A 57,671-nucleotide genomic window follows, 5' to 3' on the forward strand; every position below is an offset into this window, starting at 1 on the left:
TGATTCATAAGTGTGGGTTCAAACGCACGTCTTTTTTCATCAAGGGCTACGCAGTGCAGAGCTTGAGTAACGTTTGTTGCTATGGTGTGGTTTTCAAAAATAACATGCTCTGCGCCATAAGCCGCTTTATTTATTTTTGATAAGCCAATAGAGGCCACGGTATCAAATACACATAAATAAACGTTTTCCTTTATTAAGCGTTCAAGGCATTTAGCAAATCGCCTAGCAAGCGCAGCACCTCGGCTAAAACCAGTTAAAAGTAGTGTGTCGCCACGTTGGTAATGAGTTTTAAAATCACTAAAAGCTTGATTTAAAATGCTAGCTACATCGTCACTTCGTGGCGCAAATGTTTGATTTAGTACCCGCTTTAAGTGGCTACCTTTGGTACCAATACCTTGGTAGTAAAAACTAAGTTGGTTTGAAAATGCAGTGGTAGTGGCGTTTTCTAACTTACCGCCAAGTAGTAAGTGCAATTTTAGGATATTAGAGATACTGGCGTCTTCTTTAAAGTGTTCTGAGCTAAATTGCTCTGCGTCACGAGGCTCATTACCTGTGCCGTCAAAGTTAAAAATTAGCGTTTTTCCCGCCATAGCCCCAATCCTTTATTTGTTTTAAATACTCTACACAAACCGTGTTAAAAATTAAAGACAGTGATAGCGCCCTCGGTCTTTAATTTAAACCGCCTTTAATGTAATTTCATTTTTGGGCGCACAACACGTAGTACTTTTTCGCTTATCCATAATGCAAAGGTTTTTGCGCTGCCGTGTATGGCGCGTTGATGCATTCTATAAAGCGATATATACATAAAGCGGGCAATTTTACCTTCAATAAAAAAGGTATTACTGGTGAGGTTCCCCATTAAGTTACCCACAGTGCTGTAGCTCGATAAGTTAACCAGCGAGCCATGATCGCTGTATTTAAAGCCGCGTAGTGGTTGCTGCTTCAATGTGGCTATTAGGTTTTTTTCAACGCACTGCGCCATTTGATGCGCCGATTGTGCGCGTGGTGGTACTTGCTTGCCATCGGCTTGGGTAAATGCGCAGCAATCGCCTAATACAAAAATGCTCTTATCAACGGTGCTTTGTAAAAACTCGTTTACTTGAATTTGATTGCTACGAGTCAGCTCAAAAATACCTAAGTCTTTAATAAAATCAGGCGCTTTTACACCTGCCGCCCATACCATAATATCGGCATCAATGTGTTCATCATCTTTGGTGATAAACCCTTGTTCGGTGCCTTCTTTTACTTGAGTTTGCTCGCGCACATTTACGCCAAGTTTTAATAGTTCGCGTTTGGCGCTGGTAGCTATGCGCTCAGGTAATGCAGGCAAAATACGTGGGCCGGCTTCTATCAAATGAATATGTAAACGTTTAGAGGACATATTCGTTAAGCCATAAAGTTTTAATAGCTCCGACACATGGTAAAGCTCAGCAGAGAGCTCAACACCCGTAGCGCCGCCACCTACAATGGCGATATTAAGCGATTGTTGTTGGTTGTCGTCTTGATGAAGGCGGGTAAAGCTATCAAGTAGCGAATGCTGAAAGCGCTCTGCTTGTTGGCTTGAATCTAAAAAGTAGCAGTGCTCTTTTATACCTGGCGTATTAAAGTCATTACTTACGCTGCCAATGGCAATAACAAGGTGATCGTAGCGTACGGTGCGGCCAGGTAAAATGGTGTGGCCTAACTCGTCATTTAATGGGGAGAGGGTAATTTTTTTATTGCTTTGGTCTATATTGCAAAACGTTCCTAGTTGAAAACGATAATTATGTTTTGCGGCATGGGCTGAATACACAACGCCATCTAAATCGGGGTCAATAGAGCCTGTCGCTACTTCGTGCAGTAACGGCTTCCATATGTGGGTACGATTCTTGTCTATTAGCAGTATATCTGCGTGATTTTTTTTCCCTAGTTTATGCCCAAGTTGGGTTGCAAGCTCTAATCCGCCAGCACCACCGCCAATAACGACGATTTTAGGTATTGTAATACTCATAACGTTGCCCTTAAAAATAATATACCCAAATAATCTGTATTATTTTTAGTGTTTTAAGGTTATTTGGGTATCGCAAAAATTATTTTTGGCAAACGTACTAGCATAGTATTTAGTAAGGTTATTTTGCGCTTAAATAAAGGATATGTCAGCAAAAAATGATGATCAAAGGCATATAAGTTATACTCACGTTTTTATCGCCTAGCTGTGCAGTTAAATCGCTGTTTAAAAACAACGAAAGGACACTTATGACCGCGTCATTAATTCAATCACTTGAACAACATTTTGGTTTCAGCCAATTTAGAACAGGGCAACAACAAACTATAGAGCAGCTTTTAAATGGTCAATCGTCACTGGCGATATTTCCGACCGGCTCGGGTAAATCGTTGTGTTACCAACTCACCGCATTGCACTTACCTAATTTAACGCTTGTGGTGTCGCCACTGCTTGCCTTAATGAAAGATCAAATTAGCTTTTTAAATAGTAAAGGCATTTATGCAGCTAGCCTTGATTCGAGCCAAGATCAAATGCAAAGCAGCACCGTAATGAACGACGTGCGAAACGGCAAAATTAAAGTATTAATGGTCTCGGTTGAGCGATTTAAAAACGAGCGTTTTAGAGAGTTTATAAGTCAAGTGGCACTTTCAATGCTGGTGGTAGACGAAGCGCATTGTATATCTGAATGGGGTCATAACTTTAGACCCGACTACTTAAAGCTACCGCGTTACCGCGAAGAGCTTAATATTCCTTTAGTGTTGTTGCTTACGGCAACGGCAACTAAAAAAGTAAAGCGTGATATGGCCGAGCGTTTTGCTATTGCACCTGAGTGCATTGTGCAAACGGGCTTTTACCGCGCTAATTTAGATTTAAGCGTGTTGAGTGTTAAAACCGCCGATAAAAATACCGAACTTGCCAATATTGTACGCGCGCAAAGTGGCCCCGGGATTGTGTACGTAACACTGCAGCAAAGCGCCGAGCAAGTAGCTAATGTATTAACCGCGCAAGGCCTGCAAGCAGTGGCTTATCATGCCGGGCTTGAAGATACGCTTAGGTGGCAAATTCAAGATGATTTTATGGGCGGTAAAATTAATGTTGTAGTGGCAACCATCGCCTTTGGTATGGGCGTTGATAAATCGGATATTCGTTTTGTTATACATTACGATTTGCCTAAATCGATAGAAAACTACAGCCAAGAAATTGGCCGAGCAGGGCGCGATGGTAATCCGTCAAACTGTTACACGCTTGCTAATTTAGACGGGCTCAATACGGTAGAAAACTTTGTATATGGCGACACGCCAGAGCTTAGCGGTATTGAATACGTAATTAACGATATTCGCCAAAGCCACCAGCAATGGGAAATGCAAGAGTACAGCCTTTCAAGCGAAAGCAATATTAGACAATTGGCCCTTAAAACCTTGTTAGTACAGTTCGAAATGCAAGGAGCAATAACGCCACAATATGCGTACTACGCCGATTTTAAATATAAATTTTTGGTCGATAAAAATGAGCTACTTAGTCACTTTGACGAGCAACGCCAAGCATTTTTAACACAAATATTTAGCCACACCGATTTTAAAAAAATATGGGGCACGTTAAATTTTGACTCCCTTACACAAGCTGCGCAGGTTGATCGCAAACGTGTAGTGGCTGCCCTTGACTACCTAGCCGAAAAAAACCTAATAACGCTTGAGACCAAACGTATTACCCAAGTATATAAAGTGCATGGGGAGGTTATAAATAATCCCGAGCTTGCGCAGCAACTTCACGACTACTTTACCGACAAAGAACAAGCCGAAATTAAACGTATAGCTGCACTGATACGCTTTTTTGAGCTGCAAAGTTGCTTAAGCTATAACTTAGCGCGCTATTTTGACGATCAAAATGCCCCTGAGCAATGTGGGCATTGTAGTGTGTGTAGAGGTCATGCGGTTAAGCTTGAGTACTCTATAAAGCCTGCGCACATTGATGAGCAACTTATTTATCAAAAAGTAGATGAGTTTTTAGCGCATATGGCAGATAAAAATCATCAAAACGTGGGTGTTGAAACCCAATGCCGTTTTTTAGCGGGGATGAGCGTACCGTTATTTACGCGCAATAAAGTACGCCAGCTGAGTGGCTTTGCATTGTGCGAGCAGATGCGTTACGGCGATATTAAAGCAAAACTACTAGCGCGTTAAACTAGTTACTGTATCCTAGTGGCTTATTCAAAAAAGTAAGCCACTATGCCGCATATTGTTATTCCCGTTGAAAATATTACGACTACCCCAGAGCCCGTTACGTGTGCTAACTGCCAAGCCTGTTGTTGCCAATTAGAAGTGCGCATAGTAACCGACACCGGCGTGCCTTTTAACTATATAGAATACGATAAATGGGGCAGCGAAGTAATGAAACGCGCTGACGATGGCTGGTGCCAAGCACTCGATCGTAATACGCTTATGTGCTCCATTTACGAAAACCGCCCATTAGTGTGCCGCGAGTTTGAAATGGCCTCAGACGAGTGTATTACCGAGCGTGATTTAGCGGGTATATAGTTATCTCGTTTAGATTAGTTAACTAGGTTATACCTATATAACTATTACTACCTACAAAAAAGGGGCTTAAAGCCCCTTTTTAAATTGCTGTAAAACGCTAAACACTAAACACTTAAACTTTAAAGTAACTAATATACTTTTTGAGTGTGCCCGACAGATCCGCTAATGCCACCGCTTCTTGTGCGTTACTATTTAACGACATACTGGTTTCTTTCGACATATTAGCAATTTCTTCAACGCCGGTACTTATTTGTGCCACGGTAGCTACTTGGGTTGATGTTGCCTCAACAATTTCCAGCACGTTATGTAATGAGTCGTTAGCTTGTTGTTGTATTTGATGGAGTAACTCGTTTGCTTCGTGGGTAAGCGTTAAACCATTTTCTACTTGCGGTACTGTGGTTTCCATCGCGGTTACCGATGCTTGCGTGTTTTCTTGTACTTGCAAAATCATTTTTTCAATATCGCCCGTTGCATCGCCAGTACGCTGAGCAAGTTGCCTTACTTCATCAGCAACTACTGCAAATCCACGACCAGAATCGCCCGCTCTGGCGGCTTCAATCGCGGCATTAAGTGCTAATAAATTAGTTTGATCAGAAATACTGCGGATCACACTTAAAATATCACCGATATGTTTTACGTGCTCTTGCAGTACATTTACTTGGGTAACTGTTGCTTTTACCGTAACAGAAATTTGTTCTATCTCAGCCGCCACTTTTTGTACCGCTGAACTCCCTTGCTGAGATAACTGCGCTGTAATTTTTGAATTGTCTTCAGTTTGTTTGACTGAGCCGGCAACAGAATTAATGCTTCTGCTCATCTCCTCTAAACTACTCACAGCTGAATTTATATACGTCACTTGTGTGTCGGCAGCGCTAAGTGCTTGTTGAGAACCCGATGCCACGCTTGCAGAGTGGGTCGATAGCTCTTCAGATGAATTAATTATACTATCGACAATGGTTTTTAATTTACTTTGCATTACGCCTACAGAGGCCATCATGCTATTAGGGCAACACGAATGAACATCTGCGGTTAAATCGCCTTGGGCAATAAGTGCAATTACTTCTGCGGCTTCTTGCGGCTCGCCACCTACCGAGTTTCTGATCTGTTGGCTAATAACATAGGCAACGCCGGCACCGATTAAAGTGGCAAGCGTTGTTAATAAAATCATCCATATTCTAAATGAGCTAGCTACTTCGCGGGTCTCGATAGTTGTCATTTGATTTGCTTGTTCTTGCAAGTTTATAAACTGGTTTATGGTATTAAGCCATTGTGTAAATGCTGGGCGGGCATCTGTTAATAATACGCTCGACGCTTGATTTAAATTACCTGCTTTTTTTGCACTTATTATGGTTTTGATTAAAGGCTGAGTACGTTGCTCTATTTGATTGATTTTTTTAATTAGTGAGCGTTCTTCATTGGACATATTGGCAGTGAGTTGACTCATGGCACGACTTGATGTTTGATAAAAAGCGTCTAGTTCTTCTATATCATTAAAAACTGTACTTAAGTCACTTTGGTCAGTTATTAAAACAACATCACGAACGGCAATTGCTCTGTCGTGTACACTCCCTCTATAATTTATAGCGTAACGTTGCTTTACTGAATTCACATCGGTCATTTGCGTAATATTGTTATTAATAAGGCTAACGCGTGAAATTCCGATAATTGTTAAAATAAGCATCATCGATAAGATCACACCGAACCCTGTGGCTAAGCGCATATTTATGGTCATGGTTTGTTCCAAATGTGAGAAGTACTGACTTTGTAGGCCACCAGTACAATTAAGAAAATTTTATAATAATTAGTCCATTATGCACTATAGGAACAGTATTTAGCACAACAATCCGCTTTTTTTGTAAAATATATGTATATAAAATGAGGGCCTGTTCACCTTTCAGGATTAAAATATGTTCTATTAGGTGGCGATTTAATTGCAGAGCTATAAAAACAAAAAAGAGGCCTAAGGCCTCTTTCAGTTATCTGTGCTATGCCATTGACTAGTCGTATTTGGCTTCAAGTTCGTCAGCCGTATGAAATTTTTCATGGCTTTGTAATTGCTCGTCGTATTTAACCAGGTTTTTAAAGTGCGCTAATTGACCTGAGTTTTTAACAATTTCAACAATAAACGACATCATAAAATCGGCGCCGGTTAAGGTGTCGCCCACTAAATAACGTTTACCTTCTAGGCGGTCGTTAAAGTAGCTAATTACTTTAGCTGTTTCAGCGTCTGCATAGCCCTCTAAAAACTGTGTTTTAGCACCGTCTTTTAGTACAAACATTTTAAGTAAAAGCGGTAAAATTGCTGAGCTTTCTGCAAAGTGCAGCCATTGCTGGTAGTCAACGTAATCAGCTGTGCCTGCTTGTGGAGCAAATTTTCCATTACCATATTTAGTAATAAGGTAGTCGGTAATAGCGCCTGATTCGGTAACAATTAAGCCGTCGTCTTCAATTACTGGCGACTTACCAAGTTGATGAATATGCTTTAGTTCATCAGGAGCTAGGAAGGTGTCTTTATTGCGCTGATAAGCGACAATTTCGTAATCAACATCTAGTTCTTCTAAAAGCCAAATTATGCGTTTAGAACGTGATTTATTTAAATGGTGTAGTTTGATCATGTCTGTCCTTGCAGGCTTATAAAGCGCGATACTTAATAAGCCGTTTAAAATTAAAGTGGGTTATTAATTTTAACCACAGTTTTACCAAAGTTTTTACCGCTGATCATATCGTTAAACGCGCTAACTGTGTTTTCGATGCCTTCTACCATGTGTTCGCGGTATTGAATTTTTCCATCTTGTAGCCATTTTTGCATGTCTTGTGCAAACTCGTCGTAGCGGTGGCCGTAATCATCAAAAATAATAAAGCCTTGCATTTTAATACGCTTAGTAAGCAGTTGGCCCATTAACATACCTAAACGGTCTGGACCCTCTGGCAAACTCGTTGCGTTATATTGCGATACTAAACCGCACAGTGGTACGCGTGCGGCTGTGTTAAGCAAAGGTAATACGGCGTCGAATACTTTTCCGCCCACATTTTCGTAGTAAACATCAATACCCTTGTCGCAGGCTTTTTCTAGTTGCGCAGCAAAGTCATCTGCTTTGTGATCAATACACGCATCAAAGCCTAGCTTTTCAACTGCGTGGGCACATTTTTCGCTACCGCCAGCAACGCCCACTACTTTACAGCCTTTAATTTTAGCTATTTGACCAACCGTTGCGCCCACTGGACCTGTTGCGGCTGCGACTACTACGGTTTCACCTTCTTTTGGTGCGCCAATATCAAGCAAGCCCATGTAAGCTGTAAAACCAGGCATACCCAGTATACCTAACGCGTACGAAGGGGTTGTAGGCTCTTTTCCTAATTGCATTAAGCCTTCGCCGTTGGTAATGGCGTAGTCTTGCCAACCTGTGTAGGCAAGAACCCATTCGCCTTTGCTAAACTTATCGTTTTTAGACTCTTCTATTTGGCACACTGTCGCACCAACCATGACATCGCCAATATTGACAGGATCAGCGTACGACTTTGCATCGCTCATACGGCCACGCATGTATGGGTCTAATGATAAATAAATAGTACGCAATAACACTTCGCCATCTTTTAATGCAGGAAGCTCTACCGTTTTTAATTCAAAGTTTTCATTGCTGGGCGCGCCGTGCGGGCGTGATTTAAGAGTAAGTTGGCGACTAGTTGTAGACATAAAATCTCCTATTAATATAAATAAACTACTTATCGAATGTTTACGCTTTTGAAATCGTGTTCAGCTAAACAAGAATGCGCGAATAAGCAGTATGAATATGTACAATGCGTACCTTAATACAGGAGTTTTGGGCGGATGGTTGATAATTCAACCCTAATGAGTGGAGTATTTATTCTAATTCGAATTTTAAAGCTGAGCTTTAAGTAGTAAGTACCTCTATTACTTTGTTTTAAAGTCCTCTAATATAAGCAAGATATGATACCTGTTTAAGATACCTTTATGCATCCACACATAGCCGCCCTTTATAATAGTGCCCAAAAGCCAAGCCGTTTAATTATTGGTTTAATGAGTGGCACCTCGTTAGACGGACTCGATGTAGCGCTTTGTAGAGTAACGGGCGCAGGCTTAAATACACACATTGAGGTTTTAAATTTTACCACCGTTGATTACAACGACGATTATAAAACTAAAATAAAACAGGTATTTGCTAAGCGAGAGTGCGATTTAGAACTTGTGACTTTACTGCACCCGTGGGTAGGTAAGCATCATGGCACACTGGTTAATCAGTGCTTAACTAAGTGGAATATAAACCCAGCCGATATAGACGTAATAGCCAGCCACGGGCAAACAATTTATCACTGTCCGCAGTCGCAGCATAATCATAAAGACTTTAATAACGGCACCTTACAAATTGGCGACAGCGATCAAATAGCGGTTACTACCGGCATTACTACTATTGGTGATTTTAGGCAAAAACACATAGCTGCAGGAGGTGAGGGCGCACCACTGGCGGTATATGGCGACTATTTGTATTTTTCGAGCGCAGCCGAAAACCGTATTTTGTTAAATATGGGGGGGATAGCGAATCTCACGTACCTACCTAAATGTGGTAACGCAAGCGCGGTATTTAGCTCAGATATTGGCCCTGGTAATACTATTATGGATGCTTACGTGCAGCGTTATTTTTGTGATATGCATTACGATAATGATGCTGCGCTTGCAAAAGCCGGTACGCAAAATAAATTGCTGTTAGAAGCGCTATGCGACGATGCATTTTTTAATCTCAGTATGCCTAAAACCACAGGGCCTGAGGTATTTAATTTAGCGTATTTAGCTGCGGCTCAAACTCGCTCAAATACACATAACTTACAACATGACGATATAATGGCAACGCTTAATGCATTTACTGCTCATGTTATTAGCAAAGCAATAAATGAGTGTGTTAAAAACGCGCCAAACTGTGTGGTATATGCAAGCGGCGGCGGAATACACAACCCATTATTAATGGAGCAGCTACAGGCGTTTTGCCCTGCGGTAAAAGCGTTTAAAAATACCCACGCACTCGGAATCGATCCAGATGCTAAAGAAGCTGTACTATTTGCTATTTTAGCAAACGAATGCCTAGCAGGAGAGCAACAGCATCTAAATAATACAACGCAAGGTATTGCTGGCGTTACTATGGGCAAAGTAAGCTTCGCTGATTAATAACTTATCAGTGTTACAGGAGTGCAATCAGCATTAAAACAGTGATAAAAACGTAGATCCCATACTCGTAAAATAGCGACGAATACCTTGCGGTTTAGTGCGCTCTACATTAATAAATGGTGCGCAGTAACCTTGTTTAAATGCCTTAATATGCATATCAAATTGTAAGCTGTTTTTTAAAGTTGCGTGCTTACCATGCAGCATCAATTGCATTACAAAACACTGGCTTTGTGTAATTTTGCTCAAAGTAAGATTTACGACACCTCGTTCAAGATCCGCATTCGTTAACGTGTGCTCAGTAAAATACTGCGCGCCACGAGCACTTGGATGTGTAGCGCTAAGTGAAATAGTATCATCTTCATGCGCTGCATCAGGCAGCATGCATTGCAGCGCAATGTTATGTGTTTCATTGGCTTGTAACGAAAGCTTTTCGTATTCCATGGTGTGGCTCATGGCCGCAGACATTGGATCTTCAAATGATTGCAGCGCAAATGTTAGTTGCACTAAAGGTGTGCTCATCTTACTTTGTCTTCTTGAGTCTATATATTTATCGGATAGAAATTATCCACTATCAAGATTACAGAATTATGACTCTGATAGTATAAAAACTACGCATTAAGTTGATTTGATCAAAAAGGATCTTTCTTGTCCTAGGGCGTGTTGACCTTTGTGGATTGAAGTTTGTTCAATCTAGGGGCGATTGAATCGCGGCGCGAGTTTTGTAACCTAGTGGGCTAAGTAAAAACCGAGCAACAAAGAGTTAATCGTCCCTAGAAAGAACCCAAAGGGCAGCGCATGTTTGATATCTATGCTGCGTTATCGCCTATTTATGGGGAACAACCACACATCACAGGCTCTGCCTTGCCTAAATACCAAACATACTGCTGCAAATTTAACCTCGAAAGATAAACAGGCCCTAGTTTGGAATCATTTCTCAGGCATCAGCAATAGAGAATCATATCCAGCAGGGCTAGAGAGGAGCTGGCAATATGTCTTATTTGGGCTTTGCTACTCGGATTTAGAATTGCATCCTAAGTCATAAATAAGTTTAAATATCAGTTTGTTAAATCTAATTAATAAAGGGGGCCACTATGCATATCGCGATTATGGGTTTACGTTTGAGTACTTGCAAGACGATCATGAGTGAAAGTCGTACATTGAGTAAGTTAGTTGTTTTATTAATCCAAACCCTGTTTAACAAAATATACTAAGCAACCTATGGATCGCTAGATGCAATAGCTATGTTTGCATCTTTATACAAACATGAGTTCACTTACCTTTTTGAAAACTTATCAAGCTTATTCGCTATGGCTTCAATACAAACTTTTACGCTTAAAGGCAGATGTTTTTCGTAGGGATATAATGCATAAATATGATTTATTGGTAAGGTTAAATGGGGAAATACTTCAACTAAAGCAGGTTCAACTGAACTCAACTGAAAATCAGGTATTAAGCCAATACCTGCGCCCTCTTTTATTAAGGCTAAACAGGAATAAAAAGAATTTGATCTACATTGTGCCGTTGCTTCAAACACAATAAGCTTACCTTGATTATCACTAAATTCATGGCTGATTCTCTTACCTTGCCACGTATTAGCTATGTACATAGCGTTATTTATATCTCCTTGTGTAACAAGGTTATGGCGACCACAAAGTACGTCTCGGAATTGACCTATTCTGCGTTGCTTAATATTACTTGTTTGAGATCGCCCCACCCTGATCGCTAAGTCGATATTATCAGACATTAAATTAAGATGATCATCACCGCTTATAAGCTCAGGTTTAAGCAATGGATATTTCTTAAGCAAATCACCAACAGCGGGGGCAATAACAACATCCATTAACGCATTAGGCGCAGTAATTTTAATATTCCCTTGCGGCACTTCTACTGAATTTTTTGCTTGCTTCCAAGCAATATCAGCAATTTTATTCATTTCTCTACATGATTGATAAAATGCCTCTCCTTCGTTAGTAAGTATGTGCTTCCTTGTTGTGCGTTTAATTAACAACACACCAAGTTCTTGTTCTAGCAACTTTAAGTGCTGACTAACAACCGATTTTGATAATTGGAGCGCTTGCGCAGCATTGGTGATCGATCCGGTTTCAACGATATGGGCAAATATCGACATATGACGTAATTGATTCATGATTATTGTCCGTAAAAAAAGAACTATTAATTCTATTGCCTTTGTATATAGATGCAAACAATAGTTCTATTATTTATTCACAAGATAACAATGAGTAAGCAATCATGAGAAAGACAGTTTTAGCATTATGTAAAGAAGGTTCAGAGTCTTGGAAAGTGGCTTTTAATAATAAAGATGCTGCTGGTTGCGCGCAGCAATATACTAAAGATTCGGTAATGACAGCCAAGCCGATTGGTGTATTTGAAGGAATAGAAGACATTCAAACTTGTTGGCAAAATATTATCGACCAAGGTTTTGCTAATGTTGAGTATACGAATATTAAGTGGGAAGCTGCTGGTGATAATGGTTATATTCTATCGTCTCAATGGACAATGAATAAAGCCTTTGGTGTTGTTCATAAAGAGCATTGGGTGATTGATCATGACGGTAAAGCTCGTATGATTTCTGATGAATTTGAAATACTTGGCGAGAGATAAATAAAAGAAGAAGTTAGGATGACATCTACCTAATTATTACAGAAATTGTCAATGAGACGACAGCTGTTTATTAAAAAAGGGTAAAACGACTCTGCTGCATTGAGCCTGCTTTCCTTTTAATAAAGTACAAAATATTGCAAACAATAAAGGTATGAACAAATTGACCTTGCGGGGTTAAATGAAAGTGAATACCTTTACTCCACACTGCGGTAATTGTACTGCTTTGTTTATAATAGTGAAAGGCTATAAAGCACGAGGTATTGAAAAGGGTAAGCTCCTATCTCCCAAATAACCCACTCAAACAGCTGTAATATTTTCCAAATGCCAACTAAAACAGCACTGAATCCTCTTTTAATATTTCACGTAAAACTGAAGTAACCGATTGAACCAAAATAGGAACTCAGCTATGGTTTGTTTATCAATAAAAACAAATAAAAAACGAGTTAATTTACAGGCTCGTTAGGTCTCGCTCCATATGACACCAAGGATTGTAACTTATGTTTCTTCTGGGCTTTTCGCAGCTGTATTTTTCTTAAGTGGTATGGCTATTATGTTTGGCTTTGGTATTGTCTTAATTGGACTTGTAATTGGCTACCAACCAGATTTCGATGATCTCTCAATTTATGAGGCTGTGTTTGTTTCAATATCATTATTTATTGCCGGTTTGAGCTTGTTAGGTGTTGGTGCTTCTTTTTTTATCAGTATTTTTCTAGAGATTCAGTTACTTGAGCACTACAAAACGAAAGGTCTTGATGTCGAGGCTCTAAGTTTCAAGCACCCATATAGTTGTCGGGAGTTACACGATTACACATCAAATGTAAGCGATGCTTGGGTAGGCACTGGAGCAGGTAAATCACTAAATAAGTTTGTACTGAGTCTTAAACGTATTGCAAATTTTAGCTTTTTCTCGCTTATTATTCTGTTTATGTTGGCTATGGTTGTAACGGTCGTGTATCTAGAGTTTATAAAATCGTAGCGGTACAGGCCTAATCGGGTAGTCGGAGGCCTCTAATCTCCAGCCACCATACCACGCTTTTTATTAGTAGGAAGTGCAACGGGTGATTCATCCCCCATGATGAATATTCATCAAATACCTCTCAATAATACTAAATGTTGTAAAGCGAACTAGCCTGAACTCTGGTTAAGAGATTTACTAATATATTGAACCATGATGATATTTAAATTTATTTTTCTCTAGCTAGAGATTTTCAGTGAAAATAAAGCGAATTTATGTGTCAGTAGCGGGCCTATCTACAAGTAAATTCAAAGCAGTTAGCGTTGAAAAGAGCTGCTTGAGATAGATTTATTATCCAGAGTTCAGGTTAACTAGTCATTGCTTAGCGCAATATTTATTCTTTTTTAGCTTTTACAAAGCTCTTTACTTCCAAGCACCTACTTTTTGTACTAGTGTGGGGCGGTTTTATGGCTTCAAGCTGCATTTAATCGTTAATCATCATGATGAAATTGTTGCTGTGAAAGTGACAACAGGTAATCTAGATGATACTCAACCAGTATATGAATTAGCGAGCTGCCTAACAGATAAATTGTATGGTGATAAAGGGTTAAAGCTTGCAAAAATATGAATGTAAAAGCGATGTTATTATGGGGTAGGGCATTGTTTTTAAGTTGCTTTCTAGTCTAGGTGTCGGAACGTGAACAGCTTCATGCTGGATTTAGTAGCTGGATTGGTGGTTTATTACTAAAAATCAAATAAGCCAAACCTTAATTTAACTTACGTAAAGCTCAACGACACAACTACTGTAGACATTAATTGTTGCAGCGTGTGCATTTGTCTAAGCATAAGTTAATAAAAAATCGATTACAGGTTTACTGTAATCGATTTTAAATACAATCAAAATAGATATCTAAAATTTTCCAACTGATTTTACTGAATCAGTTAACGAAGCCGCCCCAACATAGCCTATCATACTTGGGTTTTTACTGACTAAATCAATAACATCTGCATCACTTCCAACTTCTTTTGGTGGTGACCCTTTACCCGTAAAAACCAATTTTGACCAATAAGCCTTTAGTTGACTGCCTGACTTTGATAGTACATTACTACCAAACTCTTTACGGGCTGCCGAACCTGAATCCTGATTCAATGGCACAGCTATATTCCCGTCGGAAAACGATTTCACTTTCCCTAAAAAAATCTTTGTAATCTCAGATTGATCAAAACTACTGTTATTAGATGGGTGAACAACAATAACAACCTCAGCACTTACTGAGTAGCAGCTAAGCAATAAAAGCGATAAAAATACTTTTTTAAATAATATCATAACCTATTCCTTAAAATACCAAATCAATGCCAAGTGTGATCGACTTACTATCACCTGCAACGGCTAAATCAAATGATTCATCATTCACTTTGTCAAATTGAACTTTAAAAGCCGCAGAGGAATGAAAATCCCAACGTATTCCAGCTGACGTTGTATCATGCTGCTCACCATCTTCTGCATCTTCCTTAAATTGAGAGTAGGTGACATACGGAGTAATAGTGTCGAAGCGATAACCTAGGGTAATCATTGAGGTGTCAAGGTTGCCATTTAGATCTAATCGATTTAATTCTGTTAATACAAACAAGTTATCAAAATCTAAATTAACTGCAACACCGTAAAACTTACCTGTTCGGCTAGTCTCACCATCAAATAAAACTCGCTCACCTTTACGGTAACGCTCATTTTTGTATGTCATGTGAGTTAGGCGAACTTCAAACCAATCTTTGTTTAATGACAGTACTCCGCCAAGCATGTCACGCCAAATTTCACGTGTAGGTTCTTTGAAGAAAAACTCACTGAGCAGTTTATTTTCTTTATCGTCTTCTTCGCCATAATAAAGATTCCCCATGACAGACCAATCACCAATTTCACCACTATATAGCGCGTTAACGCCGCTGTAGTTAAATATTTGCCATGTGTAATTATCAGCAGGTGGGCGCATCCACACATAGGCATAGCCTACGTCATAAAAGTCAGAATAATAAAACAGCGGCAAGCGCTTTTTACCTGCTTGGATCGTCCAATGTTCATTTATCTCATAAGATATGTATGCCCATTCAATTGTTGCATCAAAATCATTAGCCCCTCGAGCAACAATTTGACCTGTCATAGATAAACCTTCGGCTAGGTCAGCGTTAATTTGTAGACCGAATAAGCTTTCTGGTTCGAACGAAATATCTTCTGAATAAGCTGAAACAATAGGATAGTCAGCTAAAAAAGTAGGGGGTATATCATATTGCGGGACTCCACTTCCAGATAAAACCTTACCAGCATTTATACTGGTAAACCCTGAGAAGTTAATCTCCCCATAAGAAGCTCCTGTAAATAGAATGCAATTCACAGTTAATAACCAGTACAGCTTTTTCATCATTTGCTTACCTTATAATATTAGTATTTTGTAATATGCAGTACTAAAACTAGCTCACTATAAAAATTTTGCTAATTATCTATAAAATATTATTTTTAAATTAGGGCATGTTGATCTTTGTGGATTGAAATTTGTTCAATCTAGGGGCGGTTGAATCGCGGTGCGAGGTTTGTAACCTAGTGGGCTCGGTAACTGCTCGCTTACTTATCACTGTATTGTCTGATGTCGCGAGTAACTATTGCTCTTTAGCTAAGTTTTGATACATTTTTGTACCTTCCGTAAATCTGCTTTTTCCTTTTCTTCCTTTATTTTTTCCATGATATACATGTAAAAATGCATCGCATGCTGTTGGGCTGGACTGAGTTAATCGTGCTTGACCTAACGCCTTTGGTATATCTGTAGCATCAGCCCTAAGTTCTTTCAATGTATGCCATTGTCATTGCATGGCGTGACCCTCTTAATCGACCTATCATATGCCAACCAAGTTCGCGTACTTTACTATACCAAGGCGTAAGAAAGTCGCCGTCTGTTACAATATAGACACTAGGGCGTGTTGACCTTTGTGGATTAAAATTTGTTCAATCTAGGGGGGATTTAATCGCGGCGCGAGGTTTGTAACCTAGTGGGCTAAGTAAAAACCGAGCAACAAAGAGTAAATTGCCCCTAGAAAGAACCCAAAGGGCAGCGCATGTTTGGCATTTATGCTGCGTTATCGCCTATTTATGTGGAATAACCACACGACATAGGCTCTGCCTTGCTTAAATATCAAATAGTCTGCTGCAAAATTAATCACGAAAGTTCAACAGCCCCTAGTGCTCGCTGTTTAAATAATCAATAACATCTTCTTGTAGATCAATATACTCATCATCATTCATATGCAAAATATCGAGAGCTTTCACCTCTATTGTATTCCATTCAGCTAAATGGGTCCCCCGCTTAACCAAGTTTACTAAATTCTCTGACATCTTAAGAATTGCAAAGCTAATTTGCATATCACTGTCTGTAACATCGTCTAAAAGACTCAAGTCATGATGATTAAGTATTAATTTACACATCTCTTTTGGTAAGTGCCAACTGTTTGCGAAATAATACCCAACAATCGCATGGTTTGTATTGTATAAACGCTCTTCAATCTCTGTGATACTTTCTTTACTAGATTGGTTAGATAAATGAAGTGCTTTTAAGTAGCTGTCGTATTTAACTGCCATTGGCGGCACACCACAATCATGAAAAAGCCCTAAGGTATACAAAGATTCAATGGCTATTTGCTTCTTAAATCGCTGACCAATCATCATATTCACGTTAGCTATTTCTGTTGAAGAGTCCCAAAATCGGTCTAAACTGATACAACTATTTTTTGCAGCGAACATATCCTTTAATTTAAGCCCTTGTACTAGCGCGTTAACACCATCCCAACCAAGAAACATAACGGCTTGCTTAATATCTGACACCGTGCGAGATAGACCATAGGCAGGGGAATTTATGATTTTTAGTATCGCTGATGAAATCGCCAAGTCTTTAACAACAACATCTGCTGCATTAGCAATAGAGGCATCCTCTAGTGCCGCTAAATTTTGTAAATCACTGAGTATTTGCGGTTTTGGTGGGATAATAAAATTTCTGTTTATATCTGTTAATATTTGTTCATTAATTTTTATCATGTATATCAAATCCCATAGCCGATTATTAAATAATACCAAAGAACAAATAGAGTATTAATGTTAGAAGGTGATTGAGCCTATGGCAAATCGACTTTAAATATCTGCAATCAAATTGCAGAGTATGGTGAGTACTAAGTGACGTGGTAAAACATATACCACTGCACATACAGGGAATTAAGCAGACAGCCATTTTTATTAAACAAACTTGAAAAGAATTAGCATGACACCCATTCTAATTCTTTTGGGGTTAAGATAAGGTGAACGTACAATGGCAACTGTATTGCCTTGTTCATAATAGTGAAAAACTGCAAGCACTATGCACTGATTAAGGGTAGGACTTTATCACTTAGAATAAACGACTAAAACATCAGTGAACCCTCCCAAAATGCCACTCAAAACAACACTAAACTCTTTTTACCTTCTGCTAAAAAATACGGTACCCGATTGAAGCAAAATAAAAATTCAGCTATGGTTTATTTTTCAAAAAAGACAAATAAAAAGCGAGTTATGCTACAGGCTTGTTATATTTTTATGTTGGAGTATCTAAATGGCTCAAGGCAAGAATAAGAAATTACTAATCAAAAAGACTCGTAAAGGTAATAAAGGTTACCCTATAGCAACGATCGCTTTTTATGGTCCAAACCGTGATCTTGCATCAAAAGCAGTATGCGCAATTATAATGCATGAAGGTGCAGCTGCAGAACCAATGAAAAAGTGGTTTGCTTCAACAGACTTGAGAAAATCAGAACTGGTTATGAGTGAAATACTGAATTTCATTGATGCAAATGAAGCTAAATCCGTTAGCATGATCCAAGAAGTAATTGGTTGCCCCCATGAAGAAGGAATTGATTATCCTGTAGGTTGCTATTGTCCTGAGTGTAATTATTGGAAAGGCCGAGACCGATTTAGCGCAGAGATGGTGCATTAATTAAAGTTAGTAAGTTAGGATGACACCCATTCTAACTATTACAGAAATCGCTAACTATAACAGTGGTATCTAGTTAAAAATTACAGTTTCACTCATTCCAATTACACATACGCCCCCTCCCTTGAGGTCAAAAGGAGTTAGTTTATAAACGTCGAAATTGATACCTTATTCTATTATCACATTTCACTGTAATGGTGCGTCACAATCTTGCTGAAAAGAAAATGTGCTGAAATATATTCGAGCTATCGCGCCATTTATATTTGGCGTTATGCCTAATGAAGGTTAAAAGTAAAATAACGAGCCACTGATTTTAATACAAAAAAGAGTGCTAGCTGGCACTTATATATTGAGTGTGGGGATCAAATCTACATTACGTATATAAAAAATATAAACCTTAACTATGGTTAATAGGCATAAGTGCGTTTTTGAGATTGGGATTAGAATTAAAGGCAATAAAAAAGAGCTTAAATCAGCTTTTTATTGCCTTGCAGTTAGTCGTGCTTAAAACACTGAACGAAATGAAGAACGACCTGAAGAGCGACGAGCATTACGGCGGTTGCGCATGCGGCTGTGTAGTTCACGACGTTTTGCGTCTAGCCATTCATCACGCGTAATGGTTACGTTACCATTGCGGCCTTCTTCACGACTACGGTAGGCACAAAACTCTTCAAACGCTTCTACGTCGTCGCTAAATTCACCAGCGACCAGTTCAATCATAATTGCGTCATCTAAAAAGCCCAGTACGGGTATGTGATCAGGCACTAAATCTTCAGGATCACTGAAGTAAGCAAGCGCACTTAATATTTCTACACGTTCATCTTCTGGAATTTGCCATTCAGCATCTTCAATCATTGCGACAAACGTTTCTAATTTTTGAATACGAAGGCGTACAAACTCAGGTACATTGTCTTTAATGTTTAAGCTGATTTTTTTTGCATTATTAATTATTACCTGCTCACTGAGTAATTTTGCACCTTGCTGTGCTTTACGCATTACATCACGAAAGTGTTCTAAATCGGTATCTGATAATTCAAACTTAACTTCAAACGCCATTATAATTCTCCTGTATTGGTTATATGGTCACAGCAAATGATCACTATGACAGACAACATTATCAATAGCTTATTGTCAATGTTGAATTTAGCAGATACTTGAGCTAGCAGCACGCTTAATAGTTGGTTTTGTATAAAATATTTGTAATGTACATGTTACATCGTGCTATTGTTTTGTGCATTGCTCCATTAATAGTTTAAATAGTCGTAGTGAAATTATGTCTCAAGAAAGTCAGGTAGTGAATGTAAATGACTCGCTTTCTTCACACGAAGAAGTATCCGTTATTAACGAGAATGCAGCGGTTAAAGCGGCTCCTAAAAAGCATTGTGATAATTGCCACCAATCAGTTGAGGGAGGTTTTTGCTCTAATTGCGGGCAGTCACTCGACTCCACGCTAAAATATTTTTGGGTGGTTATTTTACATCTGCTCGATGATATTTTTAGCTTTGATTCTCGTGCGAGTCGTACTTTATGGCCATTAATATTTCGCCCTGGGTTTTTAACGAATGAATATTTTGCTGGCAGGCGTGTGCATTACGTGCCGCCACTACGGCTGTATTTGTTCATCAGTATTGTGTTTTTTTTAACCCTAAAACTAACCGTTTCGGGAGAAGACAAACAAACCATTGAAATTAATAATAACAAAGCCGCTATTAGCCAAGTGACTGAGTATATTAAAACGCTTAATGAAAAAAAATTACAAGCTCAGCCAACGCCTGATGATAAAACAATGGCGAGTATTGATGCTGATTTGGCGAGATTTAATCGCTATTTGAGCGATTTAAAACTTGATATTTCTGTTGCTGAAAATGCCAAACTGGTGAGTACGACCCGACAGCTAGCTACCATAGAGCTGGAGCGCGTTAAGTTAGGTACAAATGACAAAAGCAATGATATTACTATTTCAAACAATGCTGATGGTAGTTTATCATTTGATTTTTTATCAGATGAAAGTAATAAAAAGCTCGATGATTTTGCAAAAAAATTAGCAGAAAAAGCAAAAAAAACCTTTACCACAGACACAAACCGTTTGATCAATGAAGTATTAGGCAAACTCCCGCAATTAATGTTTGTACTTTTACCTCTATTTGCCTTGTTATTGAAGGTGGTTTTCATCTTTTCAAAGCGCCTTTATATGGAACATTTAACCGTAGCACTGCATAGCCATAGCTTTATTTTTATCAGCTTTTTATCAATCGATATTTTGGATGTAACACATGACCATGTTATAGCGCTGGGAGGTGGGGTTGCTACTGCTGCGGCCAGTATTTTAGGATTCATTGGCTTTGCCTTACTGATATGGGTACCTATTTACTTGTTTATTATGCAAAAACGTATTTATAAACAAGGATATTTATCAGCGTTTTTTACTTATGGCTTTGTCGGTATTATTTACTTTATATTAATGGCATTAACGACGTTTGTAGCAGTCGTTTGGGGTCTAACAGAAATTTAGCCTTTTTATCAATAGGTCACAAAAATACATCCGATAGCGCTGTGCAAATAACGTGACCTTAAATTTATATATTTAAATAACTACCTTTAGCTAAACATTTTACCTAAAGGTTTTAGCTAATCGACCGATATATTGTTTAATAGGGCTTAGCGATTAAGGATAATCATGGTTAATAATATACTTGGCAGTCATGCTAACTTAAGTACCTTGCTTGCCCAATCCGTCAATAATGCAAATCAAACAACACCACCTACTAGCTTACAAGCCACTGCCAATTTAGAAGCAAATGCCCAAAAAATCACCGATGAGCTGCTTGGGCAGTTTAGCGATGAAAAAGTAGGGCAAGTTCTTAATCAGCAACTAACCTCGTTATTGACTATTTCAAGCACACCTAGCATTTTAAATTATAAACTCTCCGATGAAGAACTCGCCTTACGCACAGTCATAAGCTCTCAGCAAGAAGGCTTATTGAATAACGAAAATAGCACTAAGTTAATTGAACGCTTAAATACATCGGTAAAAAATATTCAAGGTGCGTATGCCAGTACAAGCGCTATTTTGTCGAATTTAGGACAACTTGGGCATAAGCAACAGACGTTTTTAGCTTCGAGTCAACAACGTGTTGAGCGCTCGCTTAATCCTTTTATGGAAGACTTGAACCGCAAAAATTACGAAAATAGTGACAATTACCTATTTGAATTATCGGTAAAAACAAAAGAAGGTGATGTTATCAATATCACTTTTAACTCTGCGCAAGGTTACGATGAAAACACCGGTGAAGCGACCGATGACTTTAGCTTAAGTTACGAAGTGAATGGGGATTTATCCAAGGCTGAACATCAGGCATTAACTCAGGTACTTTCGGGTGTAGGTGAAATGGCGGATGAGTTTTTTAAGACTAAACAAAGCTCGCACAGTAGTTACGTGCCTTTAAATCAAACTGATATAAGCCTCGATTTTTTAACCGGTTTTAATCATCAACAGTTATCTGGTTTTGATGTGTCTTTTTCAACAACTGACGGGGAAACTATTCTACCCTCAGAAAATAATCTCAATTTGAGCTATAACATTGACGCAGCATCCAATCAGCAAGCGCTTGTATACAAATCAGAAAGTGGGCAAAACGAAGTCGATTTTACGTTAGATATGTCTACCTTTGGAGGGCAAGACATAAACCAAATGCAGCAATATATCACCACTTTAGATAAAAGTTTAGAAGACAGCCGGCGCAATAGCTTTGATGAGACCAACGACTCAGCATTTGGTCACAAGGGCGATGAAAAAATGAAGCAAGGTTTTGCTTTATTTAAAGATGCGTTTACTAGCATGTCTTCTGCGGCTGAGCGTTATAGCCGTATTGAGTCGGTTGCGTCGCAGCAATTTACTAATGGTCGCGAGTTAGTTTCGGATTTGGTCGATAACATGATCACAAACGATCCGCGTTATCAAGGACTTGGCAGTAGCGAAAAAAATACATTGGGTGCAGGTATTTCTAAGTTAGCCGATTTTGATGCAGCGTTTTCTTTTGCTATGGATCGTGGAGATTATCAGCCAAAAAGTAGTATTGAGTTAAGCCAAGCAACAGAGCAAGAAAAATTAGGAAAATTTAGCGGTGTAACTCAAAGTAAAAATGCCAGTACGCGTTTTGATTATCAAGATAGTCACCCAAATACTTACGATAAAAAAGAAAGCTATAACATTGGCACTGCGGTTAAAAATAATGAATTAGTAGGGCTTGATCAGTCTTACAAAGCGGATGTGGATAAAAAAACGTATCAATTCAATCCCGAGAAATCTCAATATGAGATAAAAATGGCGCTAAAAGAGCAAACTATTAGCGAAAGTAGCATTCGCTTTATCAACGATATATGGCTTGAAAAAAACCAAGATAGCTACAGCATGGATAAAAAAGAGCGCATTAATAGCAATAGTACACAAGACGAATTTAAAAGAACGAGTAGCCATTCTCATAGCAAGCTAGTAACACTAATTGGTGATTTAGATAAGCTGGCAGAAGATAAAAATGTAAGGCGTGAATATTTAACTAATTTATCACAAGTGAACTTCTTCATGGATAAAGAAAATTAACTACCGCTCTATTCACTCACTGCGCAATATTGGTTATAGTCGTCACATTACTCCTTTTAAAAAAGTAACCTTATGTTTAAACAATTAATTTTGTTATTCGCTTTGGGAATGCCACTGATAGCCGGCGCTGATACGGCCCCGTTTTCTGGCGGTATTACAGCGGATACACTGCTGAGTGAACACAATAAATTTAGCGAACAATACAAGACGTTTACGCCAACGGCGCAAGATATAGCGCTAATGCAAAAATTAGCAGGTAAAGAGCTTATTGTATTGTTCGGCACGTGGTGCCACGACAGTCAGCGCGAAGTACCAAGACTAATTAAGTTACTTGAAGAGTCTAAAGTAAAACTTGCAAGCATTGAATACGTGGCTGTTGGTTACAACAAGCAAGACGATTCAGGCATTGCACAGGCGAACGACTTACAATACACCGCTACTTTTATTGTTAAGCAAAATGGCAAAGAGTTACTGCGTGTAATTGAAAAGCCAACGGGTACATTGGCGCAAGATTTAACGCAGGGTTTGTAGATTCTACTTGGTTATATTTGTCTTACGGTTTTGACTGATGGGTTTATATTTAAACTAAGGGGTGTTATGGATAGACTCTTAATGCTTTAATATGTGAAGTCAAGATTTGGCTTTTTCCATGACGGACGTGGCCTCGTGGATAAAAGTGACTAAAATATAGCAGGTGTTGCTGGAAATTTACTCATTGGTGTCGTAGTGAGCTATCTCACATATCTCATGGCATGATATGTAGCGTATTGGTAATATTTAAAGTAAACTAAAATTATAAAAAATTATTTTGGGGGCGTTATGAAAGCTTTGTTAGGTAGTTTAGCTAAGAAAATCAAAGGCGATCCTTTAGGAAGCGAGCAGTTGAGGGCTTTCATTTCTAGTAGTTCAAAAGATAGTGAAGTAATTACTTTGTCAAATGGCAAAAAGTATCGTGTTTCTACTTCTCCTAAAGAAAAAGCCGTTGCATGAATATAGCTTTTCCTGCTTTTTTTATTTTAGTACTAATAATTCCAGGTTTTATATTCCAAAATTCTTATGAAAAAGTAGAAAATACTAGCATAGAAAAAAAGCCATTTGATGTATCTTCATCTTTGGCTTTTTTTTATGCCTTAATTTTACATATTTTCCTAATCTATATTTTAGTACCTTTATTGGGCAACGAAATTAACTATGAGATTTGTCTAAAATTATTAACTAGTTCTAAATCCGTGTCGGAATCTGATTTAGAGATTGTAAGTGCTAGTATCCCTAAAATTATCTTATATTTTTCTAGTTCATTTTTACTTGCATATATTTTGGGGAAGATATTTCAAAAGCTAATTTTTCACTTTAATCCATATAAATCTTCCAGATATGCCTTCGATACTCCATGGTATTATGAGCTTACTGGAAAATTATCTGAAACTCAGGATGCAGAGTTAATCAAGTTATCTTGTTTAGTGGAGTCTAAAAATGTTTCCTTCTTGTATTATGGTGTCCTTGAAGACTTTTATCTTGATTCTAGTGGACAGCTAGATCGTGTTGTTTTATCAGATGCCATGAGAAGACCTATAGAGTCAGACAAACCTTCATCTACAGCTCCCCCAAATACGCGTTTTTACGAGATTAAAGGAGATAGGCTTATTCTCAAGTATGAAGACATTAAAAATATAAATATTGAATATCTTTATATTATTGAAGAGGAATAGGCAACTAACAAGACCTGGAGTAGCGCTGATCCTTATTGGAGCAAACATACGACTTACCAATCGCGTATATACTTACTCATATAAACATTATTCACTAAATAGGCTTTTTTCGAATGCTTGCGCTGCATGCGAAGACGGTCTGTCTTTATAGTGTAATTGATATAATGGCCGTGATAGCTCGATGTTATTTTGTGGCTTTAGACGTGTTAATTTACCTAATTGCACTAAATCTTCTGTGACTACATTTGGCAATAAAGCGACCCCCATACTTTGAGCGACGGCCCTTGCTATGGCTTCGTTGCTGCCCAATTGCATACTTTGCTCTGCTTGTACGCCATGTTGTGCTAATAACTTTACCGACATTTCTAAAGTGCCAGAGCCTGGTTCACGTAATAACCAAAACTGCTTATTTAACCATGCTTTTACATTTTTAGCGGGCTTTAAGTTACTCGGTATAACCACACTCATTAAATCGTTTTGCCAGTGCCTACTTATTATATGCGGCTCGGTAGGTGTGCCTTCAACCAGTGCTAAATCTATAGTGCATTCAAGTAAGGCATGTTCAATTTGTGCGGTATTGGCAACTTGTACTTCTACTTTTATATGTGGATGTTGCGCGCAAAATTTAGCTAAATAAGGGGGCAGCCAATAGCTTGCAATGGTGGTGCTGCTGCCTATAACGAGTGTGCCTCGCTTAAGCCCTGTACGCGATTTTATATCTTCGATGGCTGCTTTTTCGATAGCAAAAATACTACGAGCATGTTCAAAAAGCGCTTGCCCAGCTTCACTTAAAGTGAGTTTTTTACCCTTGGATGCACGTTCAATCAGTTGTATGTTTAGCTGATACTCAAGCTCTTTTAAAGCCTTTGATACCGCCGGTTGACTTATAAACAGTGCTTCAGCTGCGGCCGAAAAGCTACCTAGTTTAGCAACCGTATGAAACACCCGAAGTGCATGTAGGTTCATTGTGCCTCTCAAGTTACATAACCTTAAGTTATCAAATTATGATTTTAATGTATTAGAGTTATATTTTGCGCTTTATTATAATGAAGTCAATTAATTACGATGACTTTATGAAGGGAAGATTATGCTTAGTAAAATTAAAAAGATAGCACAGCATTTTTGTGTTAATACTAAGCAATACAACGACTCGCGTTGGTGGTTAGGAATGCTGCTTGTTATTGTTTTAGCAGGGGTTGCTGTTGCCCTTAGCAAATTGCAGGTAATGCAAAGCGCTCAGTTTAGTTCTTTAACGCTTGGTATTGTACTTGGCATTATTGCTGGAAACAGTGTTTTTTCGCGCATTGCAACTCATACCGATGTGGGTGTTAATTATGCTAAAAGTACTTTACTCAAAGCGGGTATTATTTTATTTGGTTTTAGAATTACCTTTGCACAGGTAGCTGGCGTTGGCTGGAGTGGGTTGCTAACCGATATTGTTATGCTCAGTGGTACGTTTATATTCGCAATACAGCTAGGCAAACGAGTATTTAAGCTTGATGAGCAAACAACCATATTAATTGGCGCAGGTAGCTCTATTTGTGGCGCTGCCGCTGTAATGGCAACCGAGCCGGTAATAAAAGCGCAGGCGCATAAAGTATCAGTAGCTGTGGCAACGGTGGTGGTGTTTGGCACACTGAGTATGTTCGCGTATCCGTTATTGTTTGAATATATGGGCATGACGGAGCACGCGTATGGTATTTTTATCGGTTCAACGATTCATGAAGTAGCGCAAGTCGTGGCGGCGGGCAGTGCTGTAAGCGAAAATGCTACCGATACGGCGGTGATCGAAAAAATGTTAAGAGTGATGATGCTAGCCCCATTTTTGTTGTGTTTATCGTATTGGCAAAATAAAAAAAATTTAAAAGTAGGTAGCATTGCAAACAGCGAGGGGAATAAATCAGGCATCACTATTCCTTGGTTTGCGGTATTATTTATTGCGACAAGTGGTGTCCACTCACTTTCTATACTTCCTCAAGCCACTACAAGTGCGATTGTTTGGCTTGATAATATATTACTCACGATTGCGATGGTGGCTTTGGGTTTACGCACACATATTGGGGCTATTCGCCAAGCGGGGATTAAGCCACTGTTACTGGCGCTGTGTTTATTTTTATTTTTAACGTTAGGTGGTTACGCTATTAATATAGGCATTGCTGAGCTGTTTTAAATTTTGGATGAATAACCAGAATTCTGGTTAAGAGATTTAAAAACGCTATAAATAATAACGATATTTAAGTTTGTTTCTCTCTAGCTCAAAACAGCTGCTTGAGATAGATTTATTATCCAGAACTCAGGTTAACTAGATTAGCGGCTTAAATTGGCCAATCAACTTCGTTTACGTTATCAAGCTGTGTGCTTGTATGTTTATTGCCTTGCCACTTGTTAGTGTAAACAGCATGCGGATCAAACTGCAATGTTTGCTTTTGTATATTAAAGTGCCTGCCACCGCGCGGATCTACACCCACGCCCGCTATATATTGCCAGTTGCCCCAATTAGCAGCTACGTCGTAATCAATAAGTTGCTGTTCAAAATAGGCCGCGCCATAGCGCCAATCAAGGCTAAGTTCGTTAACTAAGCAACTTGCTGCAACTTGCCTAGCTCGGTTTGATATATACCCGGTGGCATTAAGTTCATTCATAATAGCGTTCACCAAGGGGTAGGGGGTTGCGCCATTGCACCACGCAGCAAAGCGATTTGGCATAAACGTTGTAAGGGGTTTAGTGTGTTTTTGGCCTTTAAAGCTAAATAGGCTGTTACCTACATTAAGTGCATGCCATTTAAAATACTCACGCCATAACAGCTCAAATTTAATCCAGTAAGTAGACTCGTTTGCTATGTGGTTTTGCTCGTACTGTTCAACTGCATTATAAACTTGTCGTGCACTTATGCAGCCAAAGGCAAGCCATGCACTAAATTTAGTGGTGTTATTAAAGCCATCAAGCTCGTTTCGAGTTGTTTTATAGGTACTTGGCAGTAAACCTGAAAAGTAGTGCTCCAAATGTGTTTGCGCACTATTAAGGCCTCCGTGCATTAAATGCTCAAGATTATTGTGCGATTCAATTGGCTTTGCAGCACATAAAGTAATGGGTTTTGGTAATAACGTTTTAGGCAACGCTGAAAGCGTGATGGGAATATTTACCGCCTCTACCTTTTTTCTAAATGGGGTAAAGTTTTTAGGCAGCTCGTTTAAATCAAAAGGGAGGTCGCTTTGTTTAAATAAAGTGTCTTGTTGAGTCGTTTTAAATATCAGATGCGGGCAATGTGCTTTTAGTCGCGCGAGTTGGCGTTGCTCATATATTCCAACGTGCTCTGCGCATACAACCTCGTCAATATGTTGATCCGCAATTATTTGCTTTAACACTGTAACAGGCTCGCCCTCAAGTACATGCAGAGTTTGTCCGCGTTCAATAAGCGCTTGTTGCAGCTCAAATAAGCTTTGCATTAAAAACTGTTGTTTGTGCACGCCATATGGTTTTTGTTGGTAGTTATTATTTCTAAACCAGTGCGGATTTATTACAAATACAATATCGAGTGCGCATTGCTGCAAAGCAAGTTCGCTAAAAATAGGGTTGTCGTCTATGCGTAAATCATTTTGTAGCCAATATAAAATACGTTTGCTCATGTTTGCGGATCTTCCTAATAATTATTACAGATCGTTACGTATTTTAAACAAACAGCGATTACATTTTAGTAAACTTATATGCTGCATAAAAAAGGCTCTAGTGATGCATCACTGCATACATTGATATTAGGTTTTAAAAATAAATGAACTTTAGAATTTCGTAATTTTCATTGCTGGCACTGCTTTATCGTAACTTTCACTGAGATTAGCACGATTAAAGCGCAGCTCTAAACCTAGCCCCAGTTGCTTTGGGTGGGCGCGAACAAAAGCTTGTTTAAAATGGGTTTGAGCATATGGATGATTAGCAAAAGCAATTTTTACATCGCCTGTAGTAAGCTCTCCATATTCGCTGAGGGTAAGGGTGTCAAAACCAAACGCCTAATAATAAAAGCCTAAGGTTTCTTCAACGTTATCAATATAGATAACCTGATTAATTCAATTGATGACTCTTTTTTTATTGATACTTTAAACAAAGCACATATAAGTTTTTAGCGAAAAAATACCCAGTTTAAAGTGTCAATTAACAAATTATTTTGTACATAAAACAAGCATTGACTACAATGCAAAAGTAATGATAGTGTAAGTTGTACCCATAAAATTAACATTTTTTGGTGACAAAAGGTGGTGGTTAATTGCTCAATTATTAATTTAAGTCATTTTGATTAAAATATGCAATATAGCCAAATATGGATTAAATAATAATTCACATCAATACATTGAATTATAACTCACCGCTTGTTTTATAAATGTAAAGTTTATTAGACTATTAAATATAAATTAAGGATATTTTATGTTAAGAAAGCATTATTTACTTAGTACTCTAGCGCTTATGATATCAGCACCAACTTTCGCAGACAATTCTTCGCTCGAAGAGAATATAAATAATAATCAAGCTAAATTTGCTACTACAGCTGTATTTAGCTCTGCCATGATAGCTGGCTGGATTTTGGATGGCGCTAAAAGTGCGGTTAAAGGTGAAGCTAAATCTTTCATTACAAGTTTATTGTTTGGAAATGGCAACACTGGTCCACAAATAGTTCGTATTCATCAAGATGATCTAGACAAAATAGAAAGTATTGTTTCCGGAATTGTTTTAACAAGCGATGTTGAAGATGCCAAAAGTCAATTTGAGTCTTTCGGAGACACGATTGAGTACTATCGTAACTCAGCTCAGGGTGGTAATTTAGATACATCAATTCTCCCTGTTTTGTTGGACTACACCACGTCGCTTAAAAACCATCGTGCTTATAAGGAAAGCTATAATCCAAAGTCCTATGCTTTAACTTCTAGTTATGCGCTTATTGCTTCTATGTCAATCGCAGTTCTTACTGAAAGAAAACTACAAGGCTACATTTCTTACGGTTATGTACAGTCACAAGCAAGATCTTTAGCGTCGAGATTAAGTAGTTTAGGTGCCCAAACGGATAACTATACAGCTAACCTAGGACGGATATATCATTTTGGAAATGGTTGTTATGGTATGCGAACTAATAAAAATTATGTTGATGACTCTGTACCAAGTTATTCTGAATTAAAATATAACGATAGTTCGTTTTCTGATGATAGTGTACCAATGGCGCCTAAAGGTTGTTTGATCAGGGCATCGTTTCCTGGAATGGATACAAAGCAATTCGATACAGCAGTTTATGGTTGGGCTGAAGCAGAAGAACTAGCCTATGAATATATAAATGAAGCAAGAGATAAATATAGAACTACAATTAAAGGTGAAAACTTTAACCAGATTTTATCTACATTAAATAATTTCTAGAAATAAATATTTTAATGTATCGTTGTAAAATTTACCTTTCATTCCCACATAAAGGCAATGAAAGGTATAATTTTAATAAATAATTCGTGATATGTTAGCGATCAACCAAGATAACTAATAAACCTATTATTTATTTCTATTTTCTTTAGCAAACGCACGTATTTTACGTTTTTGCGACAGTGTTACTTTATTAACACGACCAGCAAATGGGTTTTCACCTTCTCTAAATTCAATTTTGATAGGTGTACCCATAATTTTAAGCGCTTTACGGTAATAGTTCATCAGGTAGCGTTTATAACTATCTGGTAGGTCTTTAACTTGGTTACCGTGAATAACAATACGTGGTGGGTTATAACCACCGGCATGGGCATATTTAAGCTTAACACGACGACCACGAACAAGTGGCGGCTGGTGATCAGCTTGAGCCATGTCCATAATTCGGCGTAGCATGGCTGTACTTATACGTTTAGTTGCAGACTCGTAAGCTTCATCAACCGATTCGAATAAGTGACCAACACCTGTACCGTGTAATGCAGATATAAAGTGCAGGCGTGCAAAGTCAATAAAGCCTAAACGGCGATCGAGCTCTGATTTAATACGATCTTTAACGTAATCGTCTAACCCATCCCATTTGTTCACGGCAATAACCAATGAACGACCTGAGTTAAGAGCAAAGCCTAATAAGCTCAAGTCTTGATCAGAAATACCATCACGCGCATCAACAATCAATAACACCACATTACAATCTTCGATTGCTTGAAGTGTTTTAATAACGGAGAACTTTTCTACCACGTCACTTACTTTTTTACGTTTACGCACACCAGCGGTGTCGATTAACACGTACTCTTTTTCATTTCGAGTCATCGGAATGTAGATAGAATCGCGTGTTGTACCTGGCATATCGTATACAATTACACGATCTTCACCAAGTATACGGTTTGTAAGCGTTGACTTACCAACGTTAGGACGACCAATTATCGCAAGCTTTACAGGTTTATCTGCAAACGCTTGATGATCGGTGTCATCCCCTTCACCTTCTTCGTAAAGATCAATAAGTTCTTCGTCGTTGTCGGCTACGTCTTCATCTTGCGCTGCTAATTCAGCAATAAGCGGCTGAAGAGTTTGCTCAAGTAATAACGTAATACCACGGCCATGTGATGCCGCAATATGGTGGATCTCACCTAATGATAATTGGTAAAACTCAGCACAGCTTGAATCAGCATCAATACCATCGGTTTTGTTAGCAACAACAAAGCATTTCTTATCTTGCTTGCGCAAATGATTAGCAATGGCTTGATCGGCAACGGTCATACCAACACGGGCGTCGACTAAAAACAGCACAATGTCGGCTTCTTCAATGGCTAGCAGAGATTGATCTGCCATTTCGATTTCGATGCCTTCTTCTGAGCCATCAATACCGCCCGTATCTACCACGATAAATTCATAGCCATCGTAACTAGCTTGGCCATATTTTCTATCTCGTGTTAAACCTGGAAAATCGGCTACGAGTGCGTCACGAGTACGTGTTAAACGGTTAAATAATGTGGACTTGCCCACATTGGGTCGCCCAACTAGAGCGATCACGGGAAGCATAAACTACCTCTTTAAAAAACAACAAAAGGCTTCGCAGTGCGAAGCCTTACAAAAAATAATTAACTATTAGCAGGTTATACTAATAGTAGTAAGTTAGTTTGGTATTTTAACCGCACTAACTTCACCATCACGGGTGTATAAAATCAGTTTATCGTCGGCAACAACCGGCTCAATAAAAAAGCCTGAGCTGTCAAAGTCTTCACGAGATACTAGCTCGCCAGTGTCTTTATTTAACCAATGTAGGTTACCTTCTTGGTCGCCTATGGCTAAATTACTACCTGCAACAGTAGGACCAGTTAAGTACCAACCACGTAGAGCAGGTTGGCTCCAACGTTCAATACCTGAATTTTTATCTAATGAATAAATAACGCCATTGCTATCTACTACATAAAGACTTTGTGCATCCATCGAAATTTCGCGATAGCTGCTGTATTCGCGTTTCCACACAACATTACCAGAGCGAATATCAATAGCTGCCAGATTACCGTTATAGGCAATAGCGTATGCGTACGGGCCACTAATAAGTGGCTGAGTGTCTACATCAACAAGGCGTTCAAATTCTGATGCGCCTTTTGCTACCGCGATTTCTGCGCTCCATGCTGAGTAACCAGTGTCTGAAATCAAAACATTGAGTTTGCCTGTTTCCAGGCCTAATAATACACCACCATTTGCAACGGTTGGTGAGCTTTGTCCACGTAATGTTAGTGGTGGAACTTCTTGTTCAAAGCTCCAGCGTTCTTCGCCCGTATCTGGGTGAAGCGCGAGTAATTTACCTGAGGCTAAATTAACAAATATGAGACCGTCGCCAGCTGCCGGTTTAGACAGTGATTCACCAGGTACATTTTTACGCCAAACTTCTTCGCCTGTTTCACGATCTAGCGCAATTACAAAGCCATGCTCAGAGCCAATGTATATTTTACCATAAGCTTGTAAGATACCGCCTGATAATTTTGCAGTGCCGTTATTAGCCCATGGCCAAAATGAAGTATTCTGACGTATATCAGTTTCCCATTTTGTATCGCCGTTTGTAAGTGAAAGCGCTTCAATTTGGCCTTCACGGCTAGCAACATATACATTATCTTTATATATGGCTGGTGTTAAGCGAGAAAAATAGTGCTCTACACCATCGCCTATCGACTCTTGCCATATAACATCAGTTTCAAACTGATTTACAATTTCAGGAAGGACGAGTTCTTCTTCGTCATCACTCGATGAGCATCCCATTAATGTTGCCATACATAAAGCAAGGGCTGCTGTTGTTAATTTTTTCATGCCTAAAACCTTATGCCGCTGGGCTAGTTACTGCTAGGTCATCTAACTTAACTTGTAAAAGAGGATTAGCTGTTAATCCACCTGCATCTACCGCTGCTTGATACGCAGTGCGTGCTTGCTCTTTATTGCCTTGCTGAGCGTAAATATCGCCTTTAAGCTCCGCAACATTTGCATTAAATGCCTCAGGTAGTGGTGCATTTAATGTATTCAATGCATCGTCATACTTTGTTTGTGCTATTTGAATGCGTGCTAAACGCGTAATCGCAATCGCTTTTAACTCTGCGTTTTCAACGTTTGATACAATCCAGCTTAGTTTTTCGCTAGCAACAGCTAGGTTTTGCGCTTCTACAGCATCTTTAGCAGCAACAAATGCCGCCAATGTCGCGTAGTTTGTATCTTTATTTTCGCTGATAAATGTATCAGCCGCAGATAACACATCATCACTTTCAACAAGTGTTGTATACGAATCTGATGCTTGCTCTGCCGTGGTAATTTGGTTTTGGTCATAGGCTTTCCAACCATATAAGCCACCTAAACCTACAGTTATAACTAGTGCAAGTGACAGACCGTTTTCACGGAAAAAACGTTTAATGGCTTCTGCTTGTTCTTCTTCTGTTGAATGTATATCCATGTTTACCTCTAATGTTCGCTTAGCCGTTAATAAGCTTTGTTAATAGCGCTTTAGCTTGTTCTAATTCTAATGTGACTTGTTCTTTACGCTCGCGTAAATATTTAATAGTCACAACGCCTTTTTCTAATTCATCTTCACCAATAATAACAGCAACAAGTGCATCGCTTTTATCAGCACGTTTTAATTGTTTTTTGAAGTTACCGCCGCCTGCATGAACCATCACACGAAGGCCTGCCACATCACGGCGTAGTTCAGACGCAATAATAGGCGCTTGAATACTGGCTTTATCACCCATGGCCGCTAAATATACATCAGCATTGCGGCGTATGTCACCTACGCACTCTAGTGCTTGTAATAATAACACTAAACGCTCAAGGCCCATTGCAAAACCAACTGCTGGAGTGGCTTTACCGCCTAGTTGTTCAACTAAACCATCGTAACGACCGCCAGCACATACTGTGCCTTGTGCACCTAAACTATCTGTTACCCACTCAAATACTGTGCGGTTATAGTAATCTAAGCCACGAACTAATTTTTCGTTAACCGTGTATGAGACGCCAGCTGCGTCTAAACGTTCACATAAATTTTCAAAATGTTCTTTTGATTCAATATCTAAATTCTCAGATAATTTAGGTGCGTCGGTTAATATGGCTTGTACATCTGGATTTTTGCTATCAAGTACGCGTAATGGGTTTGAATACATACGGCGTTTTGAGTCTTCATCAAGCACATCAATGTGTTGCTCAAGGTAGGCAACTAACGCATCACGGTAATCTGCACGTGCCTCATTAGACCCTAAAGAGTTAAGCTCTAAGCGAACGTGTTCAGTAATACCAAAGGCTTCCCACAACTGCGCCGTTAATAAAATAACTTCAGCATCTATATCTGCGCTGGCAATACCAAATGTCTCTAAACCAAATTGGTGAAACTGACGGTAACGACCTTTTTGCGGACGTTCGTGGCGAAACATTGGGCCCATATACCAAAGGCGCTGCTCTTGGTTGTACAATAACCCGTTTTCGTTACCAGCACGTACGCATACTGCGGTGCCTTCTGGGCGCAGTGTTAACAAGTCGCCATTGCGATCGGCAAAGGTGTACATTTCTTTTTCTACAATATCGGTAACTTCACCAATAGAGCGTTTAAATAAGTCGGTTGATTCTACAATAGGAAAACGAATTTCTTGATAACCGAACGATGCTACTGTCTCGCGTAAAATGTTTTCTACTTTCTGCCAAACTTGTGTATCGCCTGGCAGACAATCGTTCATACCGCGAACTGCCTGAATTTGTTTTGCCACTGATAAATCCTAAATACTGTTTTTGTGTAATAAAAAATGCTTACACAACAAGAATGCTAAAAATTGACCCGCTATTATAGCGTTCTGGTTATAAAGGTAAACGCCAAACACCGCAGTTTGGCATTATATACGGTATTTATTCGACTATTTTTATATCTATAGGTGTTTGGTTTTGTTTTTTCTCTATAAAGTCGCGAACATAGCCTTCGAGTTGCTCAACAATATTATTGTTATCGATGCGTGCTTTTTGACGCTCGCCATTAATATACAGGCCAGAACGACGGTTTGCACCGGCAAGGCCTATATCACTAACCAGTGCTTCACCCGGGCCATTTACAACACAGCCAATGACTGATAAGGATACTGGCTCGATAATATCTTCAAGGCGTTCTTCTAGTTGATTCATGGTGCTTACAACATCAAATTCTTGGCGAGAGCAGCTCGGGCAGGCGATAAAATTAATACCACGCGAACGAATGCGCAGCGATTTTAAAATATCAAAGCCAACTTTGATTTCTTGCACGGGATCGGCTGCGAGTGAAACACGCAGCGTGTCGCCAATCCCTTCGGCAAGTAACATGCCTAGGCCAACTGCCGATTTAACTGAACCCGAACGCATGCCGCCCGCTTCAGTGATCCCTAAATGTAATGGCTGATCTATTTCTTTTGCAAGTAAGCGATACGCGCCTACGGCTAAAAATACGTCGGAGGCCTTTACTGATATTTTAAATTGGTCAAAATCTAAGCGGTGCAATATGTTTACATGGCGCATTGCTGATTCTAATAGCGCTTCCGGTGTTGGTTCGCCGTATTTTTCTTGCAAATCACGCTCTAGCGAACCGCCATTTACGCCTATACGAATGGGAATGTTATGCTCGCGGGCTGAATCGACAACGGCTCTTATTCGTTCTTCGCTACCAATGTTACCTGGATTTATACGCAGGCAATCTACGCCGTATTTTGCTACTTTTAAAGCGATACGGTAATCAAAATGAATATCCGCAACTAGCGGGATAGTCACTTGCTCTTTTATACTTCTAAATGCGTCTGCGGCATCCATAGTCGGTACTGATACCCGAACTATATCGGCACCGGCATCTTGTATTGCCTGAATTTGCGCAACAGTTGCATCAACATCCATCGTGTCGGTGTTGGTCATCGATTGGACGGCAATTGGGGCACCGTCACCAATGGGGACGTTACCTACGTTAATACGTGTGGATTTTCTGCGTTTAATTGGAGATTCTGAAAACATAGCGACTACTCTGCTAGTGGTAATGTAAATTTGGCTAAACGATTTTTGGGAAAAGCTGAAATATCAACTTTTTCACCGTTTAGGGTAACGCTTACAACGTTGTGCTTACCAAGCACAACAGAAAAAGGAGGTTTGCCGGTGACAGTCATTAAGTAGCCTGCTTTTTTAACACCAAATGCAATTTTTTCACCTTCGCCGTCGTAAATTTCAACCCAGCTTTCATCATTAAAATTCATTTCGATGGTGCTATTTTCAGCTGAGTCTGTATTAGTGGTGAGTGGTTGATTTGTTTGTGCTTGAGTTATTTCAGGTACAGCCTCACGTTCGCTTGGCGCTAATACTTCTTCAGCCAATGCGTTATCAGCAGATTGCTGCTGTGCGATATTAGTGGGTTGAACTGCTTGGCGTTCACTGAGTATTGAATTTTCTACATTTATATTACTGGTTTGCTCTTCTATGGGGGTTGCATTTTGCCAAAACCATAATGCAGATGAGCCAATCACAATCGCTAAAATAATATAGGTCACTAGCATTAAGCGGCTATCACTGGCTTCTTTTTCTGTACGACGTGAAAAGCTTTGCATATTAGCGGGTTTTGCCGGCTCTGGTGGTGCTGGCATCATGGCTAAAATAGGGGCGCTATCAATTTCTAGTTCTCGGCAGTAATTTTTGATATAGCCTTTTACAAAAGTAATCGGTCCGAGTAATGCAAATTCATCGTTTTCAAGACGTTTTATTTGTAGTTCAGATAATTTTAACGGCTCAGCTATGGTTGCAATGCTAACATTGGCATGCTCACGATGCGCTTTTAATATTTGTCCAACCGTTGGTTGTTCAATCTCTGTTTGCGTATTTTCTTCATTCATAATAGGTATGATTCTGGATCCACTAGTAAAAGTCTATGCCCTGATTTAAGTTCAGTATCTGGGCTTAATTTATTCCATCGCATTAATTGATCAATTAATACATGCCGCTGGGTAGCTATTTTATACAAGGTGTCGCCAGCTTTAATTTCGTAATAAATATTAGGATCGTTCAAATAAATTTTACTTCCATTCATTACCCGATCAGACTCTTTTAGACCATTCCATTGTAAGAGTTTTTGTAGTTTAACATTGTATCGGACGGAAATGCTAAATAGGTTTTCACCAAATGTAATTATATGAGAGGGCACCGTTATAACTGGCACTTTAGTGCTAAGTAATGGGGCGTCTATTTTTTTTATCGCAGAATAGTTTGTAAATTCTACGTCTTCATTTGATTCATTTTTACTATTAGAAAAAACAGCGCCATTTTTTACTGCCTCGTAAAATGTAACGTTAGCGCCATTATTACTATTTGAGCTTTCAGTGTTTGAGTGTGCTATTTGATTTTTTTGTTGCGAATTTAAGTCTATTGCTTTGGATTCACCAAAAGAAATTATTTTAACTTCAGTCTTAAGTTCGTTTGAGTTTTTTTTAGTACTTGTTTGCGATACGGCTTCTTGGGAAACCGTTACTTTTTTGGCTGAACTTTGCTGCGAGGTTAAAGCCGATATCACCGCAGAAGTATCAGTAGCGGTATTTGAAAACGTCACCGGTATTGTTTTTTTTTCAGGCTCACTAGGCACGTTTACAACAATAGAACCCGCAGGGATACTTTTTACTTGCGGCGGTTTATTGTTTTCAGTTTTTATACTATTAGCAGGGCTCGCTTTAAAATGCGCGGGGTGCTCATTCACTTGATTTTGACTTACAGACGTGGCTGCGTTAGCGCCTTTACTATCATTTGAAATTAAGCTGGTAGAGCTATCTAAAGTCGGGCTTTTTTTACGAATAATTTTTATTTTAGGCTCTGAACTAATGCGCCCGTTGTTATTACTTTGTTGCAAGTCATCGAGCATTGCTCTGCGATACTTGTCTCTTAAAATTTCGAACTCGCTCAGACGTGTTTTTTGCTCTCGTAACGAATAAGCTTCATTACTCGTCGGGTAGATTTGCACAATAGTAGCTGAAATTTTTTCAGCTTCTTCTATTCTACCCATGCGACTTTTAATTAGGTACTCAAGCATTAATGCGCGTGCCGATATTTGGCCTGTATCATCATGACGTTTTAAAAGTTCGCTGGCTTTATGTAAATCACTTTTAGCGTAAAATAACGCGGCAAGACTAATTAAAGTAGAAGTACGCTGCGAGCTGTGATTCATGGCTTGTTGAAAGTAACTTTCAGCATTATCAAAATCATTAAACTCAATGGCACACAAGGCTAAATTTTCGTAACTTTCGGCAACACGGATATAACTTGGGACTTCAATGGCTTTTAAAAATTGGTCCGTCGCACGGTCATATTCGTTAATACCGCATAAAAATACCCCATAGTTATTTAAGGTATTAGGATCATCCGGTTTTATCGCGAGCGCTTTTTGATAGGCTTTATCAGCGAGTGTGTTTTCACCTACTTGTTGATAATAATAAGCAAGAGAGTAATGGACTTCTGGGAGTTGTGGAGCAAAGCCAGCGGCGCGCTCTAAATTGTATTTAGCTTGAGAGTTATTACCAGTATTTAAATACTGTAATGCTAGAGCAATACGTGTTCGTGCAGCGCCTATGTTATTAATTTTATTTTCGACGACGGGCTTGTTACTGCCGTTATAACTACTTTCAGTTACGCAACCACTCAAAGCAATTGCTGAAATAGTTAATGCAAGTATAGATCGCATTACCTTGTCTCTTTATTTTTATTCATAGAGTCTATCTTACCTAAAAGCCCCCATGTTGCATCCTTTATTTAAAATAAACGATTTAACATGGGGGCTTTAGGGTTTTTAACTAAAAATTATGCTTGGTGAATATTAACGGTAATTGCGTTATCGTCACGCATTTTCTTTTTAGCTAAGCGCTTAGTACGGTCAACTACATCACCGACTAACTGTCCACAAGCAGCATCAATATCGTCTCCGCGAGTACGACGAACAATACAGGTAACGCCTGCTGCTTGTAATACCTTTGAAAAACGATCAATTCGGCTGTTACTTGAACGCGTATATTCATTACCAGGGAAAGGGTTAAACGGGATAAGGTTGACCTTAGACGGTGTGCCTTTTAACGTTTGCACTAAGGCATGCGCCTGATCGGTGCTGTCGTTTATTCCGTTAAGCATAACGTATTCAACGGTTACGTCTTTATTCGCTTTAGAGCCGTCGATATAACGACGACACGCCGCTAAAAATTCTTCAATAGGGTACTTTTTATTAACCGGCACTAAAATGTCACGCAATGCGTTATCTGGTGCATGCAATGAAATAGCCAAGGCCACGTCAATTTTCTCTTTTAGTAAGTCAAGTGCAGGCACAACCCCTGATGTACTTAATGTTACGCGGCGCTTAGATAAACCAAAGCCCCAATCGTCCATCATTAGTTCCATTGCTGGCACTACGTTTTTAAGATTAAGTAAAGGCTCGCCCATACCCATCATTACAACGTTAGTAACTGGGCGCTTTTCGCTATGACCATCAAGGCCAATATCTTTAGCTACACGCCAAACTTGGCCAATAATTTCAGATACTTTTAAGTTACGGTTAAAGCCTTGTTGCGCAGTAGAGCAAAAAGTACATTCAAGTGCACAACCCACTTGTGATGATACACATAAAGTTGCGCGCTCTTTTTCAGGGATCCAAACAGCTTCTACTTCTTGACCACCTTCAAGTATAAGCGCGTACTTAATAGTCCCGTCGCTTGCTTGTTGGCGAACGGTGATTTCTGGTGCAACAATTTCACATTCAGCTTTAAGTTTTTCTTTAAGCTTTTTATTTACGTTGCTCATATCGTCGAAGTTATCTACGCCAAAATGATAAATCCATTTCATCACCTGGTCACTACGAAACGGCTTTTCACCGAACGATGCAAATAACTCGCGCATTGCTTCTCGGTTTAAATCTAATAAGTTAATCTTTTTTTGCTCGGTCATGAAACAACCTCAATCGGTGACGGTGGAGATAAAATTTACGAGGACGAATTGTACACAATTCACTCACTTTAATCATTAAGTAAAATATCAACAAATACACTGATAAATACTTTACGTAATGACTAAAAAAGGGCCCGAAAGCCCTTTTCAATATGTTAACGAATTCGAATTAACGAGTACGTGAACAAAGCTCTTCGTCAGCGAAGAAGTATGCGATTTCGCGAGCAGCAGATTCAACAGCGTCAGAGCCGTGAACAGCATTTTCGTCGATGCTATCAGCGTAGTCTGCACGTAAAGTGCCAGCTAGTGCTTCAGCAGGGTTAGTAGCACCCATGATTTCACGGTTTTTAAGAACAGCGTTTTCGCCTTCAAGAACTGTAACCATTACTGGACCAGATGTCATGAAAGATACTAAAGCACCGAAGAAAGGACGTTCGCTATGTTCAGCGTAGAAACCTTCAGCTTTCTCTTGTGAAAGGTGAACCATTTTAGCTGCAACGATTTTAAGGCCAGCAGATTCGAAACGGTTGTAGATAGCGCCAATGTGGTTTTTAGCTACTGCATCAGGTTTTACGATTGAAAAAGTACGTTCTAAAGCCATCTTTATGCTCCAATAATTTTAAATAAAAGTGTGAATATTAACGGGCGCGAATTATACGCGTTTTAACTGAAAAATCCTAATTTTATTAAAAACCAACTTGATTACGGTTTTGTGATCTCGATCAAAGGCAAATTATTATCCGCATTTATACTGCCGCGCTTCTGTTTACGTATTTGTTAATGACTACTCATGCAACTGGCTTACACCCAGTTCGATGTATGGAGCGCACATGTTATCTGTTATACCTTCCACGCCGTTTATTCCTGAATTATTATGCCCTGCGGGCAGTTTAAAAAACATGCGTTATGCCTTTGCTTATGGTGCTGATGCAGTATATGCAGGGCAACCTCGTTATAGTTTGCGTGTGCGTAATAATGAATTTGACTTAGAGACGCTGCAAATTGGGATTAATGAAGCGCATGCGCAAAATAAAAAGTTTTATGTGGTGTCTAATATTGCGCCGCATAACGCGAAAGTAAAATCGTATTTACGTGACATTGAACCTGTTATTGCAATGAAACCTGATGCGCTGATTATGTCAGATCCTGGTTTGATCATGCTGGTTCGTGAAAAATGGCCAACTATGCCGGTTCATCTATCAGTGCAGGCAAATGCAGTTAACTACGCCAGCGTACAGTTTTGGGCAAAGCAGGGAATTGAAAGAGTTATTCTATCGCGAGAACTATCACTCGAAGAAATTAGTGAAATACGCACACTCTGCCCAAACACAGAACTTGAAGTATTTGTGCACGGCGCATTGTGTATGGCCTATTCAGGACGTTGTTTGCTTTCGGGCTATATTAACAAGCGCGACCCAAACCAAGGTACATGTACCAATGCATGTCGCTGGGATTATGATGTTAAGCCAGGTGTTGAAAATGATACTGGCGAAATGGTGCATAAGATTGACCCAAAACAGGTTATTCCTACATTGGGAGAAGGGACGCCGAGTAACGATGTATTCATGTTAGAAGAGCAAGGCCGCCCTGGCGAATATATGCCAGCGTTTGAGGATGAACACGGCACCTATATTATGAATTCAAAAGACTTACGTGCTGTGCAATATGTAGAACAGCTCACAAAAATGGGTGTACATAGTTTAAAAATAGAAGGCCGTACTAAGTCGTTTTATTATGTAGCGCGTACAGCACAGGTATACCGAAAAGCAATAGACGATGCGGTTGCAGGCAAGCCGTTTGATGCGGATTTATTTAAAACATTAGAAAACTTAGCGCATCGTGGCTATACCGAAGGCTTTTTAAAACGCCACGCCCATCAAGATTATCAAAATTACGAATACGGTCATTCAGTTTCTACCAAGCAGCAATTTGTAGGCGAAGTATTAGGTCGTAATGCCAATGGTTTGGTTGAAATAGATGTAAAAAATAAATTTTGTGTTGGCCATTCGTTAGAGCTAATGACACCAAAGGGAAATATTAGCTTTGTGCTTGAATGTATGGAAAACAAAAAAGGCGAAAACATTACCGATGCCAAAGGCTCAGGCCATATTGTAAAAATCCCACTGCCTAATAATCTCGATTTAGCGCACGCTATTTTAATGCGTAACCTAGATGAAAACCAAGACACCCGCAATCCGTTTAAACAAGCGTAATGTAACCCTATAACATTGCGCCTATTTTCATAAATAGGCGATAACGCAGCATAAATGCCAAACATGCACTGCCCAAAGAGTTCTTTCTAGGGACGATTAACTCTTTGTTGCTCGGTTTTTAATTAGCCCACTCGATTACAAACCTCACACCGCGATTAAATCGCCCCTAGATAGAACAAATTTTAATCCTGAAATTAGCATTAACCCCGTTTTACTTTGTTTAGCTCTCGATAAAAATTAACTAATGTTAAATTGGTAAATTTTACCTTGCTGAATTAGCGCTTGTTATTACCAATTTTATTTCTATTGTAAATCTTCAATAAGCAATGGCTTTGAATCTTTGCTCTGTTGTCTAATTATCTGTTTTTAATTACTTTATTTAATTTTTATGATGTTTTTAATTTAATTTAATTTAATTTAATTTGATTTGATTATTAGTTTAGTTATTTTCCCATTACTTTTTTTGAGTGACTTCATTAAATTGGTTGACAAATTGGTTGCCAAATAATACTGTTTTTACAATCTGATTGGTAATTTTTTAATTTAAGCTGCTTACCCATCAGTATAAAGTCTAAAGTTACGCCATGTTAGGAGTAACTCATAGGAGCTAATAAAGCGAAGTAGGGTCACTGTTACTAAGCTAACGAATAGCGTGAGAACAAGCGCTCAACAATTTAGGAGTTATTCATGTCTAAACCAACTATCGGTTTTATCGGACTAGGCCTTATGGGCGGTAATATGGTCGAAAATTTACAAAATAAAGGCTATGAGCTGATTGTAATGGACCTCAATAAAGGTGCGGTTGCTGCATGTGTTGAACGTGGAGCGAAAACAGTGGCAACCGCGAAAGAGCTCGCAGCAGCAGCTGATATCGTGATGCTGTGTTTAACCACATCAGAAATCGTTGAAAAAGTTGTTTACGCAGAAGATGGTTTACTTGCTGGTTTTAAAGCAGATTCAGTATTAATAGACTTTGGTACATCAATTCCTGCTTCGACCAAGAAAATTGGTGCTGATCTCGCTGCAAAAGGCGTAGGTATGATTGATGCACCACTAGGTCGAACTCCTGCACATGCAAAAGATGGCTTGTTAAATATCATGGCTGCAGGTGATTTAGGAACATTTAATAAAGTTAAATCTGTTCTACAAGAGCAAGGCGAAAATGTTTTTCATTTAGGTGAGCTAGGTGCTGGTCATACAACTAAATTAATCAATAACTTTATGGGTATGACGACGGTTTGCGCTATGTCGCAAGCTTTTGCTGTGGCAGATCGCGCAGGTGTTGATCGTCAACAGTTGTTCGACATTATGTCAACAGGGCCGTCAAATTCCCCATTCATGCATTTTTGTAAAAACTATGCAGTTGATGGTGTAAGTGATCTAGGTTTCTCAATTGCAAATGCAAACAAAGACTTAGGTTATTTTTTACAGATGGTAGAAGACTTAGGCACTGTGTCTAAAATTGCCGAAGGCTCATCGGCTAACTTGCAAGCTGCATTTGATGCAGGTATGGCTCAAGGAAACGTACCGGAGATCTTTGACTACTTTAAAAAATTAGACAAGTAATCCTTGTAAATTTTAGGCGCTAAATAGCAAGGTTATTTAGCGCCAACACACACTATAAAGTTGGTGATGCAGAATACTCTTGTGGTTTATCTGCCTATCCTAGTTTAAAAAAGAGTTAACTATGCGATTGATTAATTTAACTATAATAAAATTAAGCCTAGTTATCCTTGGTTGTATTTCAACAGCGACAACAGCCAAAGACTACTTTGTTGACAACAAACAAGCTTACACAGACATTGCCAAAGCCTTAAAAGCGGGTGATAAAGTTATTCTAAAAAATGGTACTTGGACAGACTTTGAGATTTTATTTCAAGGTCAAGGTACAGAAAAGTCTCCTATTGAGTTGACTGCACAAACGAAAGGTAAAGTTATTTTATCTGGGCAGTCTAACTTGCGCCTTGCTGGGCAATATCTTCAAGCAAGTGGCTTAGTCTTTAAAAACGGCTATACGCCAACGTCGGCGGCCATTGAATTTCGTCGTAATAAAAATGAACTAGCCTATCACTCTCGCGTTTTCGAAATGGTTATTGATAATTACAATAACCCAGATAAACGTGAATCTGATTACTGGGTGGCATTATATGGCAAACATAACCGTTTTGATCATAATCACCTCGTTGGCAAGCGTAACAAAGGAGTGACTCTGGCGGTGCGTTTAAATAGCAAGCAAAGTCAGCAAAACTATCATCAAATTGATCATAATTACTTTGGTTACAGACCCACCTTTGGCTCTAACGGCGGTGAAACTATCCGCATTGGTACCAGCCATTACTCACTTACTGACTCGCATACATTAGTTGATAATAATTATTTTGAACAAACCAACGGCGAAGTCGAAATTATCTCGATTAAATCGGGTAAAAATATTGTACGCAACAACGTGTTTTACGAAGCACGCGGCACACTTACCATGCGCCATGGTAACGGTAATCTAATAGAAGAGAATATCTTTTTTGGTAATGGTGTTGAGCATACAGGCGGTATCCGCCTTATCAATAAAGATCAAATTATTCGTAATAACTACCTAGAAGGGCTTACAGGTTTTCGTTTTGGTAGTGGGTTTACAGTAATGAATGGCGTACCAAATTCGCCAATTAACCGCTATCACCAAGTTGAAAATGCACAAATAGAAAACAACACCTTTGTTAACGTACGTCATATCCAATTAGCTGCGGGCAGTGATGCTGAGCGAAGTGCTGTGCCAATTAATAGCGTGATGAAAAATAACTTAATTATTAATGATGATCAGGTGCAACCTTTCAGTGCATTTGATGATGTTAGTGGCATTAAGTTCTCTAATAATGTTGCTAACTCAAGCGTACTCAACGCACTAAGGTATGGTGTAAAACAAACAGCAGTTGAGATGAAGCGCAATAAAAATGGTTTACTTTACCCTACCTCAAATATGTCTGCTGTTGGCGCGAAAGCCGATTTAAAAGTGATAGCAAAAAAAGAGACCGGTGTAACTTGGTATCCAAAAGTGCCAGCGGTTATCGCTTTTGACTCAGGTAAAACACATGCTGTATCGGGTTCAGCTAAGTCATTATTAACAGCAATAGAGCTGGCTAAATCGGGGGATGTCCTTGAGCTTGAATCAGGTCAGTTTGATGTGTCTAAACTGGTTGTTATTGATAAAGTATTAACAATTAAGGCCCGCCAACAAGCAAAAGCGACCCTCACATTTCAACGCTCAAGCTTATTTGAAATACACGACGGTGGAAGCTTAAAGCTCGATGGGCTAATCATTTCAGGGCAAAGTAGTCCCGATTCGGCTGGCAATACTGTAATCAGAACGCAAAAGTGGGGGATGGTCGATAACTACCGCTTGAACATGATGAATTCTCACTTAGTGAACCTCGATATTAACCACACTTTTGATTTTTTCAAAACAGGTAAAGGTGCGCTGGCGGATGAGATCACGCTAATTAATAATAAGTTCGACGGAGTATCTGGCGATATTTTACGCCTTGACAGCGAAACTGAAGATTTAGGGATATACAACGCTGACTACGTAACCTTCAGTGATAATAGTTTTAGCAATATCGGCGGTAGCTTAGTCACGCTTTATCGCGGTGGCACAGATGAAAGTACTTTTGGCCCTCACTTTATAATGACGAATAATTCGCTAAATAATGTAGGGCTTGGAAAACGCAATAAACGTAATGCCAGTATTTTCCTCCATGGTGTGCAAGTTACGAATATCAATAAGAATACATTTGTTAACTCAGCTCCTGTTATTGTTGAGCATACAGTCGGTGAGCCAAAAACTTCGATCATTAACAATATCTTTGATGCCACAGATGCGCCAAGTGTTACTGAGCTTAGAGTTGCAGGGCCGCACACGGCCACGTTAAAAAACAATAAAGTAATTAACCCAAACTCTAAATAGTAAATTTCTTAATCAGAGTTCAGGTAAATTAATAATTAGTGGAGTGTTATTGATGTCATTATTAAGCTTACAAACAAAATTAACAGCGGGGGTTATGTCGGTTGTGCTTGCTATTGCCTCGTTTAGCTCATTGGCCGCACATCCTAATTTAGTGATCACGCAAAATGATGTTATAAAAATGCGCAGCGCTCTTGATAGCAAAGGTCATTTTAGTGAGCGTTATTACAGTTTAAAATCACAGGTTGATCAAGAAATTGCATTTCCAAGTGTGGTGCCTGTGCCTAAAGATGGCGGCGGTGGTTACACCCATGAACGTCATAAAAAGAATTATCAACTAATGTACCGAGCAGGGATCATTTATCAGCTTAGCCAAGAGCAGAAATATGCTGACTACGTTCGTGACATGTTACTGCAATACGCCACGCTTTATCCTAGTTTAGATGTGCACCCTAAGCGTAAAGTAAAGTCCCAAAATCCAGGTAAATTATTTTGGCAAAGCTTAAATGAAGCAATGTGGTTGGTGTATACCATTCAGGCCTATGATCTGGTTCATAATGCATTAACGGATCAACAGATCAATACCATTGAGCAACAGTTATTACGTCCAGTTGCTTTATTTCTATCCGAAGGGCAACCAACTACGTTTAATAAAGTACATAATCATGGCACGTGGGCAACAGCTGGCGTAGGCATGGCGGGTTATGTAATGAATGAGCCTGAGTGGGTTGAAAAAGCCTTGTATGATTTGGATAAGTCAGGCAAAGGAGGTTTTTTAAAGCAACTTGATTTGTTGTTTTCACCGCAAGGCTATTATAACGAAGGGCCTTATTATCAACGTTTTGCGTTATTACCATTTGTCACTTTTGCCCAAGCGATTGCTCACAATGAGCCTGAGCGAAAAATTGCCGAGCATCGAGATGGAATATTGCTAAAAGCAATTGATACGACAATTCAACTTAGCTACAACGGTTTGTTTTTCCCTATTAACGATGCGATTAAGAGCAAAGGAATTGATACCATTGAGCTTGTCCATGGCGTAACTGTTGCTTATAGCTTAACAAATGACACCGGTTATTTAGATATTGCTAAACAACAAGGGCAAATTATTTTATCCGGTGATGGTTTAAAAGTGGCGCAGGCGCTGGATAAAGGTTTAGCAACACCTTATGAGTTTAAATCGGCCGCTTTTGGCGATGGTAACGACGGTAAGCAAGGTGCGTTAGTTGTAATGCGAACGCAAGTGGGTGGCAATCAAGCACTACTGTTTAAACCTGCTGCACAAGGTTTAGGGCACGGTCATTTTGATAAGTTAACGTGGCAGTTTTACGACCACGGTAATGAAATTGTATCTGACTATGGCGCAGCCCGTTTTTTAAATGTAGAAGCTAAATACGGCGGCCGTTACCTGCCAGAAAATAACAGCTACGCTAAACAAACGGTTGCTCATAATACGGTTGTAGTGGATGAAACAAGCCATTTTAATGCCAGTGTGAGTGTTGGTAATCGCAATGCCCCGACACTTAATTTTTTCGAAACATCTAACGTGGGCACAGTCTCAAGTGGTGAAATAAGCACTGCATATAATGGCGTTGAGCTAGCGCGCACACTAGCCTTAATTAACGTACCAGAGCTTGACAGCACGATTGCACTTGATGTGTTTGACGTTACAGCACAGGCTGAACACCAGTTCGATTTACCGCTTCACTACAAAGGTCAGCTTATAGATACCAGCTTTGCACTGCGTGCTAACACAACACAATTAGCTGCGCTGGGTTCTAAAAATGGCTATCAGCACTTGTGGCTTAAAGGGCAAGCAAAACCCAAAAATGGGTTAGCTAAAGTAACGTGGTTGAACGACAACGGGCGCTTTTACACCCAAACAAGCTTAGTCAAAGGTGATGAGTCTTTTTTGTTTACTCAAATTGGTGCAAACGATCCTAACTTTAATTTACGCAACGAAAATGGCTTTATTCGCCGCGTAAATGGGCAAAAAAAGCACACGTTTGTATCGGTGTTAGAGCCCCACGGTGAATACAACCCAAGTAAAGAATATACGTTAGAAGCTGTTAGTCGAGTTACAAAGCTTGAATATAGCCAGCAAGGCGATTTAACACTTGTTGAACTTGATATTAAAGGCAAGTCCTATTTAGTGGCTATAAATAAAGCACAAAACGCAACCAAAAACACATTCACATTTAAAAATAAAGAGTTCACCTTAAATGGCCGACTAGGCGTTTATGCGATGAAAAATAATCAGGAGTAAACAGAATGCAAAAGCAAAGCGCACATTTTTCATTTGGTAACGAGACTAAAATTGAAGACCTAGGAAATGGCTTGAAACGTCAAATGTTAGGCTATAACGAAGAGTTGATGGCGGTAAAAATTTGGTTTGCACAAGGCGCTATTGGTTATAACCATGCACACCGTCATTCACAAGTTACTTATGTAGTTGAAGGTGAGTTTCATTTTAATATTGATGGTGTTACTAAAATATTAAAACCAGGGGACAGTTGTTTTATTCCGCCATTTGTAGATCATGGTGCGACGTGCCCAACAGGCGGTATTTTAATCGATACCTTTAGTCCAGCTCGTGAAGATTTTCTTGGGGAATAACTATGCAACTTAAAGGTTTACGTTGGTGGGTTATCGCATTAATTGCGCTTGCTACCATCATTAATTACATCGACCGCCAAGCGCTTAGTGTGCTTTGGCCGGACATTGTTGAAGATTTATTCCCTGATGAGTCTGCATTAGAGCGCAAACAAATTTACGCTAACATCTCTATTGTATTTGTATTTGCCTATGCATTTGGTCAGGCCATCTTTGGTAAAGTATTTGACTGGGTAGGTACTCGTTTAGGCTTTGTTTTATCAATAGGTGTTTGGTCTGTTGCAACGATTGCGCATGCATTTGCTCAAGGTGTGCTTAGCTTTAGTATTTTTCGCGCTATTTTAGGCGTAGCAGAAGCCGGTAACTGGCCAGGTGCGGCCAAAGGCAATGCTGAATGGTTTCCAACTAAAGAGCGGGCTTTAGCACAGGGTATTTTTAACTCTGGTGCTGCTATAGGTGGCATTATTGCTATTCCTTTAATTGCTTACTTAACGATTTATTTTAGCTGGCAAATGGTGTTTGTTGTTATTGGTGTTCTGGGCTTTCTTTGGCTAGTGCCTTGGTTAATTTTAGTAAAAGCACCGCCTAGCTCCCACCCTTGGCTTACGGCACAAGAACGCGAATATATTTTAACAGGTCAACGTCGTGTTGATGATAACGGCGATGTTACTGGTGAAGATGAAGAAGAATATAATCCTTCAACAAAAGAGCTTTTATCTCGTAAACAAAGCTGGGGCGTAATTATTGCCTCTGCTGCCATTGACCCTATTTGGTGGTTATTTGTTTTTTGGATCCCAATTTACTTAAACGAAGTGTATGGCATGGACGTTAAGTCTATCGGCATATACGGTTGGGTTCCTTATGTGGGTGCAATGTTTGGCGCTTGGTTTGGTGGCTTACTGGCACAAAATCGACTTAAAGCCGGTTGGAACACAGATAAAACACGTAAGCTCACTATTACGCTGGGTTGCTTAATTATGTTACCTGCGTTACTTGCAATGGCAAATCCAGGTGGACCAACGACAGCAGTGCTAATAATGGCGGTTATATTATTTGGTTTTCAAACTGCAATTGGTAACGTGCAAACACTACCAAGTGATTTGTTAGGTAAAAAAGCAGTGGGTACATTATCAGGTTTCTCTGGTATGGCGGCAAAACTGGGTGCTGTAGGTCTTACATCGCTTGTGCCTATTCTTACTGCGGATGGTAACTACGCGCCAGCATTTATTATTGGTGCCTCTTTAGCCATTATTGCAATGGCAGCTGTTTGGATTTTAATTCCAAAAATAGAACCTCTTAAAAAGCCTCAATAATCTAGAGAATAACTGCTATGCCAAGATGGTTTGTATAAGCGCATAGCAGTTAACTACATAGGGTAACTTCCAAGATGAAAAATATTTACTTTATCGGTGAATGCATGGTCGAGCTTAGGGCTATGAGCGCAGCCACTCTACACCAATCATTTGCAGGCGATGTTTATAATTCTGCAGTGTATTTAAAACGTTGCTTCCCGCAGGTTACTACTTCGGTTGTTACGGCTTTAGGTCAAGATAATTTAAGTAAAAAAATGCTTGAGCGCTTTGAAGGTGAACAAATAAATACGCAACTTGTATTTGCTCACGACAGTAAAGTACCAGGCGTGTATTACATAGAAACCGATGAGTACGGCGAGCGTAGCTTTATTTATTGGCGTAATGACTCTGCAGCTAAAAAGGTTGTTGATTTTTTAGATGCTGATGCGCTCGAGCAGCTTTGCCAAGGTGATATGTTTTTCTTTTCAGGAATTTCATTAGCAATAATTGAAGAAAGTGCACGTGAGCACTTTTGGAAAGTTGTGACGCAGCTAAAAGATGCTGGGGTAAAAATAGTTTTCGATCCTAACTACAGAGCCCGTTTGTGGAATAGTATAGAGGAAACTAAAGAGCAATATCATTTAGCCTTTACGCTTGCAGATATTACCCTACCTGGCGTTGAAGATTTAACAACACTTTATAACGTACATAGCGTAGAAGCGGTTGTTGAGTATTTAGAGCCTTACAAAATTGAAGAAATTGTTGTTAAAAATGGCCCTGAATCGGTAGTGACTAAGCAGGCCGATACGCTTCAAAGCCACACTATAATACCGGTAACAAATGTTGTAGATACAACATCCGCAGGCGATGCCTTTAACGGTGTTTATTTAGGGGCTCGTTTATCTGATAAATCAATTTCAAGTGCAGTCCAACTGGCTGCAAAAGCAGCAGGTGCTGTTATACAACAGCCTGGTGCTATTGCTCCAAAAGATATATTTCAGCTAGCAATGGTTGAAGCTGGGATCTGATACCAATTTTATTAAAAACATGATCACCTTAGCGTATTAAATAACTCACTAACTACGTTAAAAATTATTTATATAGAACAACTATGTATCATAATTTTAGCCTTGTTATTGAGCTATTTTCTTGTCGCTATAATAGCTCATTAATTTAATGCAATTGGTATAACAAAATAATTAACCTGAACTCTGGTTAAGAGATTTACTAACATATTGAATCATGGTGATATTTAAAATTATTTTCTCTAGTTAGAGATTTTCAGTGAAAACAAGGCGAATTTACGCGTCAATAGCGGGCCTATTGCAAGTAAATTCAACGCAGTTAGCGCTGAAAATAGCTGCTTGAGATAGATTTATTATCTAGAGTTCAGGTTAATCAAACATTAAAGGCCGCCATACATCGGCCGCATTACTTTTTTATAAAGGAACAACGTTATGACTCGCTTTTCTGAACTTATGTCAGGACAAACACTGCTACCTATAATTCAAGCTGACACGCCAGAGCAAGGTGTTCAAATAGCAAAAGCTATGGCTAACGCGGGCCTAACTTTAGTTGAAGTAGTACTAAGAACAGAGGCTTCAATAGAGGCATTAAAAGCGATTAAAGCTTACGTGCCTGAGTTAAAAGTCGGTGCGGGTACAGTCATAAATACTGACATTTTAGCGCAAGCACTTGAAGCGGGTTCTGACTTTATTGTAACGCCAGCGGTGTCTCCTGCATTACTTACAGCACTTGCTAAATGTAATGTGCCGGTACTTCCTGGTGTATCAAACACCGGTGATATTTTAATGGCGCTTGAATATGGCTTTGCAGAGCAAAAATTATTCCCGGCTTCGCTAGCTGGTGGAGCCCCTTTTGTATCCGCCGTGTCGTCAGTATTTAGGGCCGTCAGCTTTTGCCCTACAGGTGGCGTTAGCGAAAGTAACAAAATGGACTATCTTTCTTTAAATAATGTATTCGCCGTTGGCGGTACTTGGATAGCTAAAAAAGAGTGGGTTGAGCAAGAAAATTGGCAAGCAATTACCGATTCTTGTATCCAGGCTCTAAAGTAGAAAGGATCAGATAAATGAATTATTTAGCCCCCACAATACTGCCAGGCGTCATCGTTGGCGACGAAGTCAATGCGGTGTACGAGCATGCACGTACACATCAATATGCGTTACCTGCGGTAAATGTTGTTAGTACAACATCTATCAATGCGACGCTAGAAGCTGCTAAAAAGAAAAATTCCCCCGTTATTATTCAGCTTTCTAATGGTGGAGCACAATTTTTTTGTGGTAAAAGCTTATCGTTACCAGAGCAACAATCAGCGGTGCTTGGGGCGGTAAGTGCTGCAAGGTATGTACACTCGGTTGCAGCGCATTATGAAGTGGCAGTGATGCTTCATACTGATCATGCAGCTAAAAAGCTACTACCTTGGATAGATGGGCTGCTTGAGGAAGGTGAAAGACACTTTGAAGTGACTGGCAAACCACTGTTCAGCTCGCATATGATTGATCTGTCAGAAGAGCCGCTTGAGGAAAATATCGAAATTTGCGAACGTTATTTAACGCGTATGGCAAAAATAGGTATGACGCTAGAAATTGAGCTTGGCTGCACGGGCGGCGAAGAAGACGGTGTTGATAACTCACACTTAGATAGCTCTGCTTTATATACTCAGCCCGAAGATGTTGCCTATGCGTACGAACGCTTAAGTCGTATTAGCCCTAATTTTATAATTGCGGCGTCATTTGGCAATGTGCATGGCGTTTATAAGCCAGGTAATGTAGTACTTACGCCAACTATTTTAAAAGAATCGCAAGCCTACGTATCAGAAAAATTTAATTTACCAAGCAACTCAATTAACTTTGTATTTCATGGTGGAAGTGGTTCTGAGTACGATAAAATTGCAGAGTCTTTAACCTATGGCGTAGTTAAAATGAATATTGATACCGATACGCAGTGGGCGTGTTGGACAGGTATTTTAGATTACTACAAAGACAAGCAAGCATATCTGCAAGGGCAAATTGGTAACCCTGATGGGGATGATAAGCCAAACAAAAAATATTACGACCCTCGTGTATGGCTGCGTCATTCAGAGCAAAGTATGGTTGCAAGGCTAGAGCAATGCTTTGACGATCTAAATTGTGTAAACAGATATAGCGCATGAAAAGACTAAATACAGTATTGAAAGAAGACGGTGTAAATACCGACCTTATTTTACTTATTCGCACAATTTTAGCGACCAGTAAAGAGATAGCCTTTCGGGTAAGCCAAGGTGAATTAGCCGGTGTTTTAGGCTCAACATTGAACGAAAACATTCAAGGTGAAGTTCAAAAAAAGCTTGATGTAATCGCAAACCAACTACTTAAAGACATACTACTTGACGACAGCAGCGTAAGAACCGTTGCATCAGAGGAAGAAGATCATGCGGTAGGTGGTCACCCTGAAGGTCAATTTATTGTTGCTTTTGACCCACTAGATGGCTCGTCTAATATTGATGTTAACGGCCAAATAGGCACTATATTTACTATTTATTTAGCCCGTGACGATGTTGCCTTCGACAGTGACGAGCAATTTAGCCAGCCAGGTGTAAATCAAGTCTGTGCAGGTTATGTGTTATATGGGCCTTCATCATTACTCGTAATGAGCACTAGCGGTCCAACACGTTGTTATACATTAGATTCAACCCATGGCGGTTACTTACTGACAAACAAGCAGTTGAATGTACCAGAGCAAAGTCGTGAATTTGCCGTTAATATGGCTAACTACCGTTATTGGGACGAAGCAACACAAGTGTATTTTGATAAATTGCTATACACCTGTGAAAGCTTTGAAAAAAGCTCAATGCGCTGGAATGCAGCGATGGTAGGCGATGTCCATCGTATTTTATGCCGAGGCGGGTTATTTTTGTATCCACAAGATAAACGCACGGGTAACGATAACGGAAAAATAAGACTGCTTTATGAAGCAAATCCGTTAGCACTTTTAGTTGAAAATGCAGGTGGTAAAGCAACCTCTAGAGGAGCGCGAATTTTAGATATTGCGCCAACGAGCTTGCATCAACGAGTGCCTGTCGCTTTGGGCTCAAATGAGCCTGTAGAATTTTATAATAACGCCATGTCATAAAGCTGCTCTAAATATAAAAATAAAGAAGGGGCGAGAGTGTTGCCTCTACCTTATCTTTTGCACCCGATCTAATACATACCTAAAATCCACTTCTATAATTTACCGGCCCTATTGTAAGTAAATTCAACGTAGCTAGCGCTGAAAATAGCTGCTTGAGGTAGATTTATTATCCAGCGTTCAGGTTATTTATTATGAATAAAAAATATAGCCAAAAATCTTAGAATATTTATATTTTGGTTAACCTATTTTGTTTTTTACCTGTTAATAACTAATGTATTCCCAGATATATAAAAATAATATAACAGTGTGATCACTCTGTTTAATAACTGTTTTTGTCATGAGGTTATTAGCTTTTAATTTAAAAAATCAATAGATAACAATTGCTTGTGTGTTTTTGTAATTTTGGTTTGTGGTGGCGGTGAGTTTGGTTTTTTATTTGGTAATAACTTTTTGGGTTGGTATTGATGTTTTTTAATCTTATATTGGTTGACCTTTTTGCTGTTGGGTGTAAATATCAAGTTAATACTTTGTATTTATTTAAAGCTTTCGAATAGAAAAGTAGCAAACAACATAGCGTTTCACACACAGGAAAAAACTATGAATTATAAGTTATCAAAAATCACACTGGCGGTAATATCAGCAACTGCAATGAGTATGTCGTCATCTATTCAAGCCCAAGAGTCGTCAAAGCAAGTAAAAGACGATCTAGAAGTCATCGAAGTGTCGGGTATTCGCCAATCATTAACGAGTGCTCTTGCCGAAAAACGTTCCGCTAGTAGTTTAGTTGAGGTTATCCAAGCGGTTGATATTGGTAAACTCCCTGATCAAAACCTTGCTGAAGTACTTGAAAACGTAACCGGTATTCAAATTACACGTGAAGCCGGTGTAGGTACGGGGGTGCAAATTCGTGGCACGAATGCAAACCGTACAGAAGTAAACGGTGTTTCAACAGTGGGTTCGGGCTCTGGCCGAAGCGGAATTAGTTTTGAAGATGTGTCGGCGGCTATAATCTCCGGCGTTGAGATTATTAAATCACCAGAGGCTAAAACAATTGAAGGCTCAGTAGGTGCAACAATTAATCTAAAAACTATTCGCCCGCTTCAATTAAACGAAATGCTTGGCTCTATTCGTGTTCAAGCAGAAGATAGCAGCTTGTCTACCGATGGCATGACACCGCGAATCTCTGGCGCATGGGGTGATAACTGGGAATCAGATGCTGGTAAGTTTGGTGTTGTATTTAGCGGTAGCTATAGTGAGCAAGACGTAACGGCATTTCGTCCTCGTGTTGACCGCGATAACTCAGTTGCAGCTGACAGTGGTGCAGCAAGTGCTCAATCATTTGATTTCTTACCAATTCAATTTTTAATTCAAGATTACGATAACTACGAGTATGAAACTAAAAACTTTGCAGGTACGTTTGAATACGCACCTAATGATAATTTAAAATTCTTCTTTGATGCAGTTGTTAACGATCAAGAGCGCCGCCAAGAAAGCTCAAGGGTTCAAGCTTCAGGCGTAAGTGACTTAAGAAATGTATCAATCCCAAGTGAATTTGAAACCGTAAACTTTGGTTCATTAGGTGGTCAAAACTTAGGGAGTATTGAAGCTGCAGTCCGTGGCGTGATCCCCGTAGAGGATGGCGATGCAGATCCAAATCTTCGTTTTTCTAGCGATACCAATTCGCGTATCACCGATAGCAAAATTTTTAGAATTGGTGGTCAATGGCAAGGTGAAAACTTATTTGTAAGTGTTGAAGCATCAACGTCTCGCTCAGATTCATCTACTCCGAGCTTTAATACAACACTTAACTTTATTAACCCAAATGTTGCCACTAACTCATCGAACGAAAATGGTACACCGTTTGAGTACGACCTGACCGGTGGTGCATTAACGTTTGGTATTGCACAAGGTGAAGCAAATGCGCCAACAGCAGCCCAGTTACTTGATCCTGCAAATGTGGTATTACGCGATGTAAACCAAGGGCAAGATAGATCCGAAAATACCGAAGATGCGTTTCGTACTGACTTTACGTATTACCTAGACAATATGATTACCTCGGTTGATTTTGGTTACCGTTACAGTAAAACAAATAGCGTTTCAGACCAAGTACGCAATAATGTTGGTTTACGTAATCTAGCAGACAGCCCAACAGGCAACTTATTTGCTGATATTTTAACAGCCGGTCCAGATAATTTTAACGACGCAGATGGCCGTGCATTATATATTCGCGACTTTCTATTAATAAACCCAGAGCTTGCCAGTTCAGATCCAGACGCCGTACTTGCGGCATTAAACGCAGCCATTGAAGCAAATAACGCCATCACAGGGTCAACACGTGCTCCTATTAGCTCGCCAACCTCACAAGTTAATGCGTTTTTTGATATTGATGAAGAAACACATGCACTCTATGCTCAAGCTAACTTTGAATATGGTATTTTTAGAGGTAATTTTGGAGCGCGTTACTTGGAAACAGAAGTAACGTCATTAGGTAATTCAGTAACACAAGACGGCAATGGCAATGAGATTGTTAGCCAAGTGACCTCAAAAGGCGATTACGACTTTTTCTTACCACGCTTTAATGTTGCTGCAAACGTAAGCGAAGATGTATTAGTACGTTTAGGTTGGTCTAAAGATATTAGACGCCCTGACTTTAACGACTTGTCAACCTCGGTTACTTATAGCACCAGCCCTAATAGTGCGGTATCTGTTGGTAACTCAGGTTTAGTTCCAGAAGAAGTAACGTCATTTGATATTTCTGCTGAGTGGTACTTTGCTCAAGCGGCATTAGTGAGTGTGGGGTACTTTCATAAAACACGTACAGACTTACACGTCACTCAACAGGTTGACCCATATGAAGATCCTACAACCGGCTATCGCGATACAACGGGTCCAGTATGTGAAGATGGCGGAGTATTTAACCCGATTGCAGATATAAACGTGTTTGGACCTACGCCCGGTGTAGGTTTATGTGTACCAACACGTACCACGATTAATGACTCAGGTGAAACAACTCAAGAAGGGATTGAGCTTGCATTTCAGTACGATTTATCAAGTTTTGAAGACGATTTAGGCTGGGCATCAGGTTTTGGTTTATTAGCAAACTACACCTATCAAGAATTTTCAGGTGGTGAGTCAATCGATACCGCAACAAGCCGTGCTAATACCGTGTTTGCATTAACAACAGGTATACCAGATATAGACGTAAGCGCTAAACAGCCATTGATCGACTTATCTGAAAATGCTTACAACGTCACCTTTTACTACGAAAAGTTTGGCTTATCTGCACGTGCACGTTACACATGGCGTGAAGGATACCGTTCAACTGACTTTGGCAGTACATCAAGCTTCCCTTGGGGATTTCCTGTGGTGCAAGAAGACCGTGGTCAGCTTAATGTAAGTATAAGCTATGACGTAAATGAGCAACTTAATATTGGTGTAGAGGCTGTAAATCTAACCGAATCAGAAGTAAGTCAGTCATGTGTAAATGAAGGTGCTTT

The 57,671-nt window shown here is 39.4% G+C and carries 47 protein-coding genes and 1 pseudogene (2 of these 48 only partly in view); 25 read left to right on the forward strand and 23 right to left on the reverse strand.

Features of this window, described 5'->3' with window-relative positions; genetic code table 11:
- Together PALI_RS17190 and PALI_RS17195 are read right to left on the reverse strand one after the other, a co-directional pair.
- A protein-coding gene (locus PALI_RS17190; RefSeq protein ID WP_193156838.1) for a phospholipase effector Tle1 domain-containing protein crosses the window boundary here: on the reverse strand, positions 1-590 show its beginning. 910 nt of this gene lie to the left of the window's left edge; 590 of the gene's 1,500 nt are visible here — the first part of the coding sequence; its start codon is at positions 588-590; its stop codon lies off the left edge, out of view.
- Positions 591-685: 95 nt separating this feature from the next.
- The gene (locus PALI_RS17195; RefSeq protein ID WP_193156839.1) at positions 686-1,990 is read right to left on the reverse strand and encodes an NAD(P)/FAD-dependent oxidoreductase; all 1,305 of its coding nucleotides are present in this window, start codon (positions 1,988-1,990) and stop codon (positions 686-688) included.
- A gap of 245 nt (positions 1,991-2,235) precedes the next feature.
- Here PALI_RS17195 and PALI_RS17200 point away from each other — a divergent pair, with 245 nt between their 5' ends.
- Entirely contained in the window at positions 2,236-4,164 is a 1,929-nt protein-coding gene (locus PALI_RS17200) for a RecQ family ATP-dependent DNA helicase (protein ID WP_193156840.1), read from the forward strand.
- A 45-nt stretch (positions 4,165-4,209) separates the two neighbouring features.
- On the forward strand, positions 4,210-4,518 hold the full coding sequence (locus tag PALI_RS17205) for a YkgJ family cysteine cluster protein (RefSeq protein WP_077535485.1): 309 nt from the start codon (positions 4,210-4,212) through the stop codon (positions 4,516-4,518).
- Positions 4,519-4,630: 112 nt separating this feature from the next.
- Here the strand turns inward: PALI_RS17205 and PALI_RS17210 are convergent, their stop codons facing one another.
- From PALI_RS17210 to PALI_RS17220, 3 genes are all read right to left on the reverse strand, one after another.
- Positions 4,631-6,250, reverse strand: coding sequence for a methyl-accepting chemotaxis protein (locus tag PALI_RS17210; protein ID WP_138586282.1), 1,620 nt, complete (start codon positions 6,248-6,250; stop codon positions 4,631-4,633).
- 265 nt (positions 6,251-6,515) lie between these two features.
- Positions 6,516-7,133 (reverse strand): glutathione S-transferase family protein, encoded by a 618-nt coding sequence (locus PALI_RS17215; protein WP_193156841.1) that lies wholly within the window; start codon positions 7,131-7,133, stop codon positions 6,516-6,518.
- 50 nt (positions 7,134-7,183) lie between these two features.
- Positions 7,184-8,212: an NADP-dependent oxidoreductase gene (locus tag PALI_RS17220; RefSeq protein WP_193156842.1), complete on the reverse strand. Its 1,029-nt coding sequence runs from the start codon at positions 8,210-8,212 to the stop codon at positions 7,184-7,186.
- A 279-nt stretch (positions 8,213-8,491) separates the two neighbouring features.
- On the opposite strand from PALI_RS17220, the gene PALI_RS17225 reads away from it, so the two are divergent.
- Positions 8,492-9,697: an anhydro-N-acetylmuramic acid kinase gene (locus tag PALI_RS17225; protein ID WP_193156843.1), complete on the forward strand. Its 1,206-nt coding sequence runs from the start codon at positions 8,492-8,494 to the stop codon at positions 9,695-9,697.
- A 33-nt stretch (positions 9,698-9,730) separates the two neighbouring features.
- Here PALI_RS17225 and PALI_RS17230 read toward each other — a convergent pair whose 3' ends face one another.
- Positions 9,731-10,216 (reverse strand): hypothetical protein, encoded by a 486-nt coding sequence (locus tag PALI_RS17230; protein WP_077535490.1) that lies wholly within the window; start codon positions 10,214-10,216, stop codon positions 9,731-9,733.
- A 754-nt stretch (positions 10,217-10,970) separates the two neighbouring features.
- Complete coding sequence (locus tag PALI_RS17235; protein WP_193156844.1) at positions 10,971-11,843, reverse strand: LysR family transcriptional regulator; 873 nt, start codon at positions 11,841-11,843, stop codon at positions 10,971-10,973.
- A gap of 104 nt (positions 11,844-11,947) precedes the next feature.
- Between PALI_RS17235 and PALI_RS17240 the strand changes: the two genes are divergently transcribed.
- From PALI_RS17240 to PALI_RS20425, 3 genes and pseudogenes are all read left to right on the forward strand, one after another.
- Positions 11,948-12,319: a Cif family virulence factor gene (locus tag PALI_RS17240; protein WP_138586287.1), complete on the forward strand. Its 372-nt coding sequence runs from the start codon at positions 11,948-11,950 to the stop codon at positions 12,317-12,319.
- Between the two features lie 475 nt (positions 12,320-12,794).
- On the forward strand, positions 12,795-13,295 hold the full coding sequence (locus tag PALI_RS17245; RefSeq protein ID WP_077535492.1) for a hypothetical protein: 501 nt from the start codon (positions 12,795-12,797) through the stop codon (positions 13,293-13,295).
- A 430-nt stretch (positions 13,296-13,725) separates the two neighbouring features.
- Positions 13,726-14,127: pseudogene (locus PALI_RS20425) on the forward strand (transposase); the annotation flags it as partial.
- A gap of 57 nt (positions 14,128-14,184) precedes the next feature.
- Here the strand turns inward: PALI_RS20425 and PALI_RS17255 are convergent.
- The 4 genes from PALI_RS17255 to PALI_RS17270 form a co-directional block, all read right to left on the reverse strand.
- On the reverse strand, positions 14,185-14,601 hold the full coding sequence (locus PALI_RS17255; RefSeq protein WP_171037530.1) for a type 2 periplasmic-binding domain-containing protein: 417 nt from the start codon (positions 14,599-14,601) through the stop codon (positions 14,185-14,187).
- A 10-nt stretch (positions 14,602-14,611) separates the two neighbouring features.
- The gene (locus tag PALI_RS17260) at positions 14,612-15,691 is read right to left on the reverse strand and encodes a porin (protein WP_404935939.1); all 1,080 of its coding nucleotides are present in this window, start codon (positions 15,689-15,691) and stop codon (positions 14,612-14,614) included.
- A gap of 232 nt (positions 15,692-15,923) precedes the next feature.
- On the reverse strand, positions 15,924-16,112 hold the full coding sequence (locus PALI_RS17265) for a hypothetical protein (protein ID WP_138586961.1): 189 nt from the start codon (positions 16,110-16,112) through the stop codon (positions 15,924-15,926).
- A gap of 385 nt (positions 16,113-16,497) precedes the next feature.
- Complete coding sequence (locus PALI_RS17270) at positions 16,498-17,349, reverse strand: HDOD domain-containing protein (RefSeq protein WP_138586208.1); 852 nt, start codon at positions 17,347-17,349, stop codon at positions 16,498-16,500.
- A gap of 547 nt (positions 17,350-17,896) precedes the next feature.
- On the opposite strand from PALI_RS17270, the gene PALI_RS17275 reads away from it, so the two are divergent.
- The gene (locus PALI_RS17275; protein WP_193156845.1) at positions 17,897-18,277 is read left to right on the forward strand and encodes a hypothetical protein; all 381 of its coding nucleotides are present in this window, start codon (positions 17,897-17,899) and stop codon (positions 18,275-18,277) included.
- A 501-nt stretch (positions 18,278-18,778) separates the two neighbouring features.
- On the opposite strand, the gene PALI_RS17280 is transcribed toward PALI_RS17275, so the two are convergent.
- Positions 18,779-19,330, reverse strand: a complete 552-nt coding sequence (locus tag PALI_RS17280; protein ID WP_193156846.1) for a YkvA family protein — start codon at positions 19,328-19,330, stop codon at positions 18,779-18,781.
- A gap of 217 nt (positions 19,331-19,547) precedes the next feature.
- Here PALI_RS17280 and PALI_RS17285 point away from each other — a divergent pair, with 217 nt between their 5' ends.
- The 5 genes from PALI_RS17285 (at position 19,548) to PALI_RS17305 (ending at position 24,583) form a co-directional block, all read left to right on the forward strand.
- Positions 19,548-20,786, forward strand: a complete 1,239-nt coding sequence (locus PALI_RS17285) for a DUF3667 domain-containing protein (RefSeq protein WP_193156847.1) — start codon at positions 19,548-19,550, stop codon at positions 20,784-20,786.
- Positions 20,787-20,951: 165 nt separating this feature from the next.
- Positions 20,952-22,874 (forward strand): hypothetical protein, encoded by a 1,923-nt coding sequence (locus PALI_RS17290; protein ID WP_193156848.1) that lies wholly within the window; start codon positions 20,952-20,954, stop codon positions 22,872-22,874.
- A 72-nt stretch (positions 22,875-22,946) separates the two neighbouring features.
- Positions 22,947-23,405: a TlpA family protein disulfide reductase gene (locus PALI_RS17295; protein WP_193156849.1), complete on the forward strand. Its 459-nt coding sequence runs from the start codon at positions 22,947-22,949 to the stop codon at positions 23,403-23,405.
- A gap of 288 nt (positions 23,406-23,693) precedes the next feature.
- On the forward strand, positions 23,694-23,864 hold the full coding sequence (locus PALI_RS17300) for a hypothetical protein (RefSeq protein ID WP_007377426.1): 171 nt from the start codon (positions 23,694-23,696) through the stop codon (positions 23,862-23,864).
- Entirely contained in the window at positions 23,861-24,583 is a 723-nt protein-coding gene (locus PALI_RS17305) for a hypothetical protein (RefSeq protein ID WP_193156850.1), read from the forward strand. Before PALI_RS17300 ends, PALI_RS17305 begins: the two co-directional genes overlap by 4 nt.
- 87 nt (positions 24,584-24,670) lie before the next feature.
- Here PALI_RS17305 and PALI_RS17310 read toward each other — a convergent pair whose 3' ends face one another.
- Positions 24,671-25,549 carry a LysR family transcriptional regulator gene (locus PALI_RS17310; RefSeq protein ID WP_193156851.1) on the reverse strand — a complete coding sequence of 293 codons (879 nt, stop codon included), beginning with the start codon at positions 25,547-25,549 and terminating at the stop codon, positions 24,671-24,673.
- A 121-nt stretch (positions 25,550-25,670) separates the two neighbouring features.
- On the opposite strand from PALI_RS17310, the gene PALI_RS17315 reads away from it, so the two are divergent.
- Positions 25,671-26,753 (forward strand): YeiH family protein, encoded by a 1,083-nt coding sequence (locus PALI_RS17315; RefSeq protein ID WP_193156852.1) that lies wholly within the window; start codon positions 25,671-25,673, stop codon positions 26,751-26,753.
- A 145-nt stretch (positions 26,754-26,898) separates the two neighbouring features.
- Here the strand turns inward: PALI_RS17315 and PALI_RS17320 are convergent, their stop codons facing one another.
- The gene (locus tag PALI_RS17320) at positions 26,899-28,209 is read right to left on the reverse strand and encodes a DASH family cryptochrome (RefSeq protein WP_193156853.1); all 1,311 of its coding nucleotides are present in this window, start codon (positions 28,207-28,209) and stop codon (positions 26,899-26,901) included.
- 790 nt (positions 28,210-28,999) lie between these two features.
- Between PALI_RS17320 and PALI_RS17325 the strand changes: the two genes are divergently transcribed.
- The gene (locus PALI_RS17325) at positions 29,000-29,977 is read left to right on the forward strand and encodes a hypothetical protein (protein WP_193156854.1); all 978 of its coding nucleotides are present in this window, start codon (positions 29,000-29,002) and stop codon (positions 29,975-29,977) included.
- A 126-nt stretch (positions 29,978-30,103) separates the two neighbouring features.
- On the opposite strand, the gene der is transcribed toward PALI_RS17325, so the two are convergent.
- The 9 genes from der to ndk form a co-directional block, all read right to left on the reverse strand.
- Positions 30,104-31,570 (reverse strand): ribosome biogenesis GTPase Der, encoded by a 1,467-nt coding sequence (gene der / locus PALI_RS17330; protein WP_077535506.1) that lies wholly within the window; start codon positions 31,568-31,570, stop codon positions 30,104-30,106.
- 93 nt (positions 31,571-31,663) lie between these two features.
- Complete coding sequence (gene bamB / locus PALI_RS17335; RefSeq protein ID WP_193156855.1) at positions 31,664-32,842, reverse strand: outer membrane protein assembly factor BamB; 1,179 nt, start codon at positions 32,840-32,842, stop codon at positions 31,664-31,666.
- A 10-nt stretch (positions 32,843-32,852) separates the two neighbouring features.
- The gene (locus PALI_RS17340) at positions 32,853-33,473 is read right to left on the reverse strand and encodes a YfgM family protein (protein ID WP_193156856.1); all 621 of its coding nucleotides are present in this window, start codon (positions 33,471-33,473) and stop codon (positions 32,853-32,855) included.
- A 19-nt stretch (positions 33,474-33,492) separates the two neighbouring features.
- Positions 33,493-34,773 (reverse strand): histidine--tRNA ligase, encoded by a 1,281-nt coding sequence (gene hisS / locus PALI_RS17345; protein ID WP_077535509.1) that lies wholly within the window; start codon positions 34,771-34,773, stop codon positions 33,493-33,495.
- A 136-nt stretch (positions 34,774-34,909) separates the two neighbouring features.
- Positions 34,910-36,028 carry a flavodoxin-dependent (E)-4-hydroxy-3-methylbut-2-enyl-diphosphate synthase gene (gene ispG / locus PALI_RS17350; protein ID WP_193156857.1) on the reverse strand — a complete coding sequence of 373 codons (1,119 nt, stop codon included), beginning with the start codon at positions 36,026-36,028 and terminating at the stop codon, positions 34,910-34,912.
- 5 nt (positions 36,029-36,033) lie between these two features.
- A complete protein-coding gene (locus PALI_RS17355; RefSeq protein WP_193156858.1) occupies positions 36,034-36,894 on the reverse strand; it encodes a RodZ domain-containing protein in 861 nt (286 codons plus the stop codon).
- Positions 36,891-38,726, reverse strand: a complete 1,836-nt coding sequence (gene pilW / locus PALI_RS17360) for a type IV pilus biogenesis/stability protein PilW (protein ID WP_193156859.1) — start codon at positions 38,724-38,726, stop codon at positions 36,891-36,893. The genes PALI_RS17355 and pilW overlap by 4 nt, the downstream gene beginning before the upstream one ends.
- Before the next feature lie 116 nt (positions 38,727-38,842).
- Positions 38,843-39,973 (reverse strand): bifunctional tRNA (adenosine(37)-C2)-methyltransferase TrmG/ribosomal RNA large subunit methyltransferase RlmN, encoded by a 1,131-nt coding sequence (locus tag PALI_RS17365; RefSeq protein WP_193156860.1) that lies wholly within the window; start codon positions 39,971-39,973, stop codon positions 38,843-38,845.
- A 169-nt stretch (positions 39,974-40,142) separates the two neighbouring features.
- A complete protein-coding gene (ndk, locus tag PALI_RS17370) occupies positions 40,143-40,574 on the reverse strand; it encodes a nucleoside-diphosphate kinase (RefSeq protein WP_007377442.1) in 432 nt (143 codons plus the stop codon).
- A 229-nt stretch (positions 40,575-40,803) separates the two neighbouring features.
- Here ndk and trhP point away from each other — a divergent pair, with 229 nt between their 5' ends.
- From trhP to PALI_RS17425, 11 genes are all read left to right on the forward strand, one after another.
- Positions 40,804-42,186 carry a prephenate-dependent tRNA uridine(34) hydroxylase TrhP gene (gene trhP, locus PALI_RS17375; RefSeq protein ID WP_193156861.1) on the forward strand — a complete coding sequence of 461 codons (1,383 nt, stop codon included), beginning with the start codon at positions 40,804-40,806 and terminating at the stop codon, positions 42,184-42,186.
- Positions 42,187-42,873: 687 nt separating this feature from the next.
- A complete protein-coding gene (locus PALI_RS17380) occupies positions 42,874-43,752 on the forward strand; it encodes an NAD(P)-dependent oxidoreductase (RefSeq protein ID WP_193156862.1) in 879 nt (292 codons plus the stop codon).
- A 121-nt stretch (positions 43,753-43,873) separates the two neighbouring features.
- Positions 43,874-46,141: a polysaccharide lyase 6 family protein gene (locus PALI_RS17385; protein WP_193156863.1), complete on the forward strand. Its 2,268-nt coding sequence runs from the start codon at positions 43,874-43,876 to the stop codon at positions 46,139-46,141.
- Between the two features lie 52 nt (positions 46,142-46,193).
- Positions 46,194-48,404 carry a heparinase II/III domain-containing protein gene (locus PALI_RS17390; protein ID WP_193156864.1) on the forward strand — a complete coding sequence of 737 codons (2,211 nt, stop codon included), beginning with the start codon at positions 46,194-46,196 and terminating at the stop codon, positions 48,402-48,404.
- Between the two features lie 5 nt (positions 48,405-48,409).
- Positions 48,410-48,754 carry a cupin domain-containing protein gene (locus PALI_RS17395; protein ID WP_182703293.1) on the forward strand — a complete coding sequence of 115 codons (345 nt, stop codon included), beginning with the start codon at positions 48,410-48,412 and terminating at the stop codon, positions 48,752-48,754.
- A gap of 2 nt (positions 48,755-48,756) precedes the next feature.
- Positions 48,757-50,064 carry an MFS transporter gene (locus PALI_RS17400; protein ID WP_193156865.1) on the forward strand — a complete coding sequence of 436 codons (1,308 nt, stop codon included), beginning with the start codon at positions 48,757-48,759 and terminating at the stop codon, positions 50,062-50,064.
- Between the two features lie 74 nt (positions 50,065-50,138).
- Positions 50,139-51,071 carry a sugar kinase gene (locus PALI_RS17405; RefSeq protein WP_193156866.1) on the forward strand — a complete coding sequence of 311 codons (933 nt, stop codon included), beginning with the start codon at positions 50,139-50,141 and terminating at the stop codon, positions 51,069-51,071.
- Positions 51,072-51,500: 429 nt separating this feature from the next.
- Complete coding sequence (eda, locus tag PALI_RS17410) at positions 51,501-52,118, forward strand: bifunctional 4-hydroxy-2-oxoglutarate aldolase/2-dehydro-3-deoxy-phosphogluconate aldolase (RefSeq protein WP_193156867.1); 618 nt, start codon at positions 51,501-51,503, stop codon at positions 52,116-52,118.
- A gap of 14 nt (positions 52,119-52,132) precedes the next feature.
- Positions 52,133-53,215, forward strand: a complete 1,083-nt coding sequence (gene fbaA, locus PALI_RS17415; RefSeq protein WP_193156868.1) for a class II fructose-bisphosphate aldolase — start codon at positions 52,133-52,135, stop codon at positions 53,213-53,215.
- Positions 53,212-54,174 carry a class 1 fructose-bisphosphatase gene (locus PALI_RS17420; protein WP_193156869.1) on the forward strand — a complete coding sequence of 321 codons (963 nt, stop codon included), beginning with the start codon at positions 53,212-53,214 and terminating at the stop codon, positions 54,172-54,174. The genes fbaA and PALI_RS17420 overlap by 4 nt, the downstream gene beginning before the upstream one ends.
- 597 nt (positions 54,175-54,771) lie before the next feature.
- Positions 54,772-57,671, forward strand: partial view of a TonB-dependent receptor gene (locus tag PALI_RS17425; protein ID WP_193156870.1) — the 5' portion only. Its footprint extends 61 nt past the window's final position; only the first 2,900 of its 2,961 coding nucleotides appear in the window; it begins with the start codon at positions 54,772-54,774; the stop codon falls past the right edge of the window.

Source organism: Pseudoalteromonas aliena SW19 (genome assembly GCF_014905615.1).
In the GTDB taxonomy this organism is placed as follows: domain Bacteria; phylum Pseudomonadota; class Gammaproteobacteria; order Enterobacterales; family Alteromonadaceae; genus Pseudoalteromonas; species Pseudoalteromonas aliena.

What these genes read in the sequence shown, in the direction of transcription:
- PALI_RS17200 (WP_193156840.1), top strand. Translation starts at nt 2,236, where the DNA reads ATGACCGCGTCATTAATTCAATCACTTGAACAACATTTTGGTTTCAGC.
- PALI_RS17320 (WP_193156853.1), bottom strand. Translation starts at nt 28,209, where the DNA reads ATGAGCAAACGTATTTTATATTGGCTACAAAATGATTTACGCATAGAC.
- PALI_RS17385 (WP_193156863.1), top strand. Translation starts at nt 43,874, where the DNA reads ATGCGATTGATTAATTTAACTATAATAAAATTAAGCCTAGTTATCCTT.
- PALI_RS17245 (WP_077535492.1), top strand. Translation starts at nt 12,795, where the DNA reads ATGACACCAAGGATTGTAACTTATGTTTCTTCTGGGCTTTTCGCAGCT.
- PALI_RS17290 (WP_193156848.1), top strand. Translation starts at nt 20,952, where the DNA reads ATGGTTAATAATATACTTGGCAGTCATGCTAACTTAAGTACCTTGCTT.
- PALI_RS17195 (WP_193156839.1), bottom strand. Translation starts at nt 1,990, where the DNA reads ATGAGTATTACAATACCTAAAATCGTCGTTATTGGCGGTGGTGCTGGC.
- PALI_RS17400 (WP_193156865.1), top strand. Translation starts at nt 48,757, where the DNA reads ATGCAACTTAAAGGTTTACGTTGGTGGGTTATCGCATTAATTGCGCTT.
- PALI_RS17340 (WP_193156856.1), bottom strand. Translation starts at nt 33,473, where the DNA reads ATGGATATACATTCAACAGAAGAAGAACAAGCAGAAGCCATTAAACGT.
- PALI_RS17275 (WP_193156845.1), top strand. Translation starts at nt 17,897, where the DNA reads ATGGCTCAAGGCAAGAATAAGAAATTACTAATCAAAAAGACTCGTAAA.
- PALI_RS17235 (WP_193156844.1), bottom strand. Translation starts at nt 11,843, where the DNA reads ATGAATCAATTACGTCATATGTCGATATTTGCCCATATCGTTGAAACC.
- PALI_RS17270 (WP_138586208.1), bottom strand. Translation starts at nt 17,349, where the DNA reads ATGATAAAAATTAATGAACAAATATTAACAGATATAAACAGAAATTTT.
- PALI_RS17405 (WP_193156866.1), top strand. Translation starts at nt 50,139, where the DNA reads ATGAAAAATATTTACTTTATCGGTGAATGCATGGTCGAGCTTAGGGCT.
- PALI_RS17255 (WP_171037530.1), bottom strand. Translation starts at nt 14,601, where the DNA reads ATGATATTATTTAAAAAAGTATTTTTATCGCTTTTATTGCTTAGCTGC.
- PALI_RS17300 (WP_007377426.1), top strand. Translation starts at nt 23,694, where the DNA reads ATGAAAGCTTTGTTAGGTAGTTTAGCTAAGAAAATCAAAGGCGATCCT.
- bamB (WP_193156855.1), bottom strand. Translation starts at nt 32,842, where the DNA reads ATGAAAAAATTAACAACAGCAGCCCTTGCTTTATGTATGGCAACATTA.
- PALI_RS17230 (WP_077535490.1), bottom strand. Translation starts at nt 10,216, where the DNA reads ATGAGCACACCTTTAGTGCAACTAACATTTGCGCTGCAATCATTTGAA.
- PALI_RS17210 (WP_138586282.1), bottom strand. Translation starts at nt 6,250, where the DNA reads ATGACCATAAATATGCGCTTAGCCACAGGGTTCGGTGTGATCTTATCG.
- PALI_RS17295 (WP_193156849.1), top strand. Translation starts at nt 22,947, where the DNA reads ATGTTTAAACAATTAATTTTGTTATTCGCTTTGGGAATGCCACTGATA.
- fbaA (WP_193156868.1), top strand. Translation starts at nt 52,133, where the DNA reads ATGAATTATTTAGCCCCCACAATACTGCCAGGCGTCATCGTTGGCGAC.
- PALI_RS17390 (WP_193156864.1), top strand. Translation starts at nt 46,194, where the DNA reads ATGTCATTATTAAGCTTACAAACAAAATTAACAGCGGGGGTTATGTCG.
- PALI_RS17365 (WP_193156860.1), bottom strand. Translation starts at nt 39,973, where the DNA reads ATGACCGAGCAAAAAAAGATTAACTTATTAGATTTAAACCGAGAAGCA.
- PALI_RS17325 (WP_193156854.1), top strand. Translation starts at nt 29,000, where the DNA reads ATGTTAAGAAAGCATTATTTACTTAGTACTCTAGCGCTTATGATATCA.
- PALI_RS17310 (WP_193156851.1), bottom strand. Translation starts at nt 25,549, where the DNA reads ATGAACCTACATGCACTTCGGGTGTTTCATACGGTTGCTAAACTAGGT.
- PALI_RS17355 (WP_193156858.1), bottom strand. Translation starts at nt 36,894, where the DNA reads ATGAATGAAGAAAATACGCAAACAGAGATTGAACAACCAACGGTTGGA.
- ndk (WP_007377442.1), bottom strand. Translation starts at nt 40,574, where the DNA reads ATGGCTTTAGAACGTACTTTTTCAATCGTAAAACCTGATGCAGTAGCT.
- trhP (WP_193156861.1), top strand. Translation starts at nt 40,804, where the DNA reads ATGTTATCTGTTATACCTTCCACGCCGTTTATTCCTGAATTATTATGC.
- PALI_RS17240 (WP_138586287.1), top strand. Translation starts at nt 11,948, where the DNA reads ATGAGAAAGACAGTTTTAGCATTATGTAAAGAAGGTTCAGAGTCTTGG.
- PALI_RS17280 (WP_193156846.1), bottom strand. Translation starts at nt 19,330, where the DNA reads ATGGCGTTTGAAGTTAAGTTTGAATTATCAGATACCGATTTAGAACAC.
- PALI_RS17315 (WP_193156852.1), top strand. Translation starts at nt 25,671, where the DNA reads ATGCTTAGTAAAATTAAAAAGATAGCACAGCATTTTTGTGTTAATACT.
- PALI_RS17205 (WP_077535485.1), top strand. Translation starts at nt 4,210, where the DNA reads ATGCCGCATATTGTTATTCCCGTTGAAAATATTACGACTACCCCAGAG.
- PALI_RS17225 (WP_193156843.1), top strand. Translation starts at nt 8,492, where the DNA reads ATGCATCCACACATAGCCGCCCTTTATAATAGTGCCCAAAAGCCAAGC.
- PALI_RS17420 (WP_193156869.1), top strand. Translation starts at nt 53,212, where the DNA reads ATGAAAAGACTAAATACAGTATTGAAAGAAGACGGTGTAAATACCGAC.
- eda (WP_193156867.1), top strand. Translation starts at nt 51,501, where the DNA reads ATGACTCGCTTTTCTGAACTTATGTCAGGACAAACACTGCTACCTATA.
- pilW (WP_193156859.1), bottom strand. Translation starts at nt 38,726, where the DNA reads ATGCGATCTATACTTGCATTAACTATTTCAGCAATTGCTTTGAGTGGT.
- ispG (WP_193156857.1), bottom strand. Translation starts at nt 36,028, where the DNA reads ATGTTTTCAGAATCTCCAATTAAACGCAGAAAATCCACACGTATTAAC.
- PALI_RS17215 (WP_193156841.1), bottom strand. Translation starts at nt 7,133, where the DNA reads ATGATCAAACTACACCATTTAAATAAATCACGTTCTAAACGCATAATT.
- PALI_RS17220 (WP_193156842.1), bottom strand. Translation starts at nt 8,212, where the DNA reads ATGTCTACAACTAGTCGCCAACTTACTCTTAAATCACGCCCGCACGGC.
- PALI_RS17260 (WP_404935939.1), bottom strand. Translation starts at nt 15,691, where the DNA reads ATGATGAAAAAGCTGTACTGGTTATTAACTGTGAATTGCATTCTATTT.
- der (WP_077535506.1), bottom strand. Translation starts at nt 31,570, where the DNA reads ATGCTTCCCGTGATCGCTCTAGTTGGGCGACCCAATGTGGGCAAGTCC.
- PALI_RS17305 (WP_193156850.1), top strand. Translation starts at nt 23,861, where the DNA reads ATGAATATAGCTTTTCCTGCTTTTTTTATTTTAGTACTAATAATTCCA.
- PALI_RS17285 (WP_193156847.1), top strand. Translation starts at nt 19,548, where the DNA reads ATGTCTCAAGAAAGTCAGGTAGTGAATGTAAATGACTCGCTTTCTTCA.
- PALI_RS17380 (WP_193156862.1), top strand. Translation starts at nt 42,874, where the DNA reads ATGTCTAAACCAACTATCGGTTTTATCGGACTAGGCCTTATGGGCGGT.
- PALI_RS17395 (WP_182703293.1), top strand. Translation starts at nt 48,410, where the DNA reads ATGCAAAAGCAAAGCGCACATTTTTCATTTGGTAACGAGACTAAAATT.